This is a genomic window from Meiothermus cerbereus DSM 11376, from assembly GCF_000620065.1.
Taxonomy (GTDB): Bacteria; Deinococcota; Deinococci; order Deinococcales; family Thermaceae; genus Meiothermus; species Meiothermus cerbereus.
On record NZ_JHVI01000015.1, the window covers coordinates 1 to 57,234 of the forward strand.

Below are 57,234 nucleotides of genomic sequence, written 5' to 3' on the forward strand. Positions count from 1 at the left end.
CGCCTCGTCCCGCAGCCGCTGTACCCTGACCTGGATAAACCCCCAGCTACTGCGTACCTGGCTGGTGCGTTGTCCCACCCTCCTCCACCCCTTCGGTAGCTCCAGGGGGGGAAGGCGCCTGGGTCTCTTCCACCAGGCCTTGCATCAGCGTCCTGAGGAGTTCCGGGTTATGTCGCAGCATGGCCCGTTCGATGTCCGCCAGTCCACTCCCCGCTTCCAGGCTTAGTTCCAGGTCTTCCATGTACCGCTCAAAGGCTTGGCGTGCTTTCGTTTTCCAGTCTTTCATGCCTTATTCTGGCATACGGATTTTTAGAGATGCACCCTGGTCGCACAGCCAAGATGCTACAATTGCCTTATGGCTTCCAGGCCCCTGCCCACCAACCTCAGCCCGGAGGAATACCTTCGCTTCGAAGAGCATTCCCAGACCCGGCACGAGTATGTGGATGGCATCGTTTACGAGATGCCGGGCGAGTCGCTGGAGCATAACCAGATTGCGGGCAATATTTACGCTGAGTTAAGGAAACCGGCCAGGGCCTTAGGTTGCAAGCTGGCCATCGAGGGCGTCAAGCTCTGGCTGCCCCAGCTCAACCGCTACTACTACCCCGACGTGATGGTGCTGTGTGACCCCCGCGACACCGACAGCCACATCTTCCGGTATCCCTGCTTCATCGCCGAGGTTATCTCACCCCACACCGAGGCCACCGACCGCCGGGAAAAGCTACAAGCTTATAAAAGCATCGAGACCCTGCAAACCTACTGGATCGTAGACCCCAGCACGCGCAGCCTCGAGGTTTTCGAGCGCCGCCAGGGCTGGCAGGGCCTGCGGCTGGAGGCGGGCAGCGCACGGGTGGGGTGCTTGAACCTCGAGGTAAGCCTCGAGGATCTCTTCAGCCTGGCCTGAGCGCGAAAGTCTGCCCTGGGCGGTAGACTATAGAGCAAATGACCGCTCAAACCACAGACCTGGCTTTAGAAGTCCGGGCTTTCCTGCAAAGCGAGATCCTGCCCCTTGAGCCCATTTTCCTCAAACACGGCTTCAAGGCGGTGCTGCCCCAGCTGCAAGACGTGCGGCAGAAGGTAAAGGCTAAGGGCTGGTGGCTGCCCCCGTTGCACCCACCTCATGGCATGGGCCTGAGTCTGAGCGCCTTCGCCCGCTTGAGCGAGGAGCTGGGCCGCAGCCCGCTGGGGCACTATGCCTTCAACACCCAGGCCCCCGACATCGGCAATATGGAGGTGCTGCTCAAACATGGCACGCCGGCGCAAAAAGAGCGCTTTTTAGAGCCGCTGGTGCAGGGCGAGGTTCGCAGCTCCTTTGGCATGACCGAGCCCGAGTACCCTGGCTCCAACCCGGTCTGGATGAACACAAAAGCGGTGCTCGAGGGAGATGAGTGGGTCATCAACGGGCACAAGTGGTACACCACTGGCTTCGAGGGCTCGAGCTTCTGCATCGTAATGTGCATCACCGACCCCGACCAGCCCAACCCCTACGCCCGGGCCAGCCAGATCATCGTGCCCACCGATACCCCCGGCTTTCAGCAGGTGCGCAAAATTTCGGTGATGGGCGAGGCGGGTGAGGACTGGATGAGCCACTCCGAGATTCGGCTTGAAAACGTGCGGGTACCCCAGGAGAACCTGCTGGGTGCGCGGGGCAAAGGATTTGCCATCGCCCAGGAACGGCTGGGGCCGGGGCGCATCCACCACGCTATGCGCTGGATTGGCATCGCCCAGCGCAGCCTCGAGCTGATGTGCGGGTATGCCGCCCGGCGCGAGCTTTCCCCCGGCAAACCCCTGGGTTCGCGCCAGGCCATCCAACATCTGATTGCCGAATCGAAAGCCGAGATTCACGCGGCCCGGCTAATGGTGCTGGACGCTGCCGAGAAGGTGGAGCAGCAGGGGGCCGAGGGGGCTAAAGTGGAAATTTCGCTCATCAAATTCTTTGTGGCGGGCGTTTTGCAAAGGGTGCTGGATCGGGCCATCCAGGTACACGGGGGCCTGGGGATGTCCGACGACCTGCCGCTCTCGTTTTTCTACCGCCACGAGCGGGCCGCTCGCATCTACGACGGGGCTGACGAGGTACACAAAAGCGTGGTGGCCAGGGCGCTGCTCAAGGAGTATGGCGTGGAGGTTTCGCTCTGAATGATGACCGATCAGCCCACCCAGATTCGGCCCGGTGAAGAACTAGACACCGCCCGGCTGCAAGCCTATCTGTTGGAGCATCTTCCGGGTGCTAGGGGTAGCCTCGAGGTCTTGCAGTTTCCCAGCGGTTTTTCCAACCTGACCTACCTGCTCAGGCTAGGCGAGCAGGAACTGGTGTTGCGCCGCCCGCCCTTTGGGGCCAATATCAGGACCGCCCACGACATGGGGCGCGAGTACCGGATTCTCTTGGCTCTCAAGCCGGTATACCCCAAGGTGCCCCAGCCCTTGCTGTACTGTGCCGACGAAAACGTACTGGGGGCTCCGTTTTATGTGATGGAGCGCCTGCACGGGGTGATTTTGCGCACCCAGCCCCCAGCGGGCCTGACCCCCGAGCGCATGCGGGGGGTTTGCCAGGCGGCCCTCGAGGCCCTGGTCGAGCTGCATAGCCTGGACTATCAGAAAGCGGGCCTGGGGGATCTGGGCAGACCCGAGGGCTACGTGGAGCGGCAGGTGCGGGGCTGGATAGAGCGTTACCAGAAGGCCCGCACCGACACCATCCCCGGCATGGAACGTGCGATGGAATGGCTGACCGCGCACATGCCCTCCGAATCGGGTACAGCCCTCATCCACAACGACTTCAAATACGACAACCTGCTGCTAGACCCCGCCGACCTCACCCGGGTGATTGCCGTGCTGGACTGGGAGATGGCCACCCTGGGCGACCCCCTGATGGATCTGGGCACTACCCTGGGCTACTGGGCGCAGGAGGACGATCCACCGGGCCTTAAACGCTTTGGCCTGACCCACCTGCCGGGCAACCTGAGCCGGGCCGAGCTGGTCGAGGCCTACGCCGCCCGCACAGGTCGCGACGTGTCCAACATGGTGTTTTACTATGTTTTTGGCCTGTTCAAGGTGGGCGTCATCATGCAGCAAATTTACGCCCGCTATCAAAAGGGGCTCACCCGCGATGAACGCTTTGGTGTGCTCATACACCTGATTGGCGAAATCGGGCAGAAGATTCAAAAAGCCATAGGGACGGGAAAGCTCTGAGGGCAAAAAGCAGCGGCCTGATGGGGAATGCATGGGGGCTGGTTTATATCGGCTTCACAGGGATACTCTTCCAACTGGAGCACTCTTCACAAATATTGAGCTGTTCACAACTTGATTGCTTTGCCCTGCACAGCACAGAGGCAAAGTCTGCGAAGAGTGCGATATCCAATGAGGTGCATCTCTGTGAAGTCCAGCGCGCTCCCTGGTGAACATCCGCACCAGTGGTCTGACCCAAAGGGGTTCGCTGGGGGTGAACAGTCCCTGTTCAGGTAGCTACTCACCCAAACTCGTTAGACCCAGCCGGTTCTGGCCTGACCCGGAGCGGTCTTCAGAGAAATAGCGAAAACCGCTCCAACCAGCGCAGAGCTATCCGGCCCAACAGGCCAGCACCTCGGCCAACAAACGCGCGCCTACCAGCGCCCCCAGTCCGCTGTTATCCAGATTAGGTGCGAGTTCGACAAAGTCGAAGCCAACGAGCTGGTTTTGCTCGAGCGTTCGTCGCACCACCTGCAAGGCTTCCCCGTAGGTCAGCCCCTCCACCTCTGGGCTGCTGGTAGCGGGCATGATGGAGGGGTTCAGAACGTCGGCATCGAAACTGATATAGACCTTCTTACCTTTGGGTAGTTGCTCGAGTACCCAGGGCAGGTTTTCCTGTACCCTTTGGCTGCCGATAAGGGTGTGCCCCCTGGATTTGGCAGCATAGTAGGCCTCAGGATTGGTTCGTAGGCCGCGCAACCCCACGACTGTGATGTGCTTAAGCCCCGGCACATCCTCTACTGCCCTGCGAAAAGGTGAGGAGTTGGCGTAGCGGGTGGCGTTGCGGGTATCAGAAAAGTCCAGGTGGGCGTCGAGCTGAACGATGTGGAGTTCATCCAGGTCGTCGTAGGCCCGCAGGATTGGGTAGGTAACGGAGTGGTCGCCCCCCACAAAAACAGGGAGTTTTACCCGCTGCCGGAGCGTGCGGGCAGCATCGCTAATACGCCGGAAGGACTCCTGGTACTCCAGCTGGGCGGGGTCTACATCGCCCGCGTCTACCAAGGTGACGCCCCGTAAGAGGTAGCTTTCGGTCTGTGGGTCGAAGTAGCCCTCTGGCCCTGGGGCATAACGGCCCGATGCCTCCCGCAGCGCACCAGGAGCGAAACGGGCTCCAGGGCGATAACCCACCGCAAAGTCGTAGGGAAGGCCCAGAAGCCCCACATCCGCCTGCCAGTTATCTGAAAGGGGCCGGTAGGGTGCCTTAAAGAAGGTGGCTGGGCCGGTAAAAGCAAGCTCTGTGTATCGCATAAGCAGGGTTCCTTTTTACATTTTGCGGCACAACCGTTGGGTTGCACCTTGCTCAATCCCAATCAGGAAGTTCCAGGCTTGTTTTTTGCCGCAGGGAAACTCGAAAACATGCCTCTAGGTTAGCCACATTGTGGCATCCCCCGGCAGACATATCCTTGTTTTGGTGCAGCGGCAAAATAGCGAAGACCGCGATAGAGCGGCTGAACCCCAAGCCATCGGAGAGCCCGCTAGTGAGTCTGGCGATTGCCCCGATAGACCAGCAGTACCCATAACAAAAGGTGGACGCTCAGGGCCATGCCGCTCAGGGCAATCCCCCAGCCACTGCCCAGACGCCACAGCCACAGGCCCCCGGCGAAAACCAGCAACACCATCAGGCCCCAACCCTGGCTGTAGGTGGGACTACCGGGGAAAAAAAGCTGAACCGCCCGCCGCCAGGCCAGGTTGTTGCCGGTGTCCTGGGGTTTGGGCAGGAAGAAGCAAAGCAGGTGGTACAGCGTCAGCAACAGGATGATGACGGCAACGCTCCAGGCCCAGAGTGAGCTGGGCCAGATGGGAAGGTCGCGCCAGGTGGCGATAAAGTCTGAAGTGAGGCTCTGCAAGCCGCTCAGAGCCACTGCCGCAGCGATGATCCGTGGTGTTGGAACGGCCTCGCGCACGACCCCGGCCTCGCGATAAACCTGGGTCCAGAAGTCGCCTCCCAGGCCCAGGGCTTCCCGCACGGCTGCAGAGGAAGGCGCCCGTTGATAGGCCTGTGCCAGGGCCTCGGGCGTGCCACGCCCCAGCAGCACGTAAGTCCAGGGGGTGGCTGCCTGGTAGAGCCGCGCTGCTTCAGCGGGGTTCTCCTTAGCCTGGGCATAGGCCAGCAGGCCTCGCAAGGGGGCGGTGTTGGCAAAACTGCGCAGGGTTTCCAGGGCTGCGCTCGAGCGCAAGGTGGCGCGCATGAGGCTGTCCTGAGCCAAAAGGGCCTCAGAGCGGGCCATAAAACCCCAGCCCAGGAGGGTTAATGCAGCCAGCAGAAACAATAACAGCAGTAAGGTGCGCTCACCGATAGTGGTATAGGCCAGCACGCTGTGCCGCAAGCGCAGCAGCGGGTGTCGCAGCCAGCCAGCCAGCCAGCCTCCACTGGGGCGCACCCCCCGTAGCTGAGCCGGCAGGTACATGAGGGTCAGGTACAGCAACATCAGGCCATAAAGCCCCAGCAACACCCAGGTCGCGGAGGCCATGTTGGCCGAGGTGAAGGGGGGTTGCCAGCTTGCAACCTGGCGCAGGGCCTCGCGGTAACGCTGTTCCAGGTCTGGGCGGCCCTGGGCCTCGAGCCAGTCGACCTGTTCCCAAAGCACAGCTTTGGCGCCGGGCAACTGGGGTAGGTACTTCAGAAAAAAGTCCGACCAGAGCAGGCTTTGCTCGAGCCCCTGTTTTCGTGCAGCCCGTACCTGCATCAGCCAGGGCTCGAGCCACTGCATAACCCCCTGCCCCCAGGCCAGCTCGGGACGATGGCCACGCTGTAGCAAATCCCGCCCAATGGCCTCGAGGTCGGTGGGTCGAATGCTTTTTGTGTCGAGGCTAAAGAAATACCAGTACGGGCGGTTGGTGGTAGGGCTCAGATCGAGCGCGCCTGCCCCGGCAGCGCTTAGCGTATCGAGATATTCACGAATCACCCCCAGGCTCTCCCAACGGCCCTCGTAGGGCTTTCCGGCAAAAGCCCCCAGGCCCAGCCGCCGGCCATCCTCCAACAACACCGTTAGCTCGGCATCGGCTTCCAGCGCCCGAACCTCTGCAGGGGGGTAGTGCTGGGCCACCACCTTGCGCCCTTGAAGGTCTATTTCCAGCACCAGTGGGCCCCGGGCAATAAAAGCCCGCTGGCCCAGAACTTTTGGGCCAATCCACTCCCCCTTGAGCGGTAGCTTCCAGTCCCCCAGAACCAGCCCCTCGGGCGTCAGGGACGGGAGCGCTGTTTCTGGCCCAACCGGGGCAGCGGGCGCAGCTTGTCCAGTGCCAACTCGAGTCTGCGCTTGTATGGTGCGCTCGCCTACCTGAACGCTGATTTTGTACACGCCCTCTGCTGGGGGTGTCCAGGTGGTGGCCAGGTTGCCGTTGAAGGTCTCGAGGTCTACTTCAGTGGTGGTTGATGCAGAGGCAATCTTGAGGGAGTAGCGGCCCGGAGGAAAGTCTGCCCCACGTATTTCCAGGGCCTGGCCAACCTGAGCTTCGGGGGGCACGGTCAGGCTCTGGGCCAGGGCCATGCCAAAAAGGAGAATGCCCGCCATCCAGCGCATAGCGCTATTGTATTCCACAGCCTAGTGAGACCGTAAACACAATTTTTGCCTGGGCATCCTCTCCCCGCAGCGTTTCCAGCCGCCTGGTCGTGGCTTACATTAACCCCACCTGAAGCTTTCTGTTTAGGGTAGGTCAAAACCGACCCGATGCATGGGCAGCTCTTGGCGTAGCTTCAGGTGGGGGCCCCAGCAAAAAGAACTCAAAGGCATTTCTTATACCAGATTCGGTTAGTTCGTCACCGAACGGTGACGAACTAACCCGACCAAAGGGAGTGCTCTAGGATTCAAAAAGATAGCCTCTTAGCGCTTTTTGTTTGAAGATTATCTTTTTGAATCCGGTATTACTGGTAAAAAGCTAGATGCAAGCGGGTGCTGTACTATACTGAAGTTCGGGTCTACCGCAGGTAGACTTCTGGAGGTTTTGTTCAATGTTAGACAAAAAACCGGTATACCTTACCGCCGAGGGTAAAGCGCGGCTCGAGCAGGAACTCGCCTATTTGAAAACCGAAAAAGTGCAGCAGATTGCCGATGAGATGGGCCGGGCCATCGCCGAGGGCGACTTGCGTGAAAATGCTGGCTACGATGAAGCGCGGCGGGCCATGTGGCAAAACAACACCCGCATTGCGGAGCTCGAGGATATCCTCAGCCGGGTGCAGATTGTGGAATCGGGCAATGGCATCCCCAGCGAGGTACAGCTCGGCGTAACGGTGGAGCTCGAGACCCCTACGGGCCAGCGCATGAGCGTTACCATGGTCGGAAGCCACGAAGCCGACGTGTTCAGTGGCAAAATTTCCAACGAGTCCCCCTTGGGCCAGGCTTTGATGGGCAAGAAGGTCGGCGATGAGGTGCAGGTCAAGAGCCCCAAAGGTAGCCAGACCTACGTTGTGGTTGAGCTTGTGTACGCCTGATCTCTAGCGGGGAGTCCACCTGCCTTCACAAAGATGTGGTTTCTTGGATTTGACGACGTTCGTCGTCAAATCGGCATATGATCCTTCCCAAACCTCGGGCCCAAACCTCGGGGAAACGGGCGGGCTTTCCGCCTGGGCGCTTTGGCGTTAGGCTAGTCAGGTATGCGAATTTTGGTGGCTAACGACGACGGTATCTTTTCTCCCGGAATCAAGGCTCTGGCCTTTGCTTTGCGCGAACTTGCCGAAGTAAACGTGGTGGCTCCCGATGTCGAACAGTCCGGCGTGGGCCACAGCATCACCTTTCGCCGCCCCCTGCGCTTTAAGCACACTGCCTCGGCGGGGTTTGGCGAGATTCCAGCCTACCGCGTAGACGGGACGCCAGCAGACTGTGTGGTGCTGGGCAGTCGCCTGCTGGGCTGGCCCAATTTGGTGGTCTCGGGCATCAACATCGGGGTTAACATGGGCCTCGACCTGACCCACTCGGGTACTGTGGCGGCTGCTCTGGAAGGGGCCTCACTGGGCATTCCCTCGATTGCCTTCAGCCTTGATGCCTCCGGCGAAGAGCTGCATTTTGAAGAGGCCGCCCAGTATGCTGTGCCGATTGCGCGCTGGGTGATGAAGCACGGCTTACCTGAGAAAACCCTGCTCAATGTGAATTTCCCCAATCGAACACCGCGGGGTGTCAAGATAACCCGCCTTTCTACCCACCGCTACGAAGATTCCATTGTCGAACGGGAAGACCCCGAAGGCCGTCCTTACTACTGGGTTGCGGGCAAGCCCACCGCCGAACTGGAAGAAGGCACCGATTTCTGGGCGGTTCAACAGGGCTATATTTCCGTGACCCCCATTACGCTCGACTATACCAACCATGCTTTTGCCAGCGAGCTTGAGCAAAAGTTCAGGGTGCGTAGCCCAAAAGCGGTCCATACCAAACGCAGCCGAAAACCACTTTAGAGAAGAGGGTGTGCGGGCTGCTGAAGAAATAGGCTGCTGGTCTCATAAAAACCTATAATGTGAGCCATTCCTTAGTAGATTAGCCATATTTCTCATGAGAAATCCGACTACCCTACTGGTATGGAAGGAATGGATCAACCCCTGATCCTGATCGTCGAAGACGAAAAGGACATCGCCCGCTTTATTGAGCTCGAGCTCCAGGCCGAAGGTTACCGCACCGAGGTGGCCTACGATGGCATCACGGGTCTATCGCGTTTTCGTGAGACCAACCCCAACCTGGTGGTCATGGACTTGATGCTGCCGGTGATGGATGGCCTCGAGGTAGCCCGCCGGATCCGCAAGACCTCCAACGTGCCCATCGTCATCCTTACCGCCAAAGACCGGGTGGAGGACAAGGTAGAGGGGCTGGACGCTGGAGCCGATGACTACCTGGTCAAGCCCTTCAGCATCGAGGAGTTGCTGGCCCGTATCCGCGCCCACCTGCGCCGGGTAACCCCGGCCATTACCGGCGAAATTCGGGTCTCCGACCTGATCATCAACCTCGAGGGCCGCGAGGTCTACCGAGCGGGTCGGCGTATCGAGTTCTCTAACAAAGAGTTCGAGCTTTTAGAGTTACTGGCCAAGAGCCCCGGTAAGGTATTCAGCCGCTTTGAGATAGAAGAAAAGGTCTGGCCCGGCTACCAGGGTGGCTCCAACGTGGTGGATGTTTACATCGGTTACTTGCGCAAGAAGCTCGAGGGAACCGGCGAGCGCCGCCTGATTCATACTGTACGGGGCGTAGGATACGTGCTGCGCGAGGACTAAACTGCAACATACACACCCATGACCCTCCGCACCCGCATCACCCTGCTTACGCTGGCCCTGCTGGCTTTTTCGTTGCTGTTGATTGGGGGGTCGGTGTACGGCAGCTTGCAGTTTACCCTATACGACAACCTGCGCCGGGAACTCATCGAAACCTCCCAGACGGCCCAGCGCCTCATCCGCGAACAGGGCAACCTGGACGGCCTGCCGCTTACGGTTTATGGCCAGGCCCTATGGGTGCCGTTCCCCAATCCCACCCCCAGCGATATCCTGCAGGGGGCGGCCATTCCCATCGCAAAATCGCTGGCTATGGGTGACGCCACCCTGACCCTTTCGGAAAAGGGATTGCAGGAGGTATTGCGCTCGGGGGGGTTTTACACCCAGACCACCCTGACCCGCCCGGATGGCACCCAGATTCCCCTGCGAATGCGGGCTGAGCGCCTTGAAACCGAAATCGCTGGAATTCCCCAGGGCCCTCAGCTAGTAATCCTGATGGTGGGCAAGTCCACCGAGGGTATTGAGAGCACCCTGGCCGATTTTGCCCGTACCTACACCGCCACCGCCCTGCTGGTTCTAATTTTTGGCGGCTTATTAGCTTTTCGGTTGGTGCGACAGGCGCTCGAGCCCCTCGAATGGGTGGCTAAAAAAGCCGAACAGGTCAGCAACAAACCCGAAAAGCTACCAGAGCTCGAGGGCCACAACGAGGTAACCTCGTTGGTCAAATCGCTCAACCGCATGCTCGCGCGCCTCGAGAGCGCCTGGGAGACCCAAGGCCGCTTCCTAGCCGATGCTTCCCACGAGCTGCGAACCCCGGTAACGGCCATTTTGGGGCACGTCAACTACCTGCTGCGGCGGACGCAAATTACCGAACAGCAGCGGGAAAGCCTCGAGATCATCAAGCGCGAGTCCGAGCGGATGCAAAAGCTGGTGGGGGATTTGCTCGATCTCTCCAACGGTGGTAGCTGGAAGGTCGAGCTGGGCTCGGTTCACCTGAAGACCGTTTTAAACGAGATCGAGGAGGAGTACGGCAAAAGCTTCGAGGGCCAAATTGAGGTGCAGGCTCCTGAGCACGTCTGGGTACTGGGTGACCCCGAACGGCTGCATCAGGTCGTTGCCAACCTGGTTTCCAACGCTATTAAGGCCAACTCCACCCAGATCAGGCTAATTGTGCTCGACCTGGCTGAGCGGGTGGTGATCCGGGTGGAGGACAACGGCGAGGGCATCAGCAAAGAACACCTCCCTCACCTGTTTGAGCGCTTTTACCGGGTGGATAAAGCCCGCGACCGCGAGCGCGGCGGCAGCGGATTGGGGCTGGCCATTGTGCGCTCGATTGTAGAGGCTCACGGGGGCAAGGTTTGGGCCGAAAGCGAACCGGGCAAAGGCTCAGTTTTTAGCATCTCCCTCAAAAAGGCCTCGGCCCCGCACCCCCAGCTGGCCTGATCAAGCCCCACAAAACGGTCATTAGACTCGCAGATGTACCACAGTTACCCCATGCCCGCCCTCATGGGGGATTGCGTCGTGGAAGCGTTCGACCCGACGGTCGCGTTTGAGGGATTCGCGGAGCGCATTTCGTAAGGCCCCGGTGCCCTTGCCGTGCAGCAGACGGACAGGGGTGGTGGCGGTGGCCTTTGCTTCTGTGAGGAAATCGTCCACTGCCAGCAAGGCCTCCTCTACCGTAAGGCCCCGCAGGTTCAGTTCGTTGGGAATTTTGGCTTTATGCACCGTGCGACCTGCCGACGGCTCGGACCTGGGGGCGTGCTTGGGTTGAAGGCCTGCAACCGGCATGGTCAGCCGTACCGCCCCCATCTGTAAGACGGCTTCCTGTCCCCTAAGCTCCACTATGGTGGCCCGGCCACCGTATTCGGGTACCTCCACCACTGCGCCTACCTGCAAGCCAGGGCTGGCCGGGGTGGCTTTCTCCGGGCGCTGGTAGCGACTCCGAAGCTGAATGAGCTCTTGCAAGGCCTGGCCCTGTCCCTGGGTTTTGCTGCGCTCGCGGGCTTGACGGATGCGTTCCTGGGCTTCTTTTACCACCTGCTCGGCCTGGGCTTTGGCCTCCTCGAGCAGTTGTTCTTTGTGGTGTGCCAGTTCGGCTAGCTGCCGGGAAAGCTCTTGCTGCAGACGGGCGGCTTCCTGTTGCTGGGCCTGGGCGGCCTGGCGCTGGGTTCGCAGGCGTTCCCGCTCGGCCTCGAGCGAGGCCAGCAGGCGCTCCAGCCGCCCTCCTTCCGGCCCCAGGAGGGCTTCGGCCCGCTCGAGCTGTGCCTGCGGAAAGCCCAGCCGTCGGGCAATCGAGAGGGCGTAGCTGCGTCCCGGCGCACCTACCATCAGCTGGTAGGTGGGGCGTAGATGCTCCAGGTCAAAGCGCATTGAGGCGTTTTGCACCCCTGGGGTGTCCTGGGCAAAGGCCTTGAGGGGGGAAAGGTGGGTGGTGATCAGGCCGCGCACCCCTTTGGCCAAAAGCCCCTCCACAAAAGCCTGGGCCAGGGCCGCGCCTTCCTCGGGATCGGTGCCCGAGCCCAGCTCGTCAATCAGGGCCAGGCTGTGGGGGGTGGCTTTTTCCAGCACCTCTTTGAGCCTGAGGACGTGCGCGGCAAAGGTCGAGAGGCTTTCCTGGATGGACTGCTGGTCGCCAATGTCCACAAAAAGCCGATCCGGGAAGGCCAGTTCTGCACGCTCGGCGGCTACAAAAAGCCCGCACTGGGCCATCAGCACTGCCAGGCCTAAGGTCTTCAAGAGCGCGGTTTTGCCGCCCATGTTGGGGCCGGTGATGAGCAGGATTCTGTGCGTGGGGGTGAGCTCGAGGTCGTTGCTTACAGGATTCGCAATCAGGGGGTGGCGGGCTTTTACCAGCCGGTATAGCCCTTCCTGGTTCAGGCGGGGCCGCACCAGTTTCCAGTCCTCGGCCAGGTTGGCCGCAGCCCGGGCCACATCGAGTTCGGTAAGGGCGCGCAGGGTTTGGTCGAGCTCGAGGTCGTGGCCCAGGATGGCCGACAGTTCGAAGAGCACCCGGTTGACCTCGGCTTCTTCCTCGAGCCTCAGGCTGGCGAGCTGGTTGTTGAGGGGTACTACCGAGCTGGGCTCGATGTAAACCGTGAGCCCCGAGTCGGACTGGTCGAGCACGATGCCCGGCAGCTTGTTCTGGTGGCTGGCCTTGACCGGTATCACAAAGCGGTCGCGCCTGAGGGTAATGAAGCGCTCCTGGATGGCTTCTGGATGCCGATCCATGAGCGCGTACAGCCGATCTTGAATTTGCTCGCGCAAAGGGTTGACCCGCCGGCGAATCTCCCGCAGCCTTGGGGTGGCCTCGTCGCGCACGTTGCCGGCTTCGTCGAGGCACTCCCGGATGCGCCGCAAAAAGAAGGTGTGCTCGCCGATGCGGCCAGCCAGCGCACGCAGGTGCTCGCCAGTGTCTAGTAGCTCGTGCCGCAGGGCTACGGCGGCCTCGAGGCTGGCCGCTACCTCCCGCAGCTGGGGCCCTTCCAGCCGGAGCCCTTCCCGTGCCGCTGCCAGGGCCGGGCGCAGATCGGAGATGCCCCCCAGCCGATAAGGGTAAGCCAGGGCCTCGGCTACGGTGGCCTGCTGGGCCTGGGCTTCCTCGAGGGTGGCCTTGGGTAACAGGGCCCGCAGGGCCTCCTGCCCCATAAAGGTGGAGGCCCGCTCGGCCAGAGCCTGGCGAACCCGGTCAAAGTCCAGCGACTCGGTAACCTCGAGCATACCCAAAGCGTCAGTATAGCCTAGGGCGCAGGATGGGATACGACCTGGGTTACTTATGGCGCAGGCGGAATACCCCCAGTCCCTCCAGCCGGACAGGGCCCTCCAGACGCTCGCCGGTAAGCAGGTTTTCTGAATGGGGCAGCTCAATCCCGGTGGGCTCGAGGGCTGCGTAGACCCAGACCTCTTCCCCCTGGTACAGGCGCTTGAAGGCCAGCAGTTTTTCCGAAACCTGCAAGGGCTGTAAGCCCCCGCGGCGCAGGGCGGGGACGCTTTTTTTCAGGCGGATAAGGGTTTTGCACCAGGCCAGCACCTCCTGGTTCCAGCGCGATGGATCCCAGGGAAAGGTACCCCGGCACATGGGGTCGCCATTCCAGTGGTGGTAGGGGTTGCTCTGGTCGAGCCCGATCTCGTCGCCGTAATAGAGGCCCGGCGCGCCGGGGAAGGTCAGCAGCAGGCCCAAAGCCAGCTTGAAGCGCGCCACATCCCCCTTTAGCCGCCAGAGGGCCCGGGGAATATCGTGGCTGCTAATCAGGGTGTACATGCTTTGGCGCAGTTGGATCGGCAGGGCGCTGTAGTGGTCCCACAGGGTGTCCCAGAGCTCCTGGGTAGAGACTGCCACCTCCCAGCCATATACATTTTTGCCCGATAGCCACTCCAAAAGGGGGTTGGCAAACCCCGCGTAGTGCATCGAGCCATCCAGGGTGTGGGCCCTAAGGGTGGGCAGGGTGTCGAAGAACAGCTCACCAAACACAAAGGCCTGGGGGTTTTCCTCCATGCTGTTGTGTTTGATTAGACGCAGGATTTCCGCATTGCGGCGGTCGGTGCCGCCTTCGCCGATCTGGTGGGCCACATCCAGCCGCCAGCCATCGGCCCCCTTGCGAATCCAGTGCCGAACCGGGGCGTGGTAGCCATCAATCCAGCGCTCGAGGGTGAGGGGGTTGGCATAATCCAGTTTGGGCAGGGTCTTGACCCCAAAAAAGGCGGCATACGAGCCGTCGGCATAGAAGGTAAACTCTTTGGCCTCGGGCGCGGTGGGGTCTTGCAGGGCTTTTTGGAAGTCGGGGTGGGTGTTGCCGATGTGGTTGAACACCCCGTCCAGCACCAGCTTCATGCCCCGCTGGTGCAGGGCCTCGAGCAGCCTTTGGAAGGCCTCATTGCCGCCTAGGTGAGGGTCTACGTTGTGGTAGTCGTGGGCGTCGTAGCGGTGGTTGGAGCCCGAAGGGAGAATGGGGGTCAGATAAAGGGCCTCGATGCCCAGTTCCTCCAAGTAGTCGAGCTTCTCCAGGATGCCCTCGAGGTCGCCCCCATAGTGCTGGATGGGCCCCTCGCCCGGCCCGTAACCCACCGGTTCGTCCCATTCTTTGCGCACGATGGGCCGGCCCATGTATTCCCACTCGCCGCTCTGGGGGTCGTTGCCGGGGTTGCCGTTGCGAAAGCGGTCGGGAAAGATCTGGTAGAACACCGCCCCTACTGCCCAGTCAGGCACGGTGGGCTGGGCCAGCAGGTGAAAAAACTTGTCGTAGCGGGGCATGGCCCCGCGCAGTCCACCTGCCGTCAGGTAGGCCTTCTCCTCGCTCAGAAAAAAGCAGTAGCGCAGGGGTGAGGTATACAGTGGCAGCCGGATTTCCAGCCCCCCCGCCACCCTTTTCATCGGACGGCGCTCCACCTCGCCGTAGCGCTCGAGGATCAGGAAGCCGGCCCTAGCCGTTGTGCGCAGGCGTAGGGTGATCTCCTGCCCCAGCTCGGGCTTCAGAGGGTCTACACAGAAGGGTTCCCAGTCGTGGTAATGCATGGCTCAAGACTAGAGGCGGTGCGCCCAAAAAGCTAGGGTGGGGGTTGTAGCCAACGGGTTTCCTGGGCCAGGGTTTTCGCAAAGCGGGGTCGTTGGATGGGCAGAGAACGCCATTCTTCCAGGGTAAAAACCAGGGCTTCGGTGGGAACAGGCAGTTCCTCGAGTGGAAGCTCTAGCACCCGTGCCCAGGCGGGGGAAGCGGCTTCCTCCAGCACCAAAATTAGATCCAGGTCGCTGCCAGGGCCCGGCTCGTTGCGGGCATACGAGCCAAAATAGCCTACCGCGAGGAGTCCAGGTAGCTTTAGGCCATCGATCCACTGTACCAGGGCTTTTTCGACTTCATCCCGGCCTAGCCATCTGCGCACGGACGTATCCAAGGATCGCTTCAGCATACGAGACTGCCTCCTGGCTTTGCAAAGGGCCATAGTGCTCTGCGGGTGCACCTTCTGGGAAAGCATCGGGATAGCGTGTTGGGATGTAGAGTGCGTCCAGGTAGCGGGCTTTTTCAATGAGCTCTGCCGGTGCTGATTGGGGCAGCTCGCGCAACAAACGGGCGGTGAGGTGCCCCCAGGCCTCCTGCCCTTGCCACAGGTGGAGCGCCTTCAGGGCTTTTTCGGCGGCTTGATGAGCGGCAAAGCAGGCCCACTCGTGCCGTCCGGCCGCTTGGGCAACCTGGCTCATGTGCAGGTCTTGCTCGGCTTGTAAAAACCAGTCGGGCGCACGATTCACCCTCGTATTCTACGTCACTCTTTCACCGAGCCTGCGGTATACCCCGAGACAAAATAGCGCTGGAAGCCGTAGAAGGTCAGCAGAATGGGCAGCGAGCCCAGCACCGAGGCTGCGGCAAACAGCCCCCAGCGGGTGGAGAACTGCCCGGTGGTAAAGTTGCGCAGGCCCATCCCCACCGTCCAGGACTCCACACCGGTCAGGAACAGGTTGGCCACGATAAACTCCGAGTAGGTGCCAACGAACTGTAGCAGGAATATAAACACAAACATGGGTGCCGAAAGCGGCATCAGGATTTTGGTAAAGACCTGCCACTTGCTGGCCCCGTCAATCAGGGCGGCCTCCTCCAGACTTTTGGAGATGCTTTCTAGAAAACCCTTATACACCCAGGTGCCAAAGCTAATAATCCCCCCCGAATAGGCCAGCACCAGGCCAGTAAAGGTGTTCAGCAGGCCCAGGTTGGAGATCAGGATGTAGGTTGCGACCAGGCCCAAGAACCCCGGGAACATCTGGATGAAGATGAAGACCAGCAACAAGGGGTATCGCCCTGGGAAGTCGAAGCGGGCGAAAGCATAGCCGGCCGTGGCCGTAAGCAGCACCGCCAAAATGCCTGTAATACCAGATACAAACAGGGTATTGCGCACCCAAAGTACAAATTTAGCCTCGGTACCTTGGCCGGTAAACTGGTTGGGGGAGATGAAGACCACCAGTAGAAAACCCAGGATGGCAAAGGCCGTCAGGCTGCGTCCTTGCAGTCGGCCCCAGCGGCTGTCGCTGCTGTCATCGCCGATGATGCGCCTGTAAGCAGCCAGCACCAGTACCAGCAGCAAGCATAATGCCGCCACCAGCAGCATCAGTGCTTGATAGGGATAGATGATGATGCCATCGAAGAGCTGGATGTAGTTTTCCCAACTGAGCTGGGAGAAATCCGGTAGCACCCTGGCCCGAACCAGCAGGTTGTCGCTGGCCGGGGGCAGGATGCGGTACAGGGTGTTGCGGGGGTCGAAAGAGGCCGCCAGGATTTGCAGAACCGGGTAGTACGCAAAGATCAGCACCATGAACATAAACAGGTGCGTAAGGCCCTGCCCGACCAGGGGCCAAAAACTACGTTTGCGGTTGGTACGCCGGTTGACGATCAGGGTTGCTAGCCACGAATACAGCACAATCAGGGCAATTGTCAGCAAAAGACCGCCCAGGGCATAAACCCAGCCGTTTTCAACGCGCACGAAGCCTGGGGGGGTATTGGGCTGGATGCGGGCCAAGAGGCTGGGGAAATACACAAACAGCACCCAGGCCACCATCAAACCCAGGGCGGCCCAGCCAGAAAACCGCAGAAAAGCGGTCATTAGCGCACCTCCTTCAAAGCGCCGGTGAAACGGAAGTTAATCAGGCTGATCGCTACCGTGAGCAAGAAGATCAGGATGGAGATGGCCCCGCCCAGACCATAGGCCTGCCCCCCATCGGCCTGGAAGGCGGTCTTGTAGGCCCAGGTGATCAGGATATCGGCGGCCTGGGCTGTGGAAGGCCGGCCTTCGACCCCAGGCTGGGGCCCCATCAGGTAGATCAGGCCAAAGTTGTTGAAGTTGAAGGCAAAAGATCCCAGCAACAAGGGGATGAAAGGTTGACGCAGCAGCGGCAGGGTGATGCCGGTGAGGGTTTGCAGGCCGTTGGCTCCATCAATTTTGGCCGCTTCGTACACATCATCCGGGATGGTGGAGAGGGCACCAAGGGTAGCCGTCATCCAGTATGGAAAGCCCAGCCACAGGCTGATCAGCAGGGCTGAGACCTTAAACCACTCCGGGTCAGTGAGCCAGGGAATAGGGTAGGCGCCCAGCAGCCCCAGCAAGCGGTTGATGGGGCCAAACTGCACGTTCAGCATGGCGGTAAAAATCTGCACGCTGATTACCACCGGGATAGCCCAGGAGATGATCAGGGCTGTGCGGTAAAAGCCCCTTAAAGCCAGGTTTTTGTTGTTGAGCATCAGGCCCAGGATCAGCCCGGGGATGGCCCCCACAAAAACTGCACCCGCCGCGAAAATGATGTTCCAGATAAGAACCGGAATCAGAACGGTGCCGGCCCGGCTAAAGATTTCGGCAAAGTTGCGGAAGCCAATGAAGCGGAACTCGTTAATTTTGTAGACCAGTGCAGGAGTGAAGGGCGGGGGCGCAGTCAGGGTGATGACGCCCTCGGTGGCTTGCTCGGCCCTGACACGGGCGCGCTGGGTTCGGGTGGTGATCTCCAGGGCCTGGCCTGCACAGTTGGGTTGGTCGCAGCGCAGCAGGTCGTGGGCGTTGCCGTCTACAAATAGCTGCCGACCTTCCACGCGCACGATCTGGGTCTCGGTGGAGCGGTCGGGCTTGCCGTTTCGAATGCCGGTGTAATCGGTGAAGGCGTAGTAGACGGTCAGGACGATGGGAAATACGGTGAAGGCCAGCAAGAAGGTGATGGCCGGAAGAAGGTAGTACCAGTCGGTCAGGTAGGGAACCCGCCGCCCCAGCACAACCAGAATTGGAATGAGAACCAGTGTGGCGAAGATCAGGATCAGGTAGCCCGGATAGCCTTCTTCTACTGGCCTGGGAAAAGCTGCCTGCAAGGCCCAGAACATGAGGAGCCCAAAGAGCGTAGCAACGATTAGGGCCCCCCCCAACAACCCAATAGCGATCAGAAAACCTCGAGCGCCTGGTGGAGAACGATACATAATGACCTCCGTCGTGGGCGTTGTTTGGGATTGGCCCAACCAACGAGCCTTTGCGAACGCCCCCAGCATATACTCGAAGGTCTCAATTTGTAAGCCCCTCGAGGCTCAGGTATTGCCTGTGGGTCGATATGGAAGCGCTTTTATCTTATGCCGATTTAGGCCTGTGCAGGTGCTTGAGTGAGGTCTTGACGCGGCTGGCCTGCAAGTTCACCATGGGTTCAAGGTGATCGAGACCGGACGACTTAGCGCCATCAACCCTGCCCGCGAGGCCCCTCAGTTCACGCCTGAACTGCTGCAGCAGCTGGCCCAGCGGGTTTCGCTGTTTGGTGAACGCGCCGCCCAAACGCTGTACTCACCCTTCGATGGGGGGGTACTGGGGGTCATTCCGATTTGTATTTCCGAGGATGTCCAGCTAGCGGTTGAGCGGGCCAGATCTGCCCAATCTGCTTGGGCCAGGGTGGATACCCGGGCCCGGGCCCGGATTGTGCTGCGCTTTCACGACCTGTTGTTGGAGCGGCAGGCCGAAATCCTCGACCTGACCCAGTACGAGACTGGCAAGGCCCGCCGCGATGCCCAAGAAGAACTGCTGGACTCGGCCATTGTGGCCCAGTTTTACGCCACGCGTAGCCCTGGCTGGCTGCGCCCCCGGCGCACGGGCGGCACCTTTGTGGGCCTGACCCAGACCTGGGAGTACCGCCACCCGGTAGGGGTGGTGGGGGTTATTTCACCCTGGAACTATCCGCTGGTGATGGCGGTGAGCGAGCCTATTCCGGCCTTGATGGCGGGCAACGCGGTGGTGCTCAAGCCCGATCCCCAGACCACCTTTACGGCCCTGTGGGTTCAGGCCCTGATGGAAGAGGCCGGATTGCCACCTGGCCTGTTTCAGGTTGTGACCGGGGGGGCAGAGGTGGGGGAGGCCCTGGTGGCCACGGCAGACTTCATCGCCCTGACCGGCAGCACCCCCACCGGGCGCAAAGTGGCCCGCCAAGCGGGTGAGCGCTTGATTGGGGTGAGCCTCGAGCTCGGGGGCAAAAACCCCATGCTGGTGCTGGAAGACGCCAACCTCGAGGCCGCCGTGGACGGCGCCATTCACGGCGCTTTTGCCAATGCCGGCCAGCTTTGCGTCTCCCTCGAGCGCATCTACGTGCACGAAAAGATATTTGATGCCTTTGCCCGACGCTTTGTCGAAAAAACCTCGGCCCTGCGCCTGGGCGCTACCCTGGATCACCGTTCGCAGATGGGCTCCCTCACTGTCCAGCGGCAGTTCGACACCGTGCGGGCCCACGTGCAGGACGCGGTGGCCAAGGGGGCTCGAGTCCTCACCGGCGGAAGGCCCCGGCCCGACCTGGGGCCACTATTCTTCGAGCCCACCATCCTGACCGACGTAACGCCTGAGATGCGCGTCTACAGCGAGGAAACCTTCGGCCCGGTGGTCAGCCTCTACAAGTTTAGCGATGTGGAGCAGGTGCTTGCCCTCATCAACCAGAGCGAGTACGGCCTCAACGCCAGCGTCTGGACCAAAGACCTGGGCAAAGGCCGCGCGCTGGCCTCGCGCATCCAGGCCGGTACGGTCAACATCAACGAGAGCTACGCCGCTGCCTGGGCCTCGATGGACGCGACCATGGGGGGCTTCAAGGCCTCGGGCCTGGGGCGACGGCACGGCAAGGAGGGGCTTTACCGCTTTACCGAGGTGCAGACCATCGCCATCGAGCGCTTTGTTCCGGTTACCGGCCCGACCTGGCTACCCAGGGGCTGGTACGGACGCATCGTGACCGCTGCCCTCAAAGCCCTTAAATGGCTCAGCCGCTGGTGGTACCGGGTATAGATTAAGAGGTGGGCACACGGCCCAGCGGTTGGGTGGGTTGAGGGCTGCCGCCGGGTGGCTCGAGGCTAACCCCCATTAGGTCGAAGCCTTCATAGTTGGTCTCAAAAATCCGCCCCGAGAAGACCCCCAGCGAAACCGGTTTTTCCCCACTTTTGCGGCCCCAGGCCTGGTAAACCTTGCCGGGTGGCGGTGGCTCGCGCAGCACCATCAGACAGGGCCCCTCTTCTCGCCAGAGCATGGCGCCGAAGGCCTGGCCCTGGTCGTTTTTGATGAGCTGCCACTTTACCTCGGGGTCGCTTAGCCAGCGGGCCAGCCGGGCCTGCTCCTCGGCCAAAACCCGGTAACGGTGGTATTGCTCAACCCCCCAGCCACCCCAACCCAGCCCCACCAGCACCAGTGCTACCGCAATCCAGCGCAGGAAATCCCGCCTGGGAAAAGCCCTGCGCCGCACCTGGGCCCAGACCCGGCGAGGGGGTGTGACCGGCGGAAGACTTTCGGGCAGCTTGAACAGCACCGCCCGAAGCTCGGCAAGCTCTTTTTGCAGCTCGGGGGAGGTTTGCAGGGCCTGCTCGAGCCGGGTTTTCTCCTCGCCTTCCAGGAGACCCAGCGCGTAGTCGGGAAGTAGTTCGCGGAGGTCTTTCATGCTTCCTCCGAGACCGGAGTCCCCCCCAGGTACTCACGCAGCTTGAGCAGGGCCCGACGCAGCCGGGTTTTAACTGTGCCTAGGGGCATGTGGTGTCGTTCGGCCAACTCGCTGTGGCTATAGCCATCGTAAAAAGCTTCTTCCAACAACTTGCGGTCGGTGGGCTCGAGCCTACCCAGCGCCCGGCGTACCAGAACACGGTCGGTGGGGTCGTCCTCCCGCCAGAGGCCCAGCTCCTGCTCGGGGTTGTGCAGGTCGTGTGCTTCTACTTTCTGCGGCCTGGCCTTGCGGTTGCGCAGGCGCGACAGGGCAAAATTACGCCCAATGGTGAACAAGAAAGCCACCACAGCCCCCCGCTCGGGCTGGTAGCGGGCGGCTTCCCGGTATAGCTGAACAAAGCTGTCTTGCAAGATCTCTTCGGCCTCCTCACGGCTCTGGAGCATCCGCAGGAGAAGGGCGTACAGCGAGGGGCTATAGCGGCGGTATAGCTCTTCCAGGGCACGCTCATCCCCCTGGGCGAGGCGCGACATCAGGTTAATGTCTGGCTCCACGCCTCTATTCAACACTACGTTTGGCTCTGGCGCTATAGATGTTCAAGTGAAACGGATACTCAAGCACCTCGGCGGGCTTTTCGGTTTTATTCGCCGCAAGGGTCGGCTGAGCTTGTCGAAGCCGAGCCTTTTGGGGGGACGGCTATAACCCTGGGGAAGATCATACCAGCTTTGCGTCCAGGGTAATCTCGGGCACCGCGGCCAGGGCCTTAGAGACGGGGCACTTGGCCTTGGCTTCCTGGGCTAGCTCCTGGAACCTTTCGGGGCTGATGCCGGGCACTTTGGCCGCCATGTGCAGCTCAATTTTAGTGATGGTAGGGCCATCCCCCAGATGTACCTTAGCCGTGGCGCTTAGCTCCTCGGGCGGGGTATTGTTGTTGGTCAGGAGTGCCGATAAAAACATGGCATAGCAGCCGGCATGGGCCGCCCCGATTAGTTCCTCGGGGTTGGTTTCGCTGCCGCTGGCAAAGCGCGAGGCCCAGGTGTAGGGCCCTTCGTATACCCCGCTTTCCAGTTTCAGATGCCCCCGACCTTCTTTGATTGTGCCTTTCCAAACCGCACTGGCTGAACGTACTGGCATATGCTCACTCCTTTCGACACCTATCATGCAACCAGTAAGTCCGGTATGGCTGTGTCACAGGTCGCAAGTTGGGCTTCGGGCTTCTATAGCCGTCATGGATTTTCCGGCAGCGAGCATGGTGTTTGACCTTTCCTGGCCCCAGGCGCACAATGCCATCGTGCTGGCTTTCTTGTTTGTAGATGGCCTGGGGCTCTCCAGTGACCCCCGCACTTCCCTGAAGCGGGACCTGCCCACCCTGCGGGCTTTGAGCGGTGGGTTTAGCCAGGAGCCCTTTAGCCAACCCAGTCTAGCCTACCGGGTTCTGGATGCCCGGCTTGGGGTGGAGGGCCTGCCCCAGTCGGGCACCGGCCAGACCGCCCTGCTGACCGGGGTTAATGCGGCCCAACTCCTGGGGCACCACCAGGGGCCGCACCCCCTGAGCAAGCTCCAAACCCTGCTAAGGCAGGAGAGCTTGCAGGTCTGGGCTGCCCAGCGGGGTTTTCGGGTTCTGCACGCTAACGGCTATCGTCAGGAATATCTGGAAAAAGCGCTAAATAGCCGCCGCAATTTGCTGTCGGCCTTTGGCTTTGCTGCCAGGGCAGCCGGTTTGGATCTGTTGTCCATAGACCACCCCCAGGCCATGCTGCCTGCTTTTTGGCCGGAACCCGAAGCTGCAGGGGAACGCTTTGCCCACATCGCCCAGCGGCACGACCTGACCCTTTTGGAAAACTGGGCGCTGGACTACTGGGGCCACCGCATGCCAGAAAAGTTGGACGAACGTCTGGTGGAACTCGACCGCTTCCTCCTGGGCTTCTTGAATGCAAACCCCACGGCCACACTCATCCTCACCGCCGACCACGGCAACGCCGAGGAGCCCTGGCATACCCAGCACACCCTCAATCCGGTGCCCCTGGTGGTCTATGGCCCGCTGGCGAACTCGGTTCCGGCCATGCACTCACTAACCGACCTGGCCCCCTGGATAAAACAACAGCTATGAGGGGAGGTCTGTCCTCTGGCAACACAGTCTTGGGGATTTGCCGATTACGAGAGCTGGGGTATGAAGCCACGGGACAAAGCCTAGGGGGTCATATGAACCCCGCCTGATACCAGATTCGGTTAGTTCGTCACCGAACGGTGACGAACTAACCCGACCGAAGGGAGTGCTCTAGGATTCAAAAAGATAGCCTCTTAGCGCTTTTTGTCTGAAGAATATCTTTTTGAATCCGGTATGAATCGTTCGGTTAGGGAGAGGTTAGGGCACCATCTTTTTTCAGGCTGTTGCTAGCCGCGCTTCAGGCGGGGGCCCCAGAAAAAGACCAAATCTAAGACATTTCTTATCAAAAGTTTACCTGGGTCAAAATCTAGGGTCAAAATGAAAACCGAGGTACAGGCGACCTCGGTTTTTGCTTCCTGGATTGGAGCCGGTGGTCGGATTTGAACCGACGACCGCTCGATTACGAATCGAGTGCTCTACCGCTGAGCTACACCGGCACGCCTGGTTATTTTAGCGGTAATGGGCCATGTGGTAAAGTCTCGGGCGATGAAACGCAAGGATGGCCGTACAGCCGAGGAACTCCGCCCGCTCAAATTGCGCATGGGCTACATACATTATGCCGAGGGTTCGGCGCTGGTAGAACTGGGGAATACCCGGGTGCTGGTGAATGTTTCGCTGACCGACGGCGTACCCCGGCATGTTTCGGGCCGTGAGGGCTGGCTGATGGCGGAGTACAACCTGCTGCCCCGTTCTACCAAAGAACGCAAGGATCGTGAGCGCCAGAAAATTTCCGGTCGTACGGCCGAGATCCAGCGCTTTCTGGGACGGGCTTTTCGTGCGGTCCTGGATTTGAGCCTGCTGCCAAACAAAACGGTGGTGGTGGACGCCGATGTGATTCAGGCCGATGGCGGAACCAGGGTGGCTTCGCTGCTTGGGGGCTATGCTGCACTACACATGGCCATGGATCGGCTGGTGAACCAGGGCAAACTGGACGAATGGCCCCTGATCGAGTTTGCTGCGGTGAGCGTGGGCTGGATGAGCGACAATAGCCTGCTGCTCGACCTGACCCAGATAGAGGACGAGAACGCCTGGGCCGACCTGACCGTGGTGGCTACCCAGTCTGGCGATATCATCGAGCTGCACGGGGCAGGGGAGGGTCGCCCGGTACCCAAAGCCACCTACCAGGCCATGCTGGAGATGGGTCTGGCACATATTCCCGAGATGGTGCGGCGGGTACACGCCCAGCTTAAGAACCGCGCTTGAGCTGGGCCGGTCTTGGGTAGCGCCGTCTGCACAGAGGTGCTTATCAAACCATTCAATGGGGCTCATTTAGGTGAAGCCAGGTGCGCTCCCTTTGGTTGAGGGTGAGCAGTCTCCTGAACGGTGATTGTTTCCCAAACTCGGCATAACCCATCCCAGGACGGGTTCTGCGGTTAAGATGTTATAGATGCGCCTGTTGATTGCTACCTCCAACCCAGGAAAGTTCCGCGAGATTAGGGAGGGGCTTGCGCCCTTGGGCTGGACGTTATTTTCCCTGCTCGACTACCCTTTCAAGATGCCACCCGAGGAGGGCTCCACCTTTGAAGACAATGCGGTGCTGAAGGCGGCTTTTGCGGCCAAGCACAGCGGTATGCCTACCCTGGCCGATGACTCGGGCCTCGAGGTCGCCGCTTTGGGAGGTGAGCCGGGGGTCTACTCGGCCCGCTACGGCAACAAAAAAACCGATACCGAGTGCAACGTGTATTTGCTCGAGCGCCTCAAAGGAATTCCCCCCAACGAGCGCAAAGCCAGGTTTGTGGCCGTGCTGGTGCTGGCCTACCCCGACGGCTACATGGAACTCTACCGGGGTGAGACCGAGGGGGAGATCCTCGAGGCCCCCAGGGGTGAGTGGGGCTTTGGCTACGACCCCCTGTTTTACCTGCCCGAGGTGGGCAAAACCTTTGCCGAGATGACCCTGGAGGAAAAAGCCATTCACTCCCACCGCGGCAAGGCCCTGCGCCAGCTGCTCGAGGCCCACAAGTCTGGCCCGCCCCGTAAGGAGCAGCCCCTAAGGGAGTAGTTGCCGGGAGTTGGGGCAGGCATTGCAAGCCCTTGGCCGCGTTGTCGAACCCGTGAATCCGACCCCACACCTGCTGCGTATAAGTGGGTGGAGGGTAAACATATGAAACGATGTAGACCAGGTTAGGGGCTTGTCGGCTTTTTCGCTGCTGCTGGTCGAGGGAGCGAGTATTATAAGGTTATGCGCCAGTTGTTGCTGCTGCTGATGTTGGGAGCGCTGATGTCGTGCCAGCCCAGTTCATCAAGCTGTGTGGTGATTGAGGCTTTGGGCATCGATCGGGGCTTCAGGGTGCGGGGCACCAACAGCGCAGACGTAACCATCCGCCAGGGGGGCTGCATCGAGTTTGTAAACGTCGACCCAACTGGGACTGTACATCTAGCGCAGACCAAACCGAACTCTGGCCCACCTAAGGACTTCAGCACGCCAAACTTGCTGCCCGATCCAGCACAAAAGGAAAGAGTAGTGCTCAACCGTGCGGGTGAATACGAGTACATCTGCTCGTTGAACACCGGCAATGTGGTACACGCCAGAACCATGTACGGCAAAATAACGGTTCGATAGCAGTGCGGCCCCAAGGAGGGTTTATATGCGAAAAGTAGGCTTTATTGTGCTCATGCTGGCCCTGATTCTGATGCCTTTTGTGCAGGCTCGAGGGCCTTACCGTTTGCAGGCCATTACCCAGTTCAACCTTGTTGCCGATAAAGGCGATGTGCGCACGATTACCTGCCAGTACTGCCATGTCAGCCCCAACGGTGGGGCGCCCTGGAATGCTTTTGGCAACGAGGTGCGGGCGAACTTCAAGGGCAACATTGGCGAGGCCTTATACGAAACCCTGAAGGCCATGAAGGACTCCGACGGCGACGGCTACGCTGATGTGCTCGAGGTTTTTGCCGGAACCCTGCCGGGTGATGCCAACAGCAAACCCCTGGTTACGCCGCAGTTCCTGATGCAGAGCCTGGAAAAAGCCGGCGGGCTGGAAATCTACAAACCCAAATAACAAAAACATTGGTGTGGGCGAACCTTGTGTTCGCCCCGTTTTTTTTGCACCATGAGGGCATGGCAAGCTTGCGAGGAAAAGTCGCTTTGGTTACCGGAGCTTCTTCCGGTATTGGCCTTGAGGTCGCCAGGCAACTGGTTGCCAGTGGCGTGGGGGTGGGACTTTTTGCCCGTAGCCAGTCTAAGCTGGCTCATATTGCAGGCGAGCTGGGCAACAGCCTGGCCTTGCCGGGCGACGTGAGCCGCTACGAGGACCTCGAGCGGGCCGTACAGCAGCTCGAGGCCCGCTTTGGTGGCCTCGACTTCCTGATTAACAACGCTGGGGTGGGTATTTTCAAGCCTGTACACGAGCTGACCCCGGAAGAGTGGCAACAGGTTCTGCAAACCAACCTGACCGGCGCCTTTTATGCTACCAAAGCTGCCGTGCCGGCCATGCAGAAGCGCGGTGGGGGCTATATCATCAACATTGCTTCGCTCGCAGGTAAGAACGCCTTTGCCAATGGAGCTGCATATAATGCCAGTAAGTTTGGTCTGCTGGGTTTTTCTGAAGCCAGCATGCTCGACTTGCGCTACTACGGCATCCGGGTGAGCAGCATCCTGCCCGGCTCGGTAGACACCCCCTTTGCGGGCAACAGTACTGGGGCCTCGTGGAAAATTCAGCCACAAGACGTTGCTCAGGCTGTGCTGTACTTATTGCAAAGCGACCCTCGAGTCATTCCCAGCCAGATTGACCTGCGCCCCAGCCAGCCACCCAAAAAGTGAAGGGGCTGCAAAGGTAAAGCCAGGAGGAACAAAATTAAGTCAATGCTCGGACAAATGTCCCTGGCAGGCCCTGCCTACCCTCTGCGGTTGAACCGGCAAAACCCTCTCGAGCACGCATAACTTGAGGTGGGCTTTATTTTTTGCCTGGGTAGTCAGTCCCTTTACTTGCATTGCGGATGTAGTAAGATAACTTAGACGCAGAAGGCAGATTTCCAAAAAGAGTCGTTGAGGACATCGTGGAAACGCTGCCATCAGCTGCCGTCGAAATGGTCTAGACCATGCTTTGCAGCATGGCCTGGCACAAGGAGGAAGACATGAGGAAAGGTATCTTAATTGGGGCTATAGCGGCCCTGGGTTTGCTGGGCTCGGCTATGGCCCAGGGTAAAATCACGGTTTGGACCCACTACGGTGGCCCCGAACTGGCCTGGCTCAAGCAGACCGCGGCTAATTTTACCAAGACCAGCGGCACCCAGGTGGAGGTGGTGGAGGTACCCTTTGGTGATATTCAGAACAAATTCATCCTGGGGGCACCCCAGGGCCAGGCCGCCGATCTGGTGGTGAGCATTCCCCACGACTGGGTGGGCGCCATGGCGGCTGCGGGCGTGCTCGAGCCCATGGGCAAGTATGCCACCAGCAGCTATATCCAAAGCCTGTCGGATGTGGCCGTTGATGCCCTGACCTACCGCAACCAGCTCTTTGCGCTGCCCATGTTTGCCGAGTCGGTAGCCCTCATCTACAACAAAAAGCTGGTCAAAGAGGCCCCCAAAACCTGGGATGAATTCCTTAAAGTGGCCCAAGAGAACACCAAGGGCAACTCCTATGGCTTCCTGTACGACCTGGCCAACCCCTACTTCAACTATGGCTGGTTCACGGCTTATGGGGCTAGCGTGTTTGGTCGCACGGCCCAGGGGGTAGATGCCAGCCAGACCCGTCTGGGTGGTGAGGCAGGCGTTCGTGCGGTGAGCTTTATCAAAGACCTGCGCTACCGTTACCGCCTGATTCCCGAAGGGGTCGACTACGGCGTGGCCGACAGTGCCTTTAAAGAAGGCGCACTGGCTATGATTCTCAACGGCCCTTGGGCCATTGGCGACTACAAAAAAGCCAACATTGACTTTGGCATTGCCCCCATGCCCAACCCGCCGGGTGGTGGGCAGTGGCGTCCGTTTGTGGGTGTGCAGGGCGTGGCGATGAACGCTTACTCGCGTAACAAAAACGCTGCCGCCAACTTTGCCAAGCTGCTGGTGAGCACCCAGAACCAGGTGGCCTTCAACAAGGCCGGTGGCCGTTTGCCGGTATCCAAGCAAGCGGTACAGCAGCTGCGCAACGACCCGGTGGTGGCCGGTTTCTCGGCGACCATCGCCCTGGGCTCGCCCATGCCCAACATTCCCGAGATGGGTAAGGTGTGGGGCCCCTGGGGCAATGCCCTTTCGCAGGCTGTCCAAAAAGCCGATACCAACGTAGCGCAGATTGTTGCGGCCATGGTGGCCGAAATTAACCGGGCCTTGTCGGGACGATAAACCTTCACCCTCAGAACCCCCTTCTCGGGAAGGGGGTTTTATTTTTTCAAGAAATGTGCATGCCAGCAACATAATCAATATCCAGATCGACTACGCTTTTTTTAGCTGCGCTTCGTGGCGCTTGGGGGAGACCTTAATGCGGCGTATTTGGTTGTTCGTTGTGGTGGTAGCCACCTTTGGCTTGTTGGCTGCTGTGATCCAGGCCCAGCCGCTACAGGCCCCACGTACCCTAACCGCCGAGCTGCGCGCTGCCCTCGAGCAGGTCTATGTGCGGGCTCTCCCGGCGGCTGTGCGCATCGAGACTATTCCTGAGGGTACCGGCTCCGGTTTTTTTATTAGCGCCGATGGGCTGGTCATGACCGCCTATCACGTGATTGAAGATACCCGTAGCTTTCGGGTGATTAACTCCAGAAACGAGTCGTTTCCTGCCGAAATTGTGGGCTATGATGAATTTCGTGATATTGCCATTGTGCGCGCCAGGGTAGGGGGAGCGGTGTCGTTTTTGTCGCTCGAGACCTCTGCCAGCCCCCGTGTGGGGGAGCCTTTGCTGGCTATAGGTAACTCGAGAGGACAGTTCATCGCGCCCCGCTATGGGCTGGTTAATACTGTCGAGCGTGACATCTTTCCGTTTTTCAATTCCATTGCCATCTCCACTACCATTCCGCTGGCCCCCGGCGACTCGGGCGGCCCGGTACTGAACCTGGCCGGGCGGGTGGTTGCGGTGGTGGTAGCTATCGGCCAGCCGGACGGGGTTTTTGAAAGCTACCTGTCCCCCCTGCAAGGGCTGGGCGAGGTGATTGCACAGCTACAGGCCGGACGTAAGCGCGACGTGCCCTACATTGGGGTGCAGCTTTTCCAGATAGACGACGAAACCGCGGCCACCTTACGCATTCCCAAGGAAGGGGTGCTGATCCGCAGCCTGCTGCGTGGCGGCGCTGCTGAGCAGGCGGGATTGCGTGGACTCTCAATCCGGCGTGAGAACGGCCAGGAAGTCTACGACTTCGACGTGATCCTCGAGGCCGATGGTCGCCCCTTTAACGACGTTACCCAGCTTCAGCGCTACATCCGCAGCAAAGAGGTGGGCGATAGCGTAACCCTGACTATACGGCGGGGCCAGCAGATCCTCAAAGTCGAGCTCAGGCTGACCCCCAACCCCACGCGGCGCGGCTAGGCCAAGCCGGGTAGTTGGTAAAGCCTCGCCACCGAACATGTAAATTGTTTTGCATACGTTGAAAAGACTTATGTTCTTTGACACTTTGACCATTGCCTCAGTCTGTGCAGGGGGCTACCATTAGAGCTATCTAAACTCGAGGGGGAGGCCTAATGGAACGCTCGTCTAAGGAAGTTATTCAAGAGAACCGCGACTACACCTTGTTTTCGTGGTCGGTGCAAAGCAGCGCGAACCCCATCCACATGACGCGCTCAAAAGGCGTGTGGTTCTGGGATGGCGATGGCAACAAATGGCTGGACTTTAGCAGCCAGCTCATCAACATCAACGTGGGCCACCAGCACCCCAAGGTGCTCGAGGCCATCAAGAAGCAGGTGGACGAACTGTGTTTTGCGGGCCCCAGTTTTGCTACCGAGCCAAGGGGGCAGCTGGGCAAAAAGCTGGCTGAAGTAACCGGGCTGGCCAAGTCGTTTTTTTGCCTGGGTGGAGCTGAGGCCAACGAAAACGCTATGAAGATAGCCCGTCTGTATACGGGCCGCGACAAAATCATTACCCGTTACCGCAGCTACCACGGGGCCACCATGGGCGCCATGACCGCCTCGGGTGACCCCCGGCGCTGGCCGGTGGAGCCGGGCATTCCGGGTATTGTGCGGGTTTTTGACCCCTACTGCTACCGCTGCCCCTTTGGCAAAAGCCCGGATAGCTGCCAGCGGGAGTGTGTGAGCCACATCGAAGAGATCATCCAGCTAGAAGGCCCCCACACCATCGCGGCCATTATGGTCGAGGGCATTACCGGCTCGAATGGGCTTTTGGTGCCGCCCGACGACTACTATCCCAAGCTGCGGGCGCTGTGCGACAAATACGGCATCTTGCTCATTACCGACGAGGTGATGAGTGGGTTTGGCCGCACCGGAAAGTGGCTCTCCACCCAGCACTATGGCATCAAACCCGACATCGTGACCTGCGCCAAGGGCCTCACCAGCGGGTATATGCCGCTGGGGGCGGTGATTGTTTCCCAGCCGATTGCCGACTTTTTTGAAGATCACATGCTGTGGGGAGGCCTGACCTACTCCGGCCACCCAGTCTCGTGTGCTGCCGCTGTGGCTAACCTCGCGGTTTACGAGGAAGAGCACCTGTTTGAAAACACCGAAGAGCAGGGCAAATACCTTGGTGAGCGCCTCGAGGCCATGCGCAGGAAATACGCTTGTGTGGGGGACGTTCGCTACATTGGCCTATTTAGCGTGATCGAGCTGGTGAAGGACAAAGCCAGCAAAGAGCCCCTGGCCCCCTTCAACGGCACTTCCCCCGAGATGCAAAAGCTGGCTAGCTACCTCAAGTCCAAGCACATCTATGCCTTTAGCCGCTTCAACATGCTCTGGGTCTGCCCGCCTTTGGTGATTAACCGCGAGGAACTCAAATACGGCCTGGACGTGATTGAAGAGGGCCTGGCCCTGGTAGACGAGGCGCTGGGTGTGATGGGTGCAGCGGCTGATTAGCGAGGGGATAACCCTGCTATACAAAGCTGTGCTAAGCGGGTCTTTGCTGCCAGGGTGGGCGGAAAAATCAGGGCAAACGGCCACCTTGGCCTGCCCTGGCTGCGCTCGGCTGGGGCCAGGCAGCCTGTTTGCATAGCAGCCGCTGGTGGTATGCGCCCTGGCCGAAGCGCCCAGTTTCGCTCGGGCCAGGACTGGCGACATACTGGCTTGTCTGCTCATATGAACCCCATTCCTGTTTAGTGCAGGTCGGAACCGAATGGGTGCAGCCCCTGGCGGTGTTTCAGGAGAGGCCCAAGCAATAGGTCTCAGCAATAGGAATGATTAATCGCGCGCTGGGCTATAGAAGCGCTTCCATCATGTGCTCATCTGGGTTAGACTACCCTTGCTATGAAAATCGAACGCGCATTTGGCCTTCTGCTTCACCCCACCAGCTTTCCGGGTCGTTGGGGGATTGGGGCTTTGGGCCGCGAAGCGGAGCGCTTCCTGGACTGGCTGGCCTCGAGCGGGGCCCGCTATTGGCAGGTTTTGCCTTTGGGCCCTACCAGCTACGGCGACTCGCCCTATCAGGCCTTTTCGGCTTTTGCTGGCAACCCTTACCTGATTGACCCAGAGATGCTGATTGAAAAAGGCTGGCTCGAGAAAAACGAAGAACCCCCGCCGTACCCAGCCGGAAGCGTCAACTACGGCTGGCTATACGAGACCCGCTGGCCCTTATTAAGGCGGGCTTTTGCTGGTTTCCAGGAACGCGCTACCGCCCAGGATAAAGCGCTTTTGCGGGCTTTTGTCGAGGAAGAGAAGACCTGGCTGGAAGACTACGCGCTTTTTATGGCCCTCAAGACCCGTTTTGGCGGCAAACCCTGGAACGAGTGGAGTCCCGAACTGCGCGACCGCAAACCGGCGGCCCTGGTCAAAGCCCGTGAGGAGCTGGCCTACGAGGTAGCTCTGCATGAGTGGATTCAATGGCTGTTTTACACCGAATGGGGCCAGACCAAAGCCTACGCCGAGTCGAAGGGGATACAGATTATCGGCGATATGCCCATCTTCGTGGCCTTCGACTCCTCGGATGTATGGGCCAACCCCCAGTACTTCTACCTTGATGACAGTGGCAACCCCACGGTGGTGGCGGGTGTTCCACCAGACTATTTTTCTGAGACCGGCCAGCTCTGGGGCAATCCCCTTTACCGCTGGGACGTAATGGAGCAGGAGAACTTCGCCTGGTGGGTGGCGCGCATCAAGCAGTCGCTTAAGCAGTGCCACCTGGTGCGCATCGACCACTTCCGCGGCTTTGAAGCCTACTGGGAAATTCCTTTTGGTATGCCCAATGCGGTCAAGGGGCGCTGGGTCAAGGCCCCGGGCGAAAAACTGTTTGCCGCGGTACGGGCTGCGCTGGGCGATGCGCCCATCATTGCCGAGGATCTGGGGGTTATCACACCCGAGGTAGAGGCCCTGCGCGACGGCTTTGGTTTTCCCGGCATGAAGATTCTTCAGTTTGCTTTTTCGGATGATGGAAATATCTTTTTGCCGCACAACTACCCGCCGGATGGCAATGTGGTGGTGTACAGCGGAACCCACGACAACGACACCAGCCTGGGGTGGTTCCGCACCGCTCCAGAGGCCGAGCGGGCTTTCATGCGTGATTACTTGGCCCGCTACCAGATCCGCTGCTTGTCGGAATACGAAGTGGCCGGGGCCCTGATTGAGCTGGCTTTCAAGAGCCCAGCCAGGCTGGCCATAATTCCCTTGCAAGATGTGCTGGGGTTGGGTACCGAGGCCCGGATGAACTTCCCCGGACGGCTGGGGGGCAACTGGTCGTGGCGCTATGCCGAAAGCGACCTCGAGCCCGGTCTGGCTGCTGGTCTGCGGGCCCTGGCCGAGGCCAACCAGCGCGCTTGAGGTTTTGCAAGCACCCTTGACCACAAGCCTGCGGCTGGGTTTTGATACCCTAGGGGCAACGATGAACATTGCCGGGGTACTCGAGACCTGTGTGTATGCGACCGACCTCGAGGCGGCCAAAGGCTTCTACCAGGGATTACTGGGCCTGGAACTCTTTGCGGAGCAGCCTGCGCGACATTTGTTTTTCCGGGTAGGGCCGGGGGTTTTCCTGGTGTTCAACCCCCAGGCCACCCAGCAAGAGGCCGTCCTGCCACCGCATGGGGCCGAGGGTAGCGTGCACGTGTGCTTTCGGGTAGCAGCAGAGGAACTGCAAAGCTGGGCAGAGCGGCTCGAGGCGCACGGCTACCCCGTCACCTGGGCCGAGTGGAAGGCTGGCCGCAGCTTGTATGTTCGCGACCCCGCAGGCAACCTGGTTGAGTTTGCTCCGGCCGCAATTTGGGGTTTGGCCGAAGGTTGAGTCAAAGACCGACCAGGATGCCCTCAAGCCCCAATGACCTGATGGGGGGTGGCGATCAGGTCTACTTTTCGCTCGGGCTGGCAAGGTAATTCATCGAAAATCATCAGGGTGTGGGCCAGGGTGACCCAGGGAGCGGCCACCTCGAGGTTTTTGTAAGGGAAGCCGTACCCTTTGCCTAGCCAGTTGTGCCGTTCGTCTACAGCCACACTGCCCACCAGAACCAGGTCTATGGTGGTCTGGCTCAGGTCAATGGGTTTGCCAAGCTGTGCCACCTCCCGTACCCGCTTGAGCTGGTGGGGTAAGAGGCCCTCGAGGCTCAGGTAGCGCCCTGTTTTGTCGGGGTGGGGCATAATGACGATTTTGCCGGACTTCAAAGCGGCCTCCCGTAACGGCTTGAGCACCTGGTCGGGGCCCGCCAGGATGACCGTGGCCATTTGCCACAGCTTCAGGCCCATCAAGCGCTCGGCAGCGCGGCTGGCGCCAATAAAATTGGGATGATGCCCGTGGGGTGGGGTGGGGTAGGTAGCCGCCCTGTGCTGGGCCAGGGCATTCCACACCAGTTCCCGTACTTCGCCTTGCGTCACAGCGGCAGTGTATCGCACCCGATAAACTTCTAACCCTGACCGGTCAAGAGCAGACGTAGAAAAGCGGCATCGGAGAAGGCGGTTCTACGCCCGGCCAAACTTTCTACAATTCCTTCGGCTTGCCGTACCACCACCAGCCTCAGCTTGCGGCTGATGTAGAGGCGCTGGTCGCCCGCACCCGCCGCGATAACCATGTCGTCGGGCAGGCCCGGGGTGCTGGCCAGCGCGTCAATGCCCTGCCCCACGCGCCCGATGGCCGCCCGCTGGGCCGGACTGATGGGGCGTCCCAGCCACCAGGTCAGGCCGTAGATGGGGTTGACCCTCGAGGGCTCAAAACACTTTTGCAGCAGCTCTTCGTCTACCACGCGCTGGCCCTGCCACCGCCCGCCCTGGCGCACCAACTCGCCGAACTTGGCCCAGCTACGGGCGGTCAGGAAGGCTCCGGAGGGCAGGTGGGGGTTGCCGTCGGGCCCCCGACGCCAGAAGGTGTACTCGAGGCCAATCGGCTTGAAGATGCGCTGGCTCAGGTACTCCAGGGGGTCGCCTTTCAGTTTTCGCCGCATCAGCTCGCCAAAAACCTGAAAGGGGATGGGGCCATAGGAAAAGCGGGTACCCGGTGGGGCCTCGGCAGGGGTCTCGAGGGCGGCCCGGTAGGTGGGGGGGCGGGCTAGGTTACCACCGGGAATGCCGCTGGTGAGATGCAAGAGCTGGCTCAGATTAATTTGCGAACGCCAAGGGTCGCCCTGCCACTCGGTCAAGGTCTGGGCCAGGGGTTCTTCCAGCGAAAGCAGGCCGTCCTGTACGGCAGCAACGGCCATAACCCCGCAAAAGCTCTTGGTGCCGCTGGCCAGCTCGTGGCCACGGGTGGGGCTGCCGCCATTGGGATAGTCCTCAAACACGGTCTGACCGTCTACCACCACCAAAAGCGCGATGCCCCGGTTCCGGGCAGAATAAGCTGCTGCAAGTTTGTGGAAAAGGGGGTTGTTGGGGTCGGGCAGGGTTTGGGCGAATCCCCTGGAACCTCCCAGCAGGACTGAGGCCAGACCCTTGAGCACGGCTCGGCGATGCATGGCAGAAGCCTACTAGCCAGGCCTTAAGTTTAGCTGAAGCAAAGGGGCGTCAGCTCGGGTAGTTTTTTCAAATGCTCCCGGAAGGCCTCGAGGGTGGCTTTACGCTCGGCCTCGCTCATCTCCCCTGGCCCGTAAGCGATAAAAGGGGGCAGAACTTCCATGCCGCAATAGGCAAAAACGCCGTAATGGATGGGTTCCAGCACCCGCATCAGGTCGCGCTGGGGAGCCTGGCGAAAATAATCCTCGCGCGCGCCTACCGTCAGGCTGAGCATGGCTTTTTTGCCGCGCAAAAGACCGTTTTCGAAGCTATGCTCGTCGTCGTAGGCAAACCCGTAAGCAAAAACCCGCTCAATCCAGCCCTTCATGATGGCCGGCATCCCGTACCACCAGTCGGGAAACTGGAACAAGAGCAGGTCGGCCCGCCGAACCTTTTCGATCTCGGGCTGGATGTCTCGCAGGTCGCCCTGTAGCTCCTTTGCGCTGAGTACCGGATTAAACCGCATGGTGTAGAGGTCGGAAAGCAGAATGCTGTGCCCGGCCTGGCTCAAGGCCCGCACCGCCAAGTCGCGCATGGCGGCGTTGAAGGAGTTGGGGTTGGGGTGGGCATAAATAATCAGGACATTCATCGGCTCAAAGCCTACGGTTAAAGGCCCCTAGGCTGCAACGGGACGATGGTCATCGGTATAGCTCTCGGGCAATCACCAGCTTCTGAATCTCGCTGGTGCCTTCGTAAATCTCGGTAATCTTGGCGTCGCGGTAGTAGCGTTCTACCCGGTACTCGCGGTGGTAACCATAGCCCCCCAGCACCTGTACGGCCTCGCGGGTTACACTCACGGCCACGTCGGAGGCAAAAAGTTTGGCGGTGGAGGCCTCCAGCGTATATTTCTCACCCCGGTCTTTTTTGGCGGCGGCTTCCAGCACCAGCGCCCTTGCAGCCGCTATGCGGGTGTGCATCTCGGCCAGTTTGAAGCTCACCCCCTGGAACTCCCGAATCTTCTGACCAAACTGGGTGCGCTCGTCGGCGTACTGTTTGGCAATTTCGAAAGCGGCCCGGGCCATACCCACCGCCTGGGCCGCAATGCCAATGCGCCCGGAGTCCAGGCCAGCCAGGGCCTGGGCCAGCCCGCGCCCCTCCTGGCCCAGGAGGTTTTCTTCCGGCACAAACACCCCCTCAAAGCGCACCTCACAGGTATGGGCGGCGTGCAGACCCATCTTCTCTTCGGGGAGGCCAAAGCTAAGGCCGGGGGCGTCTTTCTCCACAATAAAGCTGCTGATACCGGCCTCACCCCGGGCCATGACCACGTACACCTGGGCCTGCCCGCCCGAGGTGACCCAGCTCTTGAGGCCGTTCAGTTCCCAGCCCCCCGGCACTTTTTGGGCCGAGACCTTGAGCGAGGCCGGGTCGGAGCCGGCGTGGGGCTCGGTGAGGGAAAAAGCCCCAATCCACTCGCCTTTGGCCAGCGGCACCAGGTACTTCTTTTTTTGCGCCTCGCTGCCGAACCTGTTCAGCATGTACTGGGGCAAACCCGAGGTCACAGAAAGAATAACCGCCACGCTGGGGTCGGCAGCGGCGATTTCTTCCATTGCCAGGGCCCAGGTTACCGAGTCGAGCCCGGCCCCGCCCCAGGCCTCGGGGGTGGTCATGCCCAAAAGCCCGAGCTGGGCCAACTGCTTGAGCTGGGGCCAAGGGTATTGGCCTGTGCGGTCGTACTCGGGGGCCATCTCCCACAGTACCTCGCGCGAAACGGCCCGCACCATATCCAGCACCATTTTTTGATCTGCGGTCAGAACGGCCATGAATATATCGTATCACGCTCTTTGTGCATAAAAAGCGTCATAAAAGGTCGTCACCGAACCACCTTGGCAAAAGCCCACATCAGCGCCTGTTCGGCTGACGTAACAGCGGATGGGCCATAAGATGGTCGATATGCCGAGGTTGCCAGAACGACTGCTGATGGCTGCGGGTCTAAGTTTGTTGCTATTGCCGCTGGGGCTGGTTATCAACCCCGAGCTGGGCCTGGGGCCGCTGGTGGGGCTATGGCTAAGCGGAACGCTGCTGGGATGGTTGGGCCTGGGTTTCCGAATTTTGCTTTGGGGGAGTGGGCTTTGTGCGGTGTTGATTGCGGCGGTGGTGTTTACCCCGCTCACCAGGGTGTTGGCAGAGGGTCTGATCGTGAATGAAGCCCCGCAAAAAGCCGACCTGATTGTGGTCTTGGGGGGCGGGATGCACTGCGGGGTGGGGGAACTCGAGGCCTCCTCGTTGGCCCGGCTGGAGAAGGGCCTCGAGCTCTGGCGGGCCGGGTATGCCCCCCGCCTCACCCTCTCCGACACGGTGGGGGAGATTTTCGGGGATGCCCGCTGTCCCTCGCTGGGCCGGGTGGCGGCAGCGCGGGTCAGGGCGCTGTATGGGGAAGAAGGCCCGGAGGTTGTTTTCCTGCCCCAGATGCGCACCACCCGCACCGAGGCCCTGGCCGTCGACGGGTTGGTGCAAGAGCGGGGGTGGGGGCGGGTTTTGCTGGTCACCACCCCCACCCACAGCCGACGCGCGGTGGGCGCCTTTCGCAAACTGGGCGTGGAAGTGGTAAGCGTGGTCTCGAGTGAGCCCCGCTTCGATATGGCCCTGTTGTCCCCCGCCGACCGCCTGCAGGCCCTTACTCCGCTGGTGCGGGAATACCTGGGACTCCTCACCTACCGACTGCGCGGCTGGCTCTAGCGATAAGCCTGCAACAAATGCTCCAGGGCCGTCTGGCTGGGGCGCAATTGCTCAGGGGTAAGTTGGGCCAGCGGGGTGCTAAGCCCCTCTACTTCGGCCAGGCTGGGGCGGTCGGGGTTGTAGTAGATCAGGCCGGTGATGAACTCCCCGGTTTCCTGGGCCCGTTGCAGGCGCTCGAGGGCCGCCATTTTGTTGGTGGGGTCGTAGTCGTTGTCCAGGTTGCGCAGGCTGATCAGGGAACCGTCGTGCAACCGCACCGTGCGGAACTCGCCGGGCTCTAGGGGCTCGATGGAGATTTCCTCGGCGTAGGGGATAAAGCCCAGCTCGTGCAGGGGCTGTTCGTGCTTGGTGCCGTAGCCATAGCTTTTGGGGCTGTCATCTTCGTTGTTGAAGGCCACACAAGGGCTGATGATGTCCAAGAGGGCCGTACCCCGGTGGGAGAGGGCGGCTTTGAGCAGCTCGCGCACCTGCTTGGCGTCACCCGCAAAGCTACGGGCCACAAAGCCGCACCCCGCGATGATGGCCTCCATGCACAGGTCTATGGGCGGGAACTCGTTATGACCGGCGTATTTGAGCGTCAGGCCCTCTTCGGCGGTGGCCGAGAACTGGCCCTTGGTCAGGCCGTAGACCCCGTTGTTTTCCACCACATAGACCATCCGCAGGTTGCGGCGCATCAAGTGCTTGAACTGGCCCATCCCGATGCTGCCGGTGTCGCCGTCGCCCGAGACCCCAATGGCCTTGAGGGTATGGTTGGCCAGCAGGGCTCCGGTAGCCACGCTGGGCATCCGCCCGTGCAGGGCGTTGAAGCCGTGGGACATGCCCAGAAAATAGGCTGGCGATTTCGACGAACAGCCGATGCCCGAAAGCTTGATAATCTCGTGGGGCCTGAGGTTTAGCTCGAAGCCGACCTGCACCACCTGGCTGGCGATGCTGTTGTGCCCACAGCCTTTACACAGGGTGCTGGGTGTGCCGTCGTAGTCTTTTTTGCTCAGGCCCACCGCGTTGAGCTTGATGGGAGGAACTGGATTGGGGTTTTCCATAACATCCTTTTGCCGTTGATGGCGGTAACTATCTGAGGGCTTCTTCTTGTAGCAAGCGCTCCTGTACCCAGCGGGCCGTGAGGGGTAGCCCGTCCAGGTGTGCAATCGAGTGGATACGGCCCGCGAATGTGGGCATCTCGGTTTGCAGGATGCCGTGCACCTGACCGTCACGGTTGAGCTCAATTACGTAGACCCGCTCGTGGGCCGCTACAAAATCGCGCACCTGCTGGTTGATGGGCAGGGCCCGCAGGCGCAAAAAGCTGGTGGGAAGCTGCCGGGCCAGCCGGTCGCGGGCTTCCTCGATAGCGTAGCGGGTGGTTCCGTAGGCGATGATGCCCACCTTGGCGGAAGGGTGGTGGTCTATGGCGGGGGCAGGCACCAGGTCGCGGGCGGTCTCGAACTTGCGGGCCAGGCGGGCCATGTTGCGCTCCCAGTCGTCGGCGCGTTCGCTGTACTGGGCTTGCTCATTGTGGCCGCTGCCGCGGGTGAAATAGGCGGCCAAGGGGTGGGGGGTGCCGGGCAGGGTGCGGTAGGGGATGCCGTCGCCGTCTACGTCTTTATAGCGGGCAAAGCCACCCAGGGCCTCGAGCTCTTCCGCACTGAGCACCTTGCCGCGCTGTAGGGGCCGGTCGGGGTATTCAAAGGGCTGGCCCATCCAGTTGTTCATGCCCAGATCCAAGTCTGAGAGCACAAACACCGGGGTCTGGAGCTGTTCGGCTAGATCCAGCGACTTCCAGCCAAACTCGAAGCACTCTTCAATCGAGGAAGGAAACAAGATGGGATGCTTGGTGTCGCCGTGGCCCAGGGTGTAGGCAAAGGAGACATCGCCCTGGCTGGTACGGGTGGGCAGCCCGGTACTGGGGCCGACCCGCTGGATGTCCCAGATCACCGCTGGAATCTCGGTAAAGTAGCCATAGCTGACAAACTCGGCCATCAGGCTGATGCCGGGGCCGCTGGTAGCGGTAAGGGCCCGTGCGCCGGCCCAGCCCGCCCCCATAATCATGCCAGCAGCGGCCAGCTCATCCTCGGCCTGAATGACGGCATAGGTGGGTTTGCCGTCCTGATCCTTGCGGAGTTTGGGCAAGAACTCGCGCAGGGCATCCATAAAGCTGGTCGAAGGGGTGATGGGATACCAGGCCCCCACACTCACCCCCCCAAATACCGCTCCCAGCGCACCGGCCTCATTGCCGGTCATGATGATGAGCCCTTCGGTTTTGTTCATGGGCTCGAGCCAGAAGGGGTCTTGCTTGTGCAGATTCTCGGTGGCCCAGGCGAAGGCCCGGCGCACCACCTGCATGTTGCTCTCCACCAGCTTCTGCCGGTAGTCGAACTGAGCCCCCAGGGCTTCCTCAACCACTTCCAGGGGCACCCCCAGCATCCAGGCCACCACCCCCACATAGGCCATGTTGGCCATGTAGGGCTTACGCTTAACCGGAACGTCAATCCCAGCGATCAGCTCGCTGACCGGAACCGGGTAATACACCACGTCGTCGCGCCTGGGCAGGTTCTTCAGATCGGCGTTGTAGATACATACCCCGCCGCTGGGTAGCTCCTGCAGGTCTTCGTGGGCGGTAGCGGGGTTGAAAGCCACCAGAATTTCTGAGGGCTTGCGGGCGATGTAGCCCTCGTGGCTCACCCGGATGTGATACCAGGTGGGAAGCCCCTGGATGTTGGAGGGAAAAATGTTCTTGCCGTGAACCGGTATGCCCAGCTTAAAAAAAGACCGCAAAAGGGTTAGATTCGCGGTCTGACTTCCGGTTCCGTTGGCGGTGGCAACAACCAGGGAAAAGTCGTTGATGATGGGCGTGTGGGGTGTCAGGCCCGCCTCTTGTTGTCGTTCTAGAACACTCATGATACCTCCTAGTGCTATGTAACCCATCAGGCCAGCACTTGGTGTGCCCATATCCTATCGGAAACGGGTGAGGTGTTGGAGTGACTTTATGCCCTATTTCATGCGAAAAATAGCACAAGAGGGGCTTGCCTTCGGTATGCCAGGGTGCAGCGATTCCTGCTATTCCAAAATGTCCTGGGTTCGTTCTGTTTGCCGGGCTCCACCTGAGCACCGCGAGAAGCTGCTCCTATTGCAGTCTTCACAGAACTTGCCTCCCATCCGCGGCTCAATATGTGAGGAGCGCTCTAAGGTGGGTAGGAATGGCCGGCCACAACCTGAACCTGGCCTGCAACTCGAGCGCCCCCATGCAAGAAAGTAAAACCGTACCCAGGCCCCCGGCTGCTTGCAATGCACGCTCGACGTTGTGGGTGCTAGGTGTACTTATCCCCCCGCACCACTTCCACGTTTTCCACAAAAGCAATAACGGCGTAATTGGCAAAGTAAACCTCGGCCAAGTGGCTGAGGATTTTTTCGGCAACCGTGGGGCTCACGATGGTTTCCAGGCGGATATTGCTGCCCTCCCATTCGCTGGCCCGCACCCCTCGGCTGCCCTCGCCCCGTGCAGAGGTAATGGTGTAGCCTTTGGCCCCCAGCTTTTTGATATCCCGGATCAGCTTTTCTTCCAGGAACCCCTCTGCAATGATGGTGACCAGCTTGAGTGAGACCAGGGCCATTAGCTACCTCCGTGCAGCCAGCGTGAAAGGGCGTAGTAGATGGGGATCCCCAGGGTCAGGTTGAAGGGGAAGGTGATGCCCAGCGAGGCAGTGAGGTAGTAGCTGGGATTGGCCTGCGGCAAGGCGATGCGCACAGCGGCAGGGGCAGCAATGTATGAAGCGCTGGCAGCCATGGTGCCCAACACCATCGCGCCCCCCACCGACATACCGGCCAGGCTACCCAGCCATACCCCCAGGCTACCCTGGACAATCGGCATGGCAATCCCAAAACCAATCAAAAAGCCCCCTACCGTTCGCAGGTCGCGCAGGCGTTTGGCCGCTACCATTCCGAGCTCGAGCAAGAACAACACCAGTACGCCCCGAAAAGGATCCACGAATACCGGGGCCACCTGCTTGAGGCCATCGGGCCCGCTCAAAAAGCCTATCAGTGAGCCCCCTACCAGCAACAAGATGCTCTTACCAGCTAGAATTTCCTGCACGGCTTCGCTTAGCGAACCTCCACCCAGGCTTCGACGGGCAATCAGCAAAGCTATTATGATAGCCGGGACTTCCAGAATGGCTACCAGGGTTGGCAAGAAGCCTTCTACTGGCTGCTGCGCGGCTTGCATGTAGGTGATGGCGGCAATAAAAGTTACAGCAGATACCGAGCCATAATGGGCCGCGATAGCAGCTGCGTTTACCGCATCGAAACGCCCCAACCGCCGTAAGGCCGCATAGGAGAGCAACGGGGTAAGCACGCTTAGGAGCAGGGTGGCGAGTGCTGGCTTCCACACTTCGGAGAATGGTGTGGTTGCCAGGGCGGTGCCCCCCTTTAGACCAATGGCCAGCAGCAAATAAATCGAGAGGGTGGTATATAGTGCTTCGGGGATTCTTAGGTCAGACTTGACCAGTGTGGCCACGATGCCCAGGGCAAAGGCCAGCACGGCAGGGGAGAGCAGGTTGATGCGAAGCAGCTCCAGCGTATCCACGCTATACGATTCTAAGGCCATTGGTGGCAATTCAACGACTGCCACAAAAATCAGCCCGCCTTGCAACCTGATGCGGCAGGGTTGGCTCGAGCAAAAGCAGGTTTGGTCGGCCCTCCGCCATGCGGCGGCCAGCCGGTTTTAGCGCGCAATCTGCCCAGGACAACAAAAGCCGCTGTGCCAGGTATTTGTGGGCGCCGTGCTAGATCAGTCCAAAGGCTTTTTGAACCTCATCCGGAACCGCTTTTGGGCGCCCGCGCAGGGGGTCAATCCAGACCCAGTCGGTCTCGCACTCCACCAGCAAGACGCCAGCGCGAAAAATCCGGTTGTGGCGGGTGGCGCGAAAACTGCGGAAAGCCACGATTTCTGTGCTGACCTCGAGCGCATCCCCCAGTAGGGCCGAGCGGTGGTAGGTGATGGTATGCCGATGCACCACCGGAATCACCCCTAGCTGCCTGAGGCGCGCCAGGCTCATCCCTACGCTTTCGGCATGGGCGGTAACGCAGTCTTCGATGTAGCGCAAGTAGACCGCATTGTTGACGTGGCCCAGGCTATCTATGTCGTTCTGGTGCACCACAATAACATGACTAAAGCGCCTTCTGGACTCCACCCGGATAGTCTACCCGCTGGGTGCCTGGAATGCCTGGATGCCGGGTTTGATCAGGTCTTGATCACTATAGAAACCCCTTGGCTTCCTGGTTTACTGCCCTTGCCCAAGGGAATACCCCGGCTTGCCGTCAAAGTTGTAAAGGTGTTCGGTTTTGATAAAATCCATGCCCGCGGCAGCAATTTTGCCCAGCAGCTCCACAATATCGTGGTGGTTGGGGGTTCCGTTCTGGGCCATGAAGCGCCCGCGCCAGTGGTCGGTGCGGAAGGTCTCGGGGAAGCCGCCGGGCCATACCTTTACGCCCCGGTTGGTGATCAGGGCGAGCTTGAGTTTTTCGGTGGAAAGGGGCTGAAGCAGCTTGGCTAGCTCTTCGGGCTTGGTGCCGCGCCAGTTGAAAAACACGTCAATGCCCACCAGCTCTTTATGGGCGGGTTTGGGATTGCGAACCATCAGCGGCACCATGGGCTCCTTGCTGGCCTCGCCAAATTTGGCCGGGCGTAGGCGCTCGGGCAGCTGCCCCAGGCGTTCGATCACAGCCTGGGCAAACTCGGCAGTGCCCACCTTTTTCTCGCTGACCCGCTCGTCGTAGATATCGGCGGTGTGGATACCGTCTTCCAGGGTTTTGAGCCAGGCGTTCTTGATGCGGGCGGCAGCCTCGGGCTGCCCAATGTGAACCAGCATCAGGATGGCCCCCTGCAATAGCCCGGAGGGATTGGCGATCCCCTTACCCGCAATATCGGGTGCGCTGCCGTGCACGGCCTCGAACATGGCGCAGTCGTCGCCCACATTGGCCGAACCGGCCAGCCCCACCGAACCTGCAACCTCGGCGGCGATGTCCGACAGAATGTCGCCGTACAGGTTGGGGGCTAGAATCACGTCGAAGCGCTCGGGCATCTCGGCCAGACGGGCCGCACCGATGTCCACGATCATGTGCTCTTTGTGCAGCTCAGGGTATTCGGCTCCAATTTCGTCAAACATCTTGTGAAAGAGGCCGTCGGTAATCTTCATGATGTTGTCTTTGGAGATGCAGGTCACCTTTTTGCGCCCGTTGCGCCGGGCAAACTCGTAGGCGTAGCGCACAATACGCTCGGTGCCGGGCTTGGAGATCAGCTTGAGGGCCATGGTAACTTCGTCGGTTTGCTGATACTCGATGCCCGCATAGAGGTCTTCCTCGTTTTCGCGCACGATTACCAGGTCAATAGATTTGTGCTTGGTGGTGACGAAAGGCTCGTAGCTTTGCACGGGCCGTACATTGGCGTAAAGCCCCAGGGTTTTGCGTACCGTCACATTGAGGCTCTTGTAGCCCCCGCCCTGGGGGGTGGTGATGGGGGCTTTGAGAAACACCTTGGTACGCCGCAGGCTTTCCCAGGCGCTCTCCTCGATGCCGCTGGTGTGCCCACGTAGATAGACGCTTTCACCGATCTCGATAACCTCGGGCTCGAGCTGTGCGCCGCCCGCCTCGAGGATTTGCAGCACCGCCCGCATGATCTCAGGGCCGATACCATCGCCAAAAGCAACCGTGATGGGTGTTTTGCTCATCTCTTCTCCTTGCGCTCCTTGGCGCTCAAGCGTCAATCTAGGTCAACCCAACTCAAGAGAAAGCACATTGCGACATGGTTCGTTTCTGCTAAAATGCCTTTTACCCTGGGGAATAACAGCTTAAAAAAGAGCAAAGGCCAGGAATCCGGGTGTTGGTTTTTGTTACCGGGTTTATGCCTGAGGGTAGGAGCGCAGTAAACTACTCCCCGATGAACCTTCCTTCCTATCCCCTGGTTGGCATCATCATGGGCTCCAAGTCGGACTGGGAGACCATGCAGCACGCCGCGCAAACGCTGGAGCAGCTCCAGGTGCCCCACGAAGTGCGGGTGGTTTCGGCCCACCGCACCCCCGACCTGCTCTTTGCGTATGCCGAAGAGGCTGAAGCACGGGGCCTCGAGGTCATCATTGCCGGGGCTGGGGGGGCGGCCCACCTGCCGGGTATGACCGCCGCCAAAACCAGCCTGCCGGTGCTGGGGGTTCCGGTCGAGTCCAAAAGCCTGCGGGGGCTGGACTCGCTTTTGTCCATTGTGCAGATGCCTGCCGGGGTACCGGTAGGCACCCTGGCGATTGGTCGGGCTGGGGCCATCAATGCCGCACTGCTGGCGGTGAGCATTCTGGGCAATAAATACCCCCAGTGCAAGACCGCCCTGAAGCGATACCGCAGCGCCCAGACCGAGGCTGTGTTGGCCGAGCCCGACCCTCGCCCCAGAGGGTAAAGTCCCCGAAAGGCAACAATGGGCACATTTTTTTGCTCCATGTCCTAAACTAAGTGTGGTGAGCATGAACAGGCGGGCCTTGCGGTGGGCATTGCCAGTAACGCTGCTGCTGGCTGGAATTGTGCTGGTGTGGGCCGCTTTACTCTCGTGGAGTCTGGCCCTGGTAGCCTTGCTGCTATGGGGCTTGCTGGGCTGGGTGTACTGGGGGCGGGTTTTAGGAGAAGACAAACGCCCGGATGAGCCGCAAACCTCCGCAGAGTTGGAGCAGGCCGAACAAGAGCGCTTGCGTAGTGAAAAAGTGTTGCGCCAGATTGCCGAGACCGTGCAGGACGTGGTACTGCTGACCGATGCCGATGTGCGGATTCAATATGCAACGCCTTCGGTTTACCCGGTGGCCGGCTGGAGACCCGAAGAGGTGCTGGGGCAGTCGGTGTACAGTCTGCTGGACCCTGAGCAGCGGGGCATCTTTGAACGGATGATCCGCGAGGCAGGCCCCGAAAACCATCTGGCTCGAGCGGCCTTTGCTTACCAGCACCCCGACGGCCAGCAGCGGGTTCTGGAGGCTTCCATCAACTTCCTCTTCTCGCCGGAGGGCGCTTTCCAGGGGGCGGTGGTGGGGATCCGGGACGTGACCGAGCGCTATCAGGCCGAGCAGGCGGTGCGGGAAAGCGAGCAGCGCCTACGCGAGCTGACCAACTCCATGCGCGACGTGGTGATGATGCTGGATGCAAAAGGCTTCATCGAGTACGTTACACCCTCGATTCAAGCTGTGCTGGGCTACAATCCCCGCGAATTGTTGGGCCGAAGCGCCTTCGATTTTTTTGAACCAGAAGACCATGGCTGGGTGTTGGAAGCGGTACGCGCAGCCCGGGAAGGTCGGCGGCCTTTGCGACTGGAATACCAGCACCGTCACCGCGATGGCTCCAGGGTCTGGCTCGAGACCCAGCTCGACTATATTTACGACCTCGAAGGCAACCCCATCCGGATGCTGCTGGGGGCGCGGCAGATTCAAGACCGCCGCGAGGCCGAAGAACAGTTGCGTAAAAGCGAGCAGATGTTGCGTCAGGTGACCGATGCTATTCAGGACATCGTTCTGCTAACCGACGAAAACGCCATCGTGCGCTACATTACCCCATCGGTGCAAAAGGTGGTGGGCGTTGCTCCAGAAACCATGCTGGGTCGTTCGGCCTACGAGCTGCTGGATTCCGAGCAGTCCAGGCGTTTTCAGGAGCTTTCAGCTGCCGCAAGCCCGGAAAACCCCTCTGCACAGACGAGTTTTATCTACCTCAGACCCGATGGGCGCGAGCTGTATATGGAAGCCTCAATCAACTTCCTGTTCGATGCCCAGGGCCGTGACCGGGGCGCTGTAACGGGCATCCGCGACCTGACCGAGCGCTATCAGGCCGAGCAGGCGGTTCGCCAGAGCGAGCAGATGCTGCGGCAGATTACCGACGCCATGCAGGACGTGGTGGCCCTGACCGACCCCCAGGGCTATTTGCGCTATGTGACGCCCTCGGTGCAGCGTTTGCTGGGCTATGCTCCAGAAGAGATGTTGGGCCGCTTGGCCTTCGATTACCTGGCCCCAGAAGACCGCGAAAAAGCCATGCGCCTAGCCGAACAAAGCCTGCAGGGAAGCGGCTCGTACCAGCTCGAGGGGCGCTACCGTCACGCGGACGGGCATTACATCTGGATTGACACCCTGGTCAACTTTATCTTCGATGGACAGGGAAACCCTACTGGCAGTGTGGTGAGTGGGCGCGACATTTCCGAACGACGGAGGGCCGAGGAAGCCCTGCGGGAGCGCGAGTATCGCCTGCGTCAGATTACCAACTCCATCCGGGATGTGGTGCTGCTGCTCGACCCCTGGGCCAAGGTGCAGTACGTAACCCCCTCGGTGAAGCAGGTACTGGGCTATCGCCCGGAGGAGCTGGTGGGCAGGCGCGCTTCCATTTTGCTCGATAAGGCCCAGTGGCCTGCCGTTCGGCGGCAAGGCTTGCAGGCCATCCGGGCTAAGCAGGTCTATACCACCGAGTGTGAATGCAGGCACAGGGATGGGCATGTGGTGTGGATTGAAGGCCTGGTCAATTTTGTCTGGGATGAAGCGGGTGCCCTGCAGGGCATTGTGGTGGGGATGCGCGACATCAGCGAACGCAAGCAGCAACAAGCCTACGTGGAGTATATGGCCTACCACGACGAGCTCACCAAGCTGCCCAACCGCCGGGCATTAAGACGAACCGCCGAGGAGCTGCTGTCGCGAGCCAGCCAGCGGGAAATACCGGTAAGCCTGTTGTACCTCGACCTGGACAACTTCAAGGCCGTCAACGACACCCTGGGGCACGATGTGGGCGACGAACTGCTGGTGGAGGTATCGCAGTTGTTGAGCAAACAGCTGCGCTCCGAGGACATGCTGGCCCGTTTGGGCGGTGATGAGTTTGCCTGCATTTTGTTCAACACTGATGCAGAGCAGGCCCGGCAGGTGGCGTTTCGCATGTCCAGGGCCATTCGTAGCACCCTGAGCTCGAGCAACCCTGCCCATAAGTTGCCCAGCCTTGGGGTTAGCGTAGGCATTGCCAGCTTTCCCAGGGATGGCCGAACCTTTGTCGAGCTGCTGAAGGTAGCCGATATTGCCATGTACCAGGCCAAGGACTCGGGCAGCCGGGTGGTTATTTACGATGCCGCCAAAAGCCCATATACCGAAGAGCGGCTTCAGTTTGAAGCGGCCATGCGCAAAGCCATCCAGGAGCAACAGTTTCAACTGCTGTACCAGCCCATCTGGCATCTAAGGGAGCATCGTATCGAGGAAGCCGAGGCGCTTTTGTGCTGGCCTTATCAGGGTAAAATCCTGCGGGCCTCGGAGTTTGTGCCCCTGGCAGAAGAGGTGCATCTGGTCGAACAGATGGACCTCCTGGCCCTGCAAAAAGGCTTATTGCAGCTCAAAAGCTGGTGTCGGGAGGGGTCTTTGTACCGCCTCTCCATCAACCTCTCGACCCAGTCGCTGGTGCAGCCCGAGGTGGTGCGGGAGCTTCTGGAGCAATTGAGCAAAGCAGAGGCCGACCCCCGATGGCTCACCCTCGAGGTAACCGAGAGTGGCCTCTTGCGCGAGCCAGAGCAAGCCCGCAAGGCTATAAGCAGCTTCAAAGATCTTGGAGTCCAGATCGCCATAGACGACTTTGGCAGTGGCTATGCCTCGCTGGGCTATTTGCGCCAACTGCCGCTGGATCGCCTCAAGATTGACCGGAGCTTCATTAGCTACTTGGGTACGAGCGTGCGCGATGAGAAGCTCATTCGTGCGGCCATTGATTTGGCCCATAACCTCGAGGCCGAGGTGGTGGCCGAGGGGGTCGAGACCCAAGAGCAGCTCGAGTGGCTGCGCGAAAATGGCTGCGATCTGGTGCAGGGTTATCTGGTGGGCCAGCCGGTTCTCATTGCAGACTGGCCGCCACCCCTACCCATCGAGCGCCTTTTCCTTTCTGTGAGGAAATCAGAAAACCAGAACCAGCCCAGATGAGGTGAGGTGTCCTCAACTTGGTTCTTCGGGTGGGGGTCATTTGAGCGGGCGGGATCCCCTTTAGCGTCCACAGCCAGCCGGGTGTAGAGCGGGCACTGAGTGTCTCCATACAAGATGCTGTTCCGAAAGATCGCTTTAGGAATTGCGCCAGGGACGCATAGACTCATTCCGCGGGTTTTGCCAATCTACCCTGGCGCAACTTGGACGGTGTGGGGAGGGGCCTCGACGGGTTGGCCCGTTGCCCAGGCTCGAGTAGGCTATGGGGGTGCAGATAGGCGTTTTGGGAGGTGGACAACTGGGGCGTATGCTGGCTTTGGCGGGGTATCCGCTGGGGCTGCGCTTCAGGTTTTTTGACCCGCTGGCCGAGGCCCCGGCAGGCCAGCTAGCCGAGCTGGTGGTGGGCGACTACGCCGACGAGGGCGCGCTGGCCCGTTTTGCCGATGGGCTCTCGCTTTTGACCTACGAGTTCGAGAACGTGCCGGTTTCGGCTGTAGCCTGGCTGGCCCAGCGCCTGCCCGTTTATCCCCCGCCTGTGGCCCTGGAGGTGGCCCAGGATCGGGTGGCCGAGAAGACCTTTTTTCAGGGGCTGGGCATCCCCACCCCCTTGTTTTACCCGGTGCTGACCTATAGCGACCTGCAAGACGGCCTCGAGCGCACCGGCTGGCCGGCCTTGCTCAAAACCCGGCGACTGGGCTACGACGGCAAGGGGCAGAAGCTTCTGCGTTCGCCTGCCGACCTCGAGGCAGCCTGGGCCCGGCTGGGGGGACAGCCCCTGATCCTGGAGGCCTTTGTGCCCTTCGAGCGCGAGCTGTCCATCCTGGCGGTGCGGAGCCTGGGCGGCCAGGTGGCCTTTTATCCGCTGGTGGAGAACCACCACGCCGGGGGCATTCTTCGTAAAAGCCGGGCCCCGGCTATGCCGGCCCGCCTGCAGCACGAGGCCGAGCGTATCGCCACGCGGGTTCTGGAGAAGCTCGACTACGTAGGGGTCTTGGCTATTGAGTTATTCGAAGTGGAGGGCACCCTCTGGGCCAACGAGATGGCCCCGCGGGTGCACAACTCCGGCCACTGGACCATCGAAGGGGCCGAGACCAGCCAGTTCGAAAACCACCTGCGGGCCGTGCTGGGCCTGCCTCTAGGCTCCACTGCCCCCCGCGGCCAGGCGGCCATGCTCAACCTGATCGGCCTGAGGCCCGACTTTGCCCGGGTGCTGGAAATTCCTGGGGCCCACCTGCACTGGTACGGCAAGGAGGTGCGCCCCGGGCGCAAGGTGGGGCACGTGACCCTCCGGGCCGATACACCTCAGGAGCTGGAGGCCCGCCTGGTTCGGCTCGAGGCCCTCCTGGCCGAAGTCACAGGTTGAAGTACTTGGCTGCAGGATGGTGCACTATGATGGCGCTGGTGGACTGCTCGGGGTGGAGCTGGTACTCCTCGCTCAGCTCCACGCCAATTTCCTGCCACTGGAGCAGTTCCTGCAAATACTTCTGGTCTTCCAGGCGGGGGCAGGCCGGGTAGCCAAAGCTGTAGCGGCTGCCCTGGTAGCCCTGGCGGAAGAGTTCTTCTAGGCTGGTGGCGTCGTCCTGGGCGATATCGAGCTGCTGGCGGATGCGCTTATGCCAGTACTCGGCCAGGGCCTCGGCCATCTCCACCGAGAAGCCGTGCAGGTACAGGTAGTCCTGATAAGCATCGGACTGGAACAGCGCTTGGGCTACCTGCGAGACCTTGCGTCCCATGGTGACCACCTGGGCGGCCAGCACATCGCGCGCGCCATTTTCCCAGGCCGCCGGAGGGAACCAGTCTCGCTCGGCCCCGATGGGTTCGGCATAGCGGGGACGGAAGAAGTCGGCAATGCACAGGTGGCGTGAGCTAGCCCCCATCTGGCGGGGGAAGTTGAAGCGGAACAGCTCGGCCCCCGAGTCGGGGTCAAAGACGATCAGATCGTTTTTATCGGAGGCCACCGGCCAGTAGCCATAGACCACCGCGGGCTCGAGCCAGCCTTCGGCCAGGGCCTGGAGCACCATGTCTTCGAACATCGGCTCGGCCAGGCGCTCGAGGTAGGCCTCGTACTCGGGCTGGCTCATATCGCCCTTGCGGAAACCCCACTGCCCCCGGAAGAGGGCGTTTTTGTTGACGTAGCGGGAGATGACCCCAATCTCTAGCTCACTCGAGTCAACCACCCTTCGGCCCCAGAAGGGGGGGCGGGGGATGCGGGGGGCGGGCGGGGTGTTGGAAGGGATGTACTCGGAACCGGCCATCAGTTTCTCCTGCAGAATTTCGTAGGCAGTTTTGTACTTGTGGCCGCTCATCTCGCGGCTGGTCAGTTGGGGTGGGGCATTTCCGGTCAGCTCTTCCATCAGCTGCAGCCCGTCAAAGGCATCGGAAGCATAATAAACCGGGCCGGTGGTGTAGACCTGGCGCAGGTCGTTTTCCACGTAGTGCCGGTTGAGGGCGGCTCCGCCCAGTACCACCGGCAGGCTGACCCCTCGAGCCGCCATGTACTCGAGGTTCTCCTTCATCACCACGGTGCTCTTGACCAAAAGCCCGCTCATCCCCACCGCGTCGGGCTTATGCTCCTCCACCGCGGCCAGGATCTCCTCGATGGGCTTCTTGATGCCCAGGTTGACCACCTTATAGCCGTTGTTGGAGAGGATGATGTCCACCAGGTTCTTGCCGATGTCGTGCACATCGCCCTTGACCGTGGCGATGACCATAGTCCCTTTGTGCACGCCCTCGAGCTTCTCCATGCGCGGCTCGAGGTAGCGCACCGCGGCCTTCATGGTCTCGGCGGCTTGCAGCACGAAGGGCAGCTGCATCTTGCCCGTGCCGAACAGGTCGCCCACCACCTTCATGCCTTCGAGCAGGATCTGGTTGATGATCTCCACCGGGCTGTACTTTTCCAGGGCCTGTTCCAAGTCGGCCTCGAGGCCCACCTTGCGCCCCTCGATGATGCGTTTTTTCAGGCGCTCCTCCAAGGAAAGCCCGGCCAGGGGGTCGTGGGCCAGGGTTTTGTCGACCTTGTTTTTGGCGAAGTAATCCACAAAGGCAAAAAGCGGGTCGTGGATCACCTCGCCGCCCGGCCCGAACTGCCGCCGGTCGTAAATCAGATCCAGGGCCAGCCGGTACGGCTCGGGCGGAATCTGGTTGATGGGCAGAATTTTGCCGGCGTTCAGAATGGCCGCGGTCAGGCCGGCCTGGATGCACTCATCCAAAAAGACCGAATTAAGCACCACCCGGGCCTGCGGCGCGAGCCCAAACGATACGTTGGAAACGCCCAGGATGAAGCCCACCTCGGGCAGCAGTTCACGCACCTTGCGGATGCCCTCGATGGTCCACCGGGCCAGCTTGCGGGTGTCCTCGTCGCCCTGGGTGATGGGAAAGGTGAGCAGATCGAACAAAATGGACTCGCCTGGGATGCCGTGCACCCGTGTGAGCCGCTCGTACATGCGCAGGGCAATCTCCACCTTGCGCTCCACGGTTTTGGCCATGCCGGCTTCTTTGTCCTCGTCAATGGTCAGGGCCACCAGGGCTGCGCCGTGCTGCTTGGCCAGGGCCGCCACCCGGTCGAACTTCTCCAGGCCGTCTTCCAGGTTCACCGAGTTCAAAATGGCCCGCCCGCCCAGGTGCTTGAGGGCTTCCTCCATCACCTCTACCTGGGTGGTGTCAATCATGATGGGGATGGGCACGCTGGTGGCAAAGCGTTTCAGCACCTCGCGCATATCGCGCACCTCGTCGCGCCCGGTCCAGGCCACCGAGACATCCAGCACGTGGGCCCCTTCGTCCACCTGTTCGCTGGCCAGTTGGTTCATGCCGTCGAAGTCGCCGGCGAACAACAGCTCGCGGAACTTCTTGCTGCCGGTGGCGTTGGTGCGCTCACCCACAATCAGGAGGCCGGTCTCCTGCCGCAGCGGCACGCTCTGGTAGAGGCTGGCCACCTGGCCCAAAGGCGAGGGCTTGGGGTTCTGCTGGCTACCCCGAAGCACCTGGCTGTGCCCCCGCAACCCCTCCACCAGCGCCCGGATATGTGCAGGCCCGGTGCCGCAGCAGCCGCCCACCGCGTTCAGGCCGTACTCCCGCACAAACTTGAGCTGCCAGCGGGCCAGCTCGGCAGGGGTGAGGTCAAAAACCGCCCGGCCCCCCTCGTTGCGGGGAAGGCCGGCGTTGGGCAGGCAGGAGACCCAGCGGGTGCTGTTCTGGCAGAAGTAGCGGATGTGGGTGTCCATCAGGTCGGGCCCCACCGCACAGTTGATGCCCACCACATCCACCGGCAGGCTTTCCAGCACCGTCAGGGCGGCCCCATCATCGCTGCCTACCAGCAGGGCGCCGGTGGCCTCGAAGGTGACCTGCACCTGCAGCGGCACCTCCCGTCCCAGGTCGCGCATGGCCTGGCGGCAGGCCAGCACTGCGCAGCGAATCTGCAAAACGTCCTGGCAGGTTTCGATCAGGAGTAGATCCACCCCACCGCGAACCAGGCCCCGGGCCGCCGTGCGGTACGATTCGAACATCTCCTTCCAGCCAATCTGCCCCAGCGAGATGAGCTTGGTGCCCGGCCCCAGCGCGCCGGCTACAAATCGCGTTGTTTCGTCCTTCCCGTTGTCTACAACCTGACGGGCGATCCGGGCCGCCTCGTAGGCCAGGTCTTCGGCCTCGGCCTCCAGGCCATACTCCATCAGCACATGGGGCAAGCAGCCGAAGGTGTTGGTCTCGATGACATCGGCGCCGGCCTCGAGGTAGCTCTGGTGGATGGCGGCAATCACATCGGGGCGGGTGCGGTTCAGGATTTCCGGGCAGCCGCTGTACTGGGCTCCGCCAAAGTCGGCGTCGCTCAGGTTGTACTTGAAGATTTCCGTCCCCATGGCCCCGTCGTAGACCAGCACACGCTCGGAGAGGGCCTTCAGGTAGGGGAAGGCCTGGGAGCGGGCCTGTAGCGCATAGCCCTGGGCGGTAAGGGGCTCGAGGCCCTGTTCGGCAAAAAAGTCACGCGGAGCGTTCACACTCACAAAGGCTATTGTAGAGCACGGTATACCAAATGTATGCGTAGCGGGCTGCACAAGCCCTCCGGGCGGCTTATGCCAGACGGACAGGCCAGTATGGCTTGTATTTATCGGGCCCACTGCGCACAATCGGGGTGTGCAGGTGGCCGAAACCCTCGAGCAGGCAGCGCAAGAGCAGGGCTTTCTGACGGCGTGGGCTGGCCTGGATTTGCCGCAGGAAACCCAGCAACGCTACCGCGACTGGGTAGCCGAGGGCAGGCAGGCCCAGATGGCTTACCTGGCGCAAAACCTGGAGATCCGGCTCAACCCGCCGCAGCGCTTCGCCTGGGCCAGAAGCGTGCTGGTGCTGGCGGCCCCCCATGCCTACCCCCCGCCCCCAAAGCCTACTGGTGGCCTTCGCCTGGGCCGGGTGGCCCGCTACGCCTGGGTGCGGGATTACCACCTCTTGATAGCGCCCCATTTACAGGCCCTCGAGCGCCTGGCCCAAAGCCTGGGCCTAGAGGCTAAGGGCTATGTGGATACCGGTCCCCTGTCCGAGCGTTCCTATGCCGCCCTGGGGGGTCTGGGCTGGATTGGCCGCAACGCCATGCTGATGCGGATGGGGGAGGGCACCTACCTCACGCTGGCGGTTCTGCTCACCTCTCTTCCCCCAACCCGCCTAGAAGCGCCTTACCCGAACCGCTGCGGAACCTGTACCCGCTGTGTGGTGGGGTGCCCCACCGGGGCCTTGCTGGGCGATGGAACCATGGATTCCCGCTTGTGTATCAGCTACTGGACCATCGAACACCGAGGCCTGATTCCTGCTGAACTATGGGCGGGCATGGGGGACTGGTTGTTTGGCTGCGATGTCTGCCAGGAGGTGTGCCCCTGGAACCGCAAGGCCAGGTCTTTCTGGCAGGACTTTATCCCCGAACCCGAGCTGGCCTACCCCAACCTGGAAGATTATTTTTACCTTTCCTCCAAGGCCTTCGAACGCAAATATGCCGGAACCGTCTTCCTGCGACCGGGTCGTACCCGTATGGCCCGCAATGCGCTGGTGGTGCTGGCCAACCTGGGCAACCCGGACTACCTGCCCCTGGTGCGCCACGCCGCCCAGGACGTGAATCCGGTGGTGCGGGCCACCGCCGCCCAAGCCCTGGCCCGACTGGGCGACCTGGAAGCCCTGTGGCCCCTGCGCCAAGACCCCGAGCCGCAGGTGGCCGAGGTGGCGCTGGGGTTGCTGGAAGGGCGGGTATAGTAATACCGGATTCAAAAAGATAATCTTCAAACAAAAAGCGCTAAGAGGCTATCTTTTTGAATCCTAGAGCACTCCCTTTGGTCGGGTTAGTTCGTCACCGTTCGGTGACGAACTAACCGAATCTGGTATAAGAAATGTCTTTGATTTGTTCTTTTTCTGGGGCCCCCGCCTGAAGCGCGGGTAGCAAAAACCTGAAAAAACGATGATGCTCCAACAATCCCTAACGGAACGATTCAGGCGGGGTTCATATAAACCCCATCCTCAGCCTCACTGGGGAAACCGCCCCTGCCGCACCACCTCCGCCAACACCTCCGGCAGCTCCCAGGCCGCCAGGTCGAAGGTAACCTGACCGTAGTCGTAGGGCAGCTTCAAAAAGCGGTGGAGCACATCGCCGTGGACATCATCTTCCAGAATGAGCACGTCGGCCCCTGGCTCGCCCCCCAGGCTCAAGCCCACCGAGCCGGGGTCGAAAACCACCCCTTTATGTACAGCCCGACGAAAGGGGATGTGCTTACCGGCCACCACCGCGTAACGCGAGCGAATGGACTCGAGCATCTTCAGAATTTCCTGGGGGTGGGCTTCGTTCAGGTCAATTTTGTGCTCGGGGTCTTCGGGCGAGCCGTGGAAGGCCATCAGGCGCCCCCCTGGGGTCTCGTAGCGGTGACGCGAGCGAAGGTTGCGTAGAAATTGCATCTCGCGAGTGCCAGCTGTTCCCGGGTCCAGATGATGGTGGTCTCGGCGATGCCTTCCCGCGGTGGGGAGGGCAGGGCATAGGCTACCCGAAGGTCGGCGGCTCCTGGGACACAGGGAATGCCCTCACGGTCGAGCTTGCGAATAACCTGTCGGGGATGGGGACCATAGCCGACCAGATCTCCCACAGCCAGCACCTGCTCAACCCCCTCCTTGCGCAGGGCCTCGAGGGCCACCTCGAGCGCAGGCAGGTTGGCATGTATTTCGGCGATAATTCCCAGTCGCATGTTGCCATCATTTTGCCATGTTCGGGCGCTGGTGCTGGGCCACTCGCCGTAATCTCGTTTACTCAAGGCCCTGCCGCGTATGATTGGGTGGTGCAGACCTGGTTTCCGCTGCTTTTAGGTGCGGCCCTAGCGCTTACTCAACCCCCCAGCCCGCTGGGCTTTCTGGCCCCATTGCCTCTGGTCTGGCTTTTGACCAGGGGGGGCTTCCGCTTTGGAATGCTGGCCGGAATGGGCTTCTGGGCGATGCACCTGGTCTGGCTACCCCTTAGCTTTGTGGTGCTTTTTGAAACGCCCTGGGGGGCGGTGCCCTACCTGCCGCTGGTCTTGATCAAGGCGGCCATCTGGGGGGTCGTGTTTGGCCTGACCCGGGGCAGGCCGCTGGCCAGGGCTGGGTTGTGGGTGGTGCAGGAATACCTCACCTCCCTGGGCGAAATTGCCTTTCCCTGGGGTTTTGTGGGCTATGCTCTGGTGGATGCCCCTGGGCGGCTGCTGGCCAGCCTGGGCGGGGTTTACCTGCTTTCGCTGGTGGTGATGGGGGTGGCGCTCTGTGTGTATGCGGCCTGGCAGCGCTTGCGGAAAGACCCGGTGGTTTTTTCACTTCCGGCTTTGGGCCTGTTTGGACTGGGCCTGTTTTGGCTGGGGCTGTGGGTTATGCCGCTTCCTTCTGCACAGGGAAGCCAGAAAGCCCTTTTGGTGCAGGGCAACATCAACCCTTTGCGGAAGCTCGAGGGTGCCTCGGCCGAAGAAACCTACCTGCAACTTACCCGCCAGGGATTGCAGGCCCACCCCGATACAACCGTGGTGGTCTGGCCCGAAACCGCAGTTTCTGGCTTCTCGCCCGAACTAGTGGCCTTGCTCGGGAGCCGGGAGCTTATTAGCGGCCTCGAGACCGGCCTGACCAATCGTGCGGTGCGGGTGTATGGGGGCCAGATTACCCATTACTACGACAAAAACCGGCTGGTTCCCTTCGGCGAAAACTTTCCCTGGGCCGAGGTCTTGCGCCCCGTATACCGCTTCTTTTTCCGCGCCTTTGGCTTCAACGGCGACCTGGTTAGCCGCACCCCCGGCACGGGGTACACCCCCCTGGGCCGGTACGGCGCGTTTATTTGCTATGAGTCGGTCTTCCCGGCGGTAGCCCGCAGGCTTGTTCTAAACGGCGCCGAGGTGTTGCAACTCGGCTCCAACGATGCCTGGTATGGCCCCAGCTTTGGGGGCTTGCAACACTTTCAGATGGGCCGTCTGCGGGCGGTGGAAACCGGGCGCTGGCTGCTGCGCGCTGGCAACGATGGCGTAACGGCCATCATCGACCCCTACGGACGGGTTACGGCCCGCATACCGCAGCGGCAAGCCACCTACTTGGTGGGGGCTTTTGGCCTGCTGCAGTACCAGACCCCCTACGTGCGCTTTGGAGACTGGGCAGTGGCTTTGGCCGGGTTTTTGGGTGTGATTGGCTTGCGCAACCGCGCAAA

At 60.7% G+C, this 57,234-nt stretch carries 48 protein-coding genes, 1 tRNA gene and 1 pseudogene (1 of these 50 only partly in view); 25 read left to right on the plus strand and 25 right to left on the minus strand.

Translation table 11 applies throughout. The features are described 5' to 3' along the window. Window positions 1–46 precede the first annotated feature (46 nt). A complete protein-coding gene (locus tag Q355_RS15540) occupies window positions 47–286 on the minus strand; it encodes a hypothetical protein (protein WP_211247163.1) in 240 nt (79 codons plus the stop codon). Between the two features lie 69 nt (window positions 287–355). On the opposite strand from Q355_RS15540, the gene Q355_RS0106830 reads away from it, so the two are divergent. Genes Q355_RS0106830 through Q355_RS0106840 form a run of 3 tightly spaced genes read left to right on the plus strand, consistent with a single transcriptional unit; the run spans window position 356 to window position 3,183 of the window. Then, entirely contained in the window at window positions 356–901 is a 546-nt protein-coding gene (locus Q355_RS0106830; RefSeq protein ID WP_036258913.1) for a Uma2 family endonuclease, read from the plus strand. A gap of 38 nt (window positions 902–939) precedes the next feature. Further along, window positions 940–2,133: an acyl-CoA dehydrogenase family protein gene (locus Q355_RS0106835; RefSeq protein ID WP_027877110.1), complete on the plus strand. Its 1,194-nt coding sequence runs from the start codon at window positions 940–942 to the stop codon at window positions 2,131–2,133. A gap of 3 nt (window positions 2,134–2,136) precedes the next feature. Continuing rightward, entirely contained in the window at window positions 2,137–3,183 is a 1,047-nt protein-coding gene (locus Q355_RS0106840) for a phosphotransferase family protein (RefSeq protein WP_027877111.1), read from the plus strand. Between the two features lie 366 nt (window positions 3,184–3,549). Here Q355_RS0106840 and Q355_RS0106845 read toward each other — a convergent pair whose 3' ends face one another. Continuing rightward, on the minus strand, window positions 3,550–4,467 hold the full coding sequence (locus tag Q355_RS0106845) for an arginase family protein (RefSeq protein WP_027877112.1): 918 nt from the start codon (window positions 4,465–4,467) through the stop codon (window positions 3,550–3,552). A gap of 227 nt (window positions 4,468–4,694) precedes the next feature. Beyond that, a complete protein-coding gene (locus Q355_RS0106850; RefSeq protein WP_027877113.1) occupies window positions 4,695–6,743 on the minus strand; it encodes a hypothetical protein in 2,049 nt (682 codons plus the stop codon). Window positions 6,744–7,171: 428 nt separating this feature from the next. On the opposite strand from Q355_RS0106850, the gene greA reads away from it, so the two are divergent. The 4 genes from greA to Q355_RS0106870 all read left to right on the plus strand — a co-directional run bounded on the left by greA (window position 7,172) and on the right by Q355_RS0106870 (window position 10,846). After that, window positions 7,172–7,651, plus strand: a complete 480-nt coding sequence (gene greA, locus Q355_RS0106855; protein WP_027877114.1) for a transcription elongation factor GreA — start codon at window positions 7,172–7,174, stop codon at window positions 7,649–7,651. Between the two features lie 162 nt (window positions 7,652–7,813). Then, entirely contained in the window at window positions 7,814–8,605 is a 792-nt protein-coding gene (surE, locus tag Q355_RS0106860; protein WP_027877115.1) for a 5'/3'-nucleotidase SurE, read from the plus strand. A 129-nt stretch (window positions 8,606–8,734) separates the two neighbouring features. Next, entirely contained in the window at window positions 8,735–9,409 is a 675-nt protein-coding gene (locus Q355_RS0106865) for a response regulator transcription factor (protein ID WP_169735538.1), read from the plus strand. A gap of 18 nt (window positions 9,410–9,427) precedes the next feature. Then, window positions 9,428–10,846, plus strand: coding sequence for a sensor histidine kinase (locus Q355_RS0106870; protein WP_027877117.1), 1,419 nt, complete (start codon window positions 9,428–9,430; stop codon window positions 10,844–10,846). A 21-nt stretch (window positions 10,847–10,867) separates the two neighbouring features. Here the strand turns inward: Q355_RS0106870 and Q355_RS0106875 are convergent, their stop codons facing one another. Genes Q355_RS0106875 through Q355_RS0106900 form a run of 6 tightly spaced genes read right to left on the minus strand, consistent with a single transcriptional unit; the run spans window position 10,868 to window position 18,336 of the window. After that, window positions 10,868–13,120 carry an endonuclease MutS2 gene (locus Q355_RS0106875; protein WP_027877118.1) on the minus strand — a complete coding sequence of 751 codons (2,253 nt, stop codon included), beginning with the start codon at window positions 13,118–13,120 and terminating at the stop codon, window positions 10,868–10,870. 49 nt (window positions 13,121–13,169) lie between these two features. Beyond that, window positions 13,170–14,912 (minus strand): glycoside hydrolase family 13 protein, encoded by a 1,743-nt coding sequence (locus Q355_RS0106880; protein ID WP_027877119.1) that lies wholly within the window; start codon window positions 14,910–14,912, stop codon window positions 13,170–13,172. A 32-nt stretch (window positions 14,913–14,944) separates the two neighbouring features. Continuing rightward, window positions 14,945–15,277: a nucleotidyltransferase domain-containing protein gene (locus Q355_RS0106885; protein WP_416338660.1), complete on the minus strand. Its 333-nt coding sequence runs from the start codon at window positions 15,275–15,277 to the stop codon at window positions 14,945–14,947. After that, window positions 15,252–15,641 carry a HEPN domain-containing protein gene (locus Q355_RS0106890; RefSeq protein ID WP_027877121.1) on the minus strand — a complete coding sequence of 130 codons (390 nt, stop codon included), beginning with the start codon at window positions 15,639–15,641 and terminating at the stop codon, window positions 15,252–15,254. The genes Q355_RS0106885 and Q355_RS0106890 overlap by 26 nt, the downstream gene beginning before the upstream one ends. Before the next feature lie 14 nt (window positions 15,642–15,655). Further along, window positions 15,656–16,984, minus strand: coding sequence for a sugar ABC transporter permease (locus Q355_RS0106895; RefSeq protein WP_027877122.1), 1,329 nt, complete (start codon window positions 16,982–16,984; stop codon window positions 15,656–15,658). After that, complete coding sequence (locus tag Q355_RS0106900) at window positions 16,984–18,336, minus strand: ABC transporter permease subunit (RefSeq protein WP_027877123.1); 1,353 nt, start codon at window positions 18,334–18,336, stop codon at window positions 16,984–16,986. The genes Q355_RS0106895 and Q355_RS0106900 overlap by 1 nt, the downstream gene beginning before the upstream one ends. 223 nt (window positions 18,337–18,559) lie before the next feature. Here Q355_RS0106900 and Q355_RS0106905 point away from each other — a divergent pair, with 223 nt between their 5' ends. Beyond that, window positions 18,560–20,161 (plus strand): succinic semialdehyde dehydrogenase, encoded by a 1,602-nt coding sequence (locus tag Q355_RS0106905; protein WP_036258917.1) that lies wholly within the window; start codon window positions 18,560–18,562, stop codon window positions 20,159–20,161. A gap of 1 nt (window position 20,162) precedes the next feature. On the opposite strand, the gene Q355_RS0106910 is transcribed toward Q355_RS0106905, so the two are convergent. The 3 genes from Q355_RS0106910 to Q355_RS0106920 form a co-directional block, all read right to left on the minus strand. Beyond that, the gene (locus Q355_RS0106910) at window positions 20,163–20,804 is read right to left on the minus strand and encodes an anti-sigma factor (RefSeq protein ID WP_027877125.1); all 642 of its coding nucleotides are present in this window, start codon (window positions 20,802–20,804) and stop codon (window positions 20,163–20,165) included. After that, on the minus strand, window positions 20,801–21,355 hold the full coding sequence (locus Q355_RS0106915) for an RNA polymerase sigma factor (RefSeq protein WP_036258921.1): 555 nt from the start codon (window positions 21,353–21,355) through the stop codon (window positions 20,801–20,803). Before Q355_RS0106915 ends, Q355_RS0106910 begins: the two co-directional genes overlap by 4 nt. Before the next feature lie 160 nt (window positions 21,356–21,515). After that, a complete protein-coding gene (locus Q355_RS0106920; protein ID WP_027877127.1) occupies window positions 21,516–21,935 on the minus strand; it encodes an OsmC family protein in 420 nt (139 codons plus the stop codon). A gap of 160 nt (window positions 21,936–22,095) precedes the next feature. Here Q355_RS0106920 and Q355_RS0106925 point away from each other — a divergent pair, with 160 nt between their 5' ends. Beyond that, complete coding sequence (locus tag Q355_RS0106925; RefSeq protein WP_416338661.1) at window positions 22,096–22,911, plus strand: metalloenzyme; 816 nt, start codon at window positions 22,096–22,098, stop codon at window positions 22,909–22,911. Window positions 22,912–23,330: 419 nt separating this feature from the next. Here the strand turns inward: Q355_RS0106925 and Q355_RS0106930 are convergent. Then, window positions 23,331–23,405 (minus strand) — tRNA-Thr (locus Q355_RS0106930). A gap of 49 nt (window positions 23,406–23,454) precedes the next feature. On the opposite strand from Q355_RS0106930, the gene rph reads away from it, so the two are divergent. From rph to Q355_RS0106980, 10 genes are all read left to right on the plus strand, one after another. After that, complete coding sequence (gene rph, locus Q355_RS0106935; protein ID WP_027877129.1) at window positions 23,455–24,171, plus strand: ribonuclease PH; 717 nt, start codon at window positions 23,455–23,457, stop codon at window positions 24,169–24,171. 184 nt (window positions 24,172–24,355) lie between these two features. Continuing rightward, window positions 24,356–24,967, plus strand: coding sequence for an RdgB/HAM1 family non-canonical purine NTP pyrophosphatase (gene rdgB / locus Q355_RS0106940; RefSeq protein WP_027877130.1), 612 nt, complete (start codon window positions 24,356–24,358; stop codon window positions 24,965–24,967). 180 nt (window positions 24,968–25,147) lie between these two features. Beyond that, a complete protein-coding gene (locus Q355_RS16420; RefSeq protein WP_245597521.1) occupies window positions 25,148–25,528 on the plus strand; it encodes a cupredoxin domain-containing protein in 381 nt (126 codons plus the stop codon). A 25-nt stretch (window positions 25,529–25,553) separates the two neighbouring features. Then, entirely contained in the window at window positions 25,554–25,964 is a 411-nt protein-coding gene (locus Q355_RS0106950) for a thrombospondin type 3 repeat-containing protein (protein ID WP_027877131.1), read from the plus strand. 59 nt (window positions 25,965–26,023) lie between these two features. Then, window positions 26,024–26,725, plus strand: coding sequence for an SDR family oxidoreductase (locus Q355_RS0106955; protein ID WP_027877132.1), 702 nt, complete (start codon window positions 26,024–26,026; stop codon window positions 26,723–26,725). Window positions 26,726–27,039: 314 nt separating this feature from the next. Beyond that, on the plus strand, window positions 27,040–28,242 hold the full coding sequence (locus Q355_RS0106960; RefSeq protein ID WP_027877133.1) for a sugar ABC transporter substrate-binding protein: 1,203 nt from the start codon (window positions 27,040–27,042) through the stop codon (window positions 28,240–28,242). Between the two features lie 136 nt (window positions 28,243–28,378). Continuing rightward, window positions 28,379–29,413: a S1C family serine protease gene (locus tag Q355_RS0106965; protein ID WP_027877134.1), complete on the plus strand. Its 1,035-nt coding sequence runs from the start codon at window positions 28,379–28,381 to the stop codon at window positions 29,411–29,413. A 152-nt stretch (window positions 29,414–29,565) separates the two neighbouring features. Continuing rightward, complete coding sequence (locus Q355_RS0106970) at window positions 29,566–30,906, plus strand: aminotransferase class III-fold pyridoxal phosphate-dependent enzyme (RefSeq protein ID WP_027877135.1); 1,341 nt, start codon at window positions 29,566–29,568, stop codon at window positions 30,904–30,906. Window positions 30,907–31,293: 387 nt separating this feature from the next. Beyond that, window positions 31,294–32,799 carry a 4-alpha-glucanotransferase gene (gene malQ, locus Q355_RS0106975; RefSeq protein WP_027877136.1) on the plus strand — a complete coding sequence of 502 codons (1,506 nt, stop codon included), beginning with the start codon at window positions 31,294–31,296 and terminating at the stop codon, window positions 32,797–32,799. Window positions 32,800–32,860: 61 nt separating this feature from the next. Continuing rightward, on the plus strand, window positions 32,861–33,256 hold the full coding sequence (locus tag Q355_RS0106980) for a VOC family protein (RefSeq protein ID WP_027877137.1): 396 nt from the start codon (window positions 32,861–32,863) through the stop codon (window positions 33,254–33,256). A 23-nt stretch (window positions 33,257–33,279) separates the two neighbouring features. Here Q355_RS0106980 and Q355_RS0106985 read toward each other — a convergent pair whose 3' ends face one another. Genes Q355_RS0106985 through Q355_RS0107000 form a run of 4 tightly spaced genes read right to left on the minus strand, consistent with a single transcriptional unit; the run spans window position 33,280 to window position 36,707 of the window. Beyond that, window positions 33,280–33,840, minus strand: coding sequence for a 5-formyltetrahydrofolate cyclo-ligase (locus tag Q355_RS0106985; RefSeq protein WP_027877138.1), 561 nt, complete (start codon window positions 33,838–33,840; stop codon window positions 33,280–33,282). Between the two features lie 29 nt (window positions 33,841–33,869). Continuing rightward, the gene (locus Q355_RS0106990; RefSeq protein WP_027877139.1) at window positions 33,870–34,910 is read right to left on the minus strand and encodes a serine hydrolase domain-containing protein; all 1,041 of its coding nucleotides are present in this window, start codon (window positions 34,908–34,910) and stop codon (window positions 33,870–33,872) included. Window positions 34,911–34,939: 29 nt separating this feature from the next. Further along, the gene (locus Q355_RS0106995; RefSeq protein WP_027877140.1) at window positions 34,940–35,536 is read right to left on the minus strand and encodes an NAD(P)H-dependent oxidoreductase; all 597 of its coding nucleotides are present in this window, start codon (window positions 35,534–35,536) and stop codon (window positions 34,940–34,942) included. A 49-nt stretch (window positions 35,537–35,585) separates the two neighbouring features. Further along, on the minus strand, window positions 35,586–36,707 hold the full coding sequence (locus tag Q355_RS0107000; protein ID WP_027877141.1) for an acyl-CoA dehydrogenase family protein: 1,122 nt from the start codon (window positions 36,705–36,707) through the stop codon (window positions 35,586–35,588). Window positions 36,708–36,837: 130 nt separating this feature from the next. Between Q355_RS0107000 and Q355_RS0107005 the strand changes: the two genes are divergently transcribed. Then, the gene (locus tag Q355_RS0107005) at window positions 36,838–37,623 is read left to right on the plus strand and encodes a YdcF family protein (protein WP_245597522.1); all 786 of its coding nucleotides are present in this window, start codon (window positions 36,838–36,840) and stop codon (window positions 37,621–37,623) included. Here Q355_RS0107005 and Q355_RS0107010 read toward each other — a convergent pair. From Q355_RS0107010 to Q355_RS0107035, 6 genes are all read right to left on the minus strand, one after another. Beyond that, on the minus strand, window positions 37,620–38,663 hold the full coding sequence (locus tag Q355_RS0107010; protein ID WP_027877143.1) for a 2-oxoacid:ferredoxin oxidoreductase subunit beta: 1,044 nt from the start codon (window positions 38,661–38,663) through the stop codon (window positions 37,620–37,622). The two genes, Q355_RS0107005 and Q355_RS0107010, sit on opposite strands and share 4 nt — an antisense overlap. 28 nt (window positions 38,664–38,691) lie before the next feature. Continuing rightward, window positions 38,692–40,515 carry a 2-oxoacid:acceptor oxidoreductase subunit alpha gene (locus Q355_RS0107015; protein ID WP_027877144.1) on the minus strand — a complete coding sequence of 608 codons (1,824 nt, stop codon included), beginning with the start codon at window positions 40,513–40,515 and terminating at the stop codon, window positions 38,692–38,694. Window positions 40,516–40,925: 410 nt separating this feature from the next. Continuing rightward, window positions 40,926–41,228, minus strand: a complete 303-nt coding sequence (locus tag Q355_RS0107020; protein ID WP_027877145.1) for a P-II family nitrogen regulator — start codon at window positions 41,226–41,228, stop codon at window positions 40,926–40,928. Continuing rightward, on the minus strand, window positions 41,228–42,196 hold the full coding sequence (locus Q355_RS0107025) for a sodium-dependent bicarbonate transport family permease (protein ID WP_027877146.1): 969 nt from the start codon (window positions 42,194–42,196) through the stop codon (window positions 41,228–41,230). Before Q355_RS0107025 ends, Q355_RS0107020 begins: the two co-directional genes overlap by 1 nt. 199 nt (window positions 42,197–42,395) lie before the next feature. Beyond that, window positions 42,396–42,803, minus strand: coding sequence for an acyl-CoA thioesterase (locus tag Q355_RS0107030; RefSeq protein WP_027877147.1), 408 nt, complete (start codon window positions 42,801–42,803; stop codon window positions 42,396–42,398). Between the two features lie 90 nt (window positions 42,804–42,893). Beyond that, the gene (locus tag Q355_RS0107035) at window positions 42,894–44,339 is read right to left on the minus strand and encodes an NADP-dependent isocitrate dehydrogenase (protein ID WP_027877148.1); all 1,446 of its coding nucleotides are present in this window, start codon (window positions 44,337–44,339) and stop codon (window positions 42,894–42,896) included. Window positions 44,340–44,548: 209 nt separating this feature from the next. Here Q355_RS0107035 and purE point away from each other — a divergent pair, with 209 nt between their 5' ends. The 3 genes from purE (at window position 44,549) to Q355_RS0107050 (ending at window position 49,923) form a co-directional block, all read left to right on the plus strand. Next, the gene (gene purE / locus Q355_RS0107040) at window positions 44,549–45,055 is read left to right on the plus strand and encodes a 5-(carboxyamino)imidazole ribonucleotide mutase (protein WP_027877149.1); all 507 of its coding nucleotides are present in this window, start codon (window positions 44,549–44,551) and stop codon (window positions 45,053–45,055) included. A 64-nt stretch (window positions 45,056–45,119) separates the two neighbouring features. Next, on the plus strand, window positions 45,120–48,563 hold the full coding sequence (locus tag Q355_RS0107045; protein WP_027877150.1) for a sensor domain-containing protein: 3,444 nt from the start codon (window positions 45,120–45,122) through the stop codon (window positions 48,561–48,563). Between the two features lie 265 nt (window positions 48,564–48,828). Continuing rightward, window positions 48,829–49,923, plus strand: a complete 1,095-nt coding sequence (locus tag Q355_RS0107050; RefSeq protein ID WP_027877151.1) for a 5-(carboxyamino)imidazole ribonucleotide synthase — start codon at window positions 48,829–48,831, stop codon at window positions 49,921–49,923. Here Q355_RS0107050 and metH read toward each other — a convergent pair. Next, complete coding sequence (gene metH / locus Q355_RS0107055; RefSeq protein ID WP_027877152.1) at window positions 49,913–53,557, minus strand: methionine synthase; 3,645 nt, start codon at window positions 53,555–53,557, stop codon at window positions 49,913–49,915. The genes Q355_RS0107050 and metH overlap by 11 nt on opposite strands. A 130-nt stretch (window positions 53,558–53,687) precedes the next feature. Here metH and queG point away from each other — a divergent pair, with 130 nt between their 5' ends. Then, entirely contained in the window at window positions 53,688–54,788 is a 1,101-nt protein-coding gene (queG, locus tag Q355_RS0107060; RefSeq protein ID WP_027877153.1) for a tRNA epoxyqueuosine(34) reductase QueG, read from the plus strand. Between the two features lie 267 nt (window positions 54,789–55,055). Here the strand turns inward: queG and Q355_RS15545 are convergent. After that, window positions 55,056–55,765, minus strand: a pseudogene (locus tag Q355_RS15545) (metallophosphoesterase family protein). 87 nt (window positions 55,766–55,852) lie between these two features. Between Q355_RS15545 and lnt the strand changes: the two are divergent. Then, window positions 55,853–57,234, plus strand: partial view of an apolipoprotein N-acyltransferase gene (gene lnt, locus Q355_RS0107070; RefSeq protein ID WP_027877154.1) — the 5' portion only. It continues 16 nt past the right edge of the window; only the first 1,382 of its 1,398 coding nucleotides appear in the window; its start codon is at window positions 55,853–55,855; its stop codon lies beyond the right edge, outside the window.

What these genes read in the sequence shown, in the direction of transcription:
- Q355_RS0106990 (WP_027877139.1), bottom strand. Translation starts at nt 34,910, where the DNA reads ATGCATCGCCGAGCCGTGCTCAAGGGTCTGGCCTCAGTCCTGCTGGGA.
- Q355_RS0106980 (WP_027877137.1), top strand. Translation starts at nt 32,861, where the DNA reads ATGAACATTGCCGGGGTACTCGAGACCTGTGTGTATGCGACCGACCTC.
- Q355_RS0106950 (WP_027877131.1), top strand. Translation starts at nt 25,554, where the DNA reads ATGCGAAAAGTAGGCTTTATTGTGCTCATGCTGGCCCTGATTCTGATG.
- Q355_RS0106910 (WP_027877125.1), bottom strand. Translation starts at nt 20,804, where the DNA reads ATGAAAGACCTCCGCGAACTACTTCCCGACTACGCGCTGGGTCTCCTG.
- Q355_RS0107010 (WP_027877143.1), bottom strand. Translation starts at nt 38,663, where the DNA reads ATGGAAAACCCCAATCCAGTTCCTCCCATCAAGCTCAACGCGGTGGGC.
- Q355_RS0107015 (WP_027877144.1), bottom strand. Translation starts at nt 40,515, where the DNA reads ATGAGTGTTCTAGAACGACAACAAGAGGCGGGCCTGACACCCCACACG.
- rdgB (WP_027877130.1), top strand. Translation starts at nt 24,356, where the DNA reads ATGCGCCTGTTGATTGCTACCTCCAACCCAGGAAAGTTCCGCGAGATT.
- Q355_RS0106960 (WP_027877133.1), top strand. Translation starts at nt 27,040, where the DNA reads ATGAGGAAAGGTATCTTAATTGGGGCTATAGCGGCCCTGGGTTTGCTG.
- Q355_RS15540 (WP_211247163.1), bottom strand. Translation starts at nt 286, where the DNA reads ATGAAAGACTGGAAAACGAAAGCACGCCAAGCCTTTGAGCGGTACATG.
- Q355_RS0106970 (WP_027877135.1), top strand. Translation starts at nt 29,566, where the DNA reads ATGGAACGCTCGTCTAAGGAAGTTATTCAAGAGAACCGCGACTACACC.
- Q355_RS0106995 (WP_027877140.1), bottom strand. Translation starts at nt 35,536, where the DNA reads ATGAATGTCCTGATTATTTATGCCCACCCCAACCCCAACTCCTTCAAC.
- Q355_RS0106830 (WP_036258913.1), top strand. Translation starts at nt 356, where the DNA reads ATGGCTTCCAGGCCCCTGCCCACCAACCTCAGCCCGGAGGAATACCTT.
- surE (WP_027877115.1), top strand. Translation starts at nt 7,814, where the DNA reads ATGCGAATTTTGGTGGCTAACGACGACGGTATCTTTTCTCCCGGAATC.
- purE (WP_027877149.1), top strand. Translation starts at nt 44,549, where the DNA reads ATGAACCTTCCTTCCTATCCCCTGGTTGGCATCATCATGGGCTCCAAG.
- Q355_RS0107005 (WP_245597522.1), top strand. Translation starts at nt 36,838, where the DNA reads ATGCCGAGGTTGCCAGAACGACTGCTGATGGCTGCGGGTCTAAGTTTG.
- Q355_RS0106955 (WP_027877132.1), top strand. Translation starts at nt 26,024, where the DNA reads ATGGCAAGCTTGCGAGGAAAAGTCGCTTTGGTTACCGGAGCTTCTTCC.
- Q355_RS0106920 (WP_027877127.1), bottom strand. Translation starts at nt 21,935, where the DNA reads ATGCCAGTACGTTCAGCCAGTGCGGTTTGGAAAGGCACAATCAAAGAA.
- Q355_RS0106865 (WP_169735538.1), top strand. Translation starts at nt 8,735, where the DNA reads ATGGATCAACCCCTGATCCTGATCGTCGAAGACGAAAAGGACATCGCC.
- Q355_RS0106845 (WP_027877112.1), bottom strand. Translation starts at nt 4,467, where the DNA reads ATGCGATACACAGAGCTTGCTTTTACCGGCCCAGCCACCTTCTTTAAG.
- Q355_RS0107000 (WP_027877141.1), bottom strand. Translation starts at nt 36,707, where the DNA reads ATGGCCGTTCTGACCGCAGATCAAAAAATGGTGCTGGATATGGTGCGG.
- malQ (WP_027877136.1), top strand. Translation starts at nt 31,294, where the DNA reads ATGAAAATCGAACGCGCATTTGGCCTTCTGCTTCACCCCACCAGCTTT.
- Q355_RS0107035 (WP_027877148.1), bottom strand. Translation starts at nt 44,339, where the DNA reads ATGAGCAAAACACCCATCACGGTTGCTTTTGGCGATGGTATCGGCCCT.
- rph (WP_027877129.1), top strand. Translation starts at nt 23,455, where the DNA reads ATGAAACGCAAGGATGGCCGTACAGCCGAGGAACTCCGCCCGCTCAAA.
- Q355_RS0106840 (WP_027877111.1), top strand. Translation starts at nt 2,137, where the DNA reads ATGACCGATCAGCCCACCCAGATTCGGCCCGGTGAAGAACTAGACACC.
- Q355_RS16420 (WP_245597521.1), top strand. Translation starts at nt 25,148, where the DNA reads ATGCGCCAGTTGTTGCTGCTGCTGATGTTGGGAGCGCTGATGTCGTGC.
- greA (WP_027877114.1), top strand. Translation starts at nt 7,172, where the DNA reads ATGTTAGACAAAAAACCGGTATACCTTACCGCCGAGGGTAAAGCGCGG.
- Q355_RS0106880 (WP_027877119.1), bottom strand. Translation starts at nt 14,912, where the DNA reads ATGCATTACCACGACTGGGAACCCTTCTGTGTAGACCCTCTGAAGCCC.
- Q355_RS0106900 (WP_027877123.1), bottom strand. Translation starts at nt 18,336, where the DNA reads ATGTATCGTTCTCCACCAGGCGCTCGAGGTTTTCTGATCGCTATTGGG.
- Q355_RS0106875 (WP_027877118.1), bottom strand. Translation starts at nt 13,120, where the DNA reads ATGCTCGAGGTTACCGAGTCGCTGGACTTTGACCGGGTTCGCCAGGCT.
- Q355_RS0106835 (WP_027877110.1), top strand. Translation starts at nt 940, where the DNA reads ATGACCGCTCAAACCACAGACCTGGCTTTAGAAGTCCGGGCTTTCCTG.
- Q355_RS0106965 (WP_027877134.1), top strand. Translation starts at nt 28,379, where the DNA reads ATGCGGCGTATTTGGTTGTTCGTTGTGGTGGTAGCCACCTTTGGCTTG.
- Q355_RS0106895 (WP_027877122.1), bottom strand. Translation starts at nt 16,984, where the DNA reads ATGACCGCTTTTCTGCGGTTTTCTGGCTGGGCCGCCCTGGGTTTGATG.
- Q355_RS0106870 (WP_027877117.1), top strand. Translation starts at nt 9,428, where the DNA reads ATGACCCTCCGCACCCGCATCACCCTGCTTACGCTGGCCCTGCTGGCT.
- Q355_RS0107045 (WP_027877150.1), top strand. Translation starts at nt 45,120, where the DNA reads ATGAACAGGCGGGCCTTGCGGTGGGCATTGCCAGTAACGCTGCTGCTG.
- Q355_RS0107020 (WP_027877145.1), bottom strand. Translation starts at nt 41,228, where the DNA reads ATGGCCCTGGTCTCACTCAAGCTGGTCACCATCATTGCAGAGGGGTTC.
- Q355_RS0106850 (WP_027877113.1), bottom strand. Translation starts at nt 6,743, where the DNA reads ATGCGCTGGATGGCGGGCATTCTCCTTTTTGGCATGGCCCTGGCCCAG.